Source organism: Paenibacillus sp. 01T431, from assembly GCF_056398625.1.
Genome location: NZ_JBFTPT010000003.1, coordinates 346029 through 403044 on the forward strand (window position 1 = coordinate 346029; position 57016 = coordinate 403044).

Sequence of the window (57016 nt, forward strand, 5' to 3'; positions counted from 1 at the left end):
CAATTTTGATACAGATTATGCGGAACGCGTGCTGTATGAGGTTTACCATCAATGCGTAAGCGCGTTTTTCTATCCGAAGAACGAATGTTATTCTGAAGATGGCCGTTATGCTTATACTGGCCAAGATGCGATTCGTTTCCGCTTTAAACCGAATCGTGATTCTCGTGGTATCGTACTTAGTGTTTCCAAGGTTTTTGAAGAACTGCGTGATGAATTAGCGTATTACGAAAATGATTACATGACTCAGCGTCGTATGCAAGGACAAAAATAAGGCAGAATGAATCACCTCCGGTCAGGGAAACTTGATAGTGGAGGTGATTTTTTTTATGCCAAAAGGCGTGTCTTGTAGTGTCGCTAACTGCAACTTCTGGAAAGAAGGCAATAATTGTGGAGCTAGTGAAATCAACATCGAAATCGATCAACATGCAGGCGCCAATTTTAAAGAAGAATTTGCTGCGGATGACCTCGGACTATTTCATCAAGATCAAGCTGAACAATCAAAGTCAACTTGCTGCCTTACCTTTAAACCAAAGGAGTGAAGGTCGATGGGTAAATATGAAGACGATTATAAACAATTGTTGGATGATCGAGATCGATCGGAACGAACAAGCCATCCAGTTGTGGGGACGGATCGCTTGATTGATGTAAATGAAGAAATGGCTGCTGATTTTGCAATCAGCAATCCAGCGGTTCATACAGAGCGCAGAGAAGACCGTTATGAGGAGAGAGAAGAGCGGGTTGATGCCGAGTCCGGAGGTTATGCTCTTGGATGGGTATCACTTGTGTTTGCAATTGCGTCTTGGTTTCTATGGCCTGTACTCATTGGTGCAACATCAGTCGTACTTGGCTTTATAGCATACCGACAAGGCGCACGCGGACTAGGCGGTTGGTCTATGGCGATCGGAGCAATTGCATTAATGTTAAATTTAATTATCGTGCCTTTTTATTACGCGATCACCTAACCGAATAAAAAAAAGCTCCTTCCCGGTAAATCGGGATGGAGCTTTTTTTATTTTAGAGCTTGCTCACGGTGCTTTTGTACTTCCACATTCAAAGCAAGCATCTCCCGATCCAGGAGATGAATCATATCGGCAGAGCCTTTGAGCTGCTGTTGTATATGTAGCGGAATTTGCTCATTGAATTTATAATAGATCTTATGCTCGAGACTTGCCCAGAAATCCATGGCAATCGTTCGAATTTGAATTTCTACAAGCACATTTTCAGTTCGATCGGTAAGGAAGACCGGTATCTCAATAAGCAAATGAATGCTCTGATAACCATTTGGCTTCGGGTTGATGACATAATCCTTGAGCTCAACGACGCGCACGTCGCTTTGCTTGCTAATCATGTCGACGATTTGATAAATATCGGTAGAGAAGGAACAGATTACGCGCACACCAGCAATATCCCGAATATGCTCTTTGGCATCCTCAAGAGTGATAGGGAGCCCTTTGCGCTGAAGCTTCTGCATGACGCTCTCTGGCGCTTTGATTCTGGTCTTCATATGCTCGATCGGATTGTAATCATGAATAAATTGAAATTCTTCATTTAGAATGTTAAGTTTTGTTTCTACAGCATCGAGCGCAAATTTATAAGTCAGAAAAAAATGAGCCCATTGCTTTAGTTGATTCGTTTTCATACGCAGATCACTCCTGATATAACAATTATATATATGTGATTATTAGCTGGAACGGTTTCGACATAAGCGAGAATCGTTGTATTATTATAATGGTCGATATTATATGCCAAGTCAAATTTATAGCATACTTAAAAGTCAACAGACGGGAGAGTTAATCGTGATCATTGACATTCATAACGTTTCGTGGGAACAAAATAACAATAAAATTTTGGAACAAATAAGCTGGAAAGTAAACGAAGGAGAGCATTGGTGTTTGCTTGGACTAAACGGATCTGGCAAAACAACATTGCTGAATATGATTAACGGCTACATTTGGCCATCTGAGGGCAGTATGGCGGTACTTGGGAAAAAATTCGGTGAATTTGATTTACGCGAGCTGAGAAAAAGCATTGGCTGGGTTAGTACTTCATTGCAGCAAAAGCTATACGGCTCTGAGACTGCTCTGAAAATTGTTCTTAGCGGCAAATTTGCAACCATTGGACTATATGATCAAACCGATTCTGCTGACATGATCCAAGCAGAAGAATTAATGAGAACACTTGGCTGTACAGCTTTAATGGAGCGAACATACAACACGCTGTCACAGGGAGAGAAGCAGCGAGTGTTGATCGCAAGGGCGCTGATGGCTTCTCCGAAGCTGTTAATACTGGATGAGCCGTGTACAGGCCTTGATGTATTTGCACGCGAGCAGCTGCTTCAAATGATAGCTGCTGTGGCAGGCGAGCAGAATGCTCCTACCATTATTTACGTGACCCATCACGTGGAAGAGATATTGCCTTGCTTTGCAAAAACGCTTTTAATTAAGAAGGGGAAGGTGTTTGCAGCAAATGACACTTCTGAGGTGCTGACATCCGCACTTATGAGTGATTTTTTTGGAGTGCCTGTCCATATCGAGAAGCGTAATAGCCGAAACTGGATTACTGTTGAGGGGGATTTATGGAATTAGTATTGCAAGAGCCGCAGTTTCAGCTGCAGCAGCCTCCTGAGCCAAAAAGATGGAAAAAAATAATGGCTTGGTTAAAAAATCGATTCGAGCTTAGAAATGAACGAGATCATTATATAGCGAGAATTGCTACAGGAAGCACAGCTCTATTTGCGTCACTAGCGATGACGGCAGCCGCGCTTGGCATGCCGACTGGACTTGGTACGACAATTGATATTTTACTTTTTTTAATTTTGAATATCGTTGCTATGAGTCTAGCAACGAACTTGCTATCATTTATATATTCAATGCTGTATTTACCAATACCGCGCAGACTTGCGGCTGTATGGACATACGCTTCGATAGAGGCTTATCTGATTTTGTATTATGCAGAGCTTGGCATACTCATGTCGATTATCATTGCGTTAGCTTTTACCATAATAGGGGCTGCTGCGGGCTGTTTGCTCGGTATCCTCTTAAAGTTAAAAATAAAGCGACGGGGCAAATTTTTGATTATGGTGGGAGCAGCTTCTGTTGCAGCGATCAGCTATCTGTTTGTTTATTGGCCAGGAACTGCAGCTATGTCTCAAACGGCTGACGTCGCGCTGGACAGCGATTCCATTCGCAATACAATAAATGCGCCTGATCCAGCTGAGAATGGGAAGTTTGCATTTCAGGCTTTCACTTACGGAAGCGGGCTGGATAAGCATAGAGTCATTTTTGGCAAAGAGGTTGATTTTCGATCTACGGCAGTTGATGCTTCAGCTTATATTACAGAATGGTCAAAACTGAAAACAAAATTTTGGGGATTTGACGAGCATGCTCTGCCTTTAAATGGCCGTGTCTGGATGCCGGAGGGTGAAGGACCATATCCAATTGCACTTATCGTACATGGCAATCATTTGATGGAGGATTTCTCTGATGGGGGTTATGGCTATTTGGGGGAGCTGCTTGCTAGCCAAGGCATAATAGCCATTTCAGTAGATGAGAATTTTTTAAACTATTCCGTTTGGTCTGGTATACCTAATAATGATATGAAAGTACGCGCTTGGGTACTTCTTAAGCATTTGCAGCAAATTAAACAATTGAACGAAGAAGTCGGCAATCCTTTTACCGGAAAAGTTGACTTAAGCAGGGTTGCATTAATTGGTCATTCCCGCGGCGGCCAAGCAGTAGCTATGGCTTCTGATGCGGATCGCTGGTTTAAAGACGACAAAACATTAGAGAGCTTAAATGATGTTGTAATCGAGTCTGTTGTGGCAATCGCACCAACAGATAAGCAAGTCGATAATAAATCGGCTCAGCTGACCGATGTAAATTACTTGACGCTTCAAGGGGCGCGAGATGCGGATGTAAACAATTTTTACGGTGATCGACAGTACAGCAGAACGAAGTTCCAAGAGTCAACAGATAAGTTTAAGGCAGCTCTTTATATCGCGGATGCTAATCACAGTCAATTTAATTCTGACTGGGGGAGAATGGATGAGCGTCCGCCGGGAGGCCTGTTTTTGAGTCGTAAGGAGCTGCTTGCGGCTGAGGACCAGCGTCAAGTTTCCAAAGTGTATGTATCCGCATTTTTGCAAGCTACTTTGCTAGGAGAAAACGGCTATAAGCAGCTTTTTGAAGATTATCGGTCAGGAATTGATTGGCTCCCAAATACAGCGTATACCAATCGGTTTGAATCGTCCGATTTTACAGAGATTGCTAGGTATGATGATGGCAAGCAAAAAACAGCGCTGAAGAATGGCGGCAAGGCGAGTGTTGCTGGAATGATCGATTGGAGCATCGCATCAGCTGAAGACCGCGATGGCAAAAACAAAGGTACAAAAGGAATCGAGCTGGAATGGTCGGAGCCTGGGGCGGAATATGCTTTGGAATTATCGCCAAAAACGATTGATCAAGCCGCAGAAATAACGGAGGGCAATCTTGTATTTTCGATGGCAAATCTTGAACGTGATTTGATTGCTGTAGAGGATAAAGACAAAGCGGATGCAGCTAATAACGCATTTGAACTCACTGAACCGCCGCCGCTGCCGGTCATAGAGATTGAGCTTACGACGACTGAAGGCGAGAGTATAGAGCTAGGCTTAGATAAAGTGATGCCTGTGGCGCCGCCAACGTATACTGCCTTTATGGCTTTTCCTTGGCTGGAGGAGCGCATTAAGGATGAGAAATACAAAGAATCTTCGGAGCCCATATTTCAAACCTACACGCTGCCGCTTGAGCTGTTCAGCTCAGACGAATTAGCGATAAAAGCGGATGAGATTAGCCGAATTACGTTTCGTTTCAAAAGTGGACCAGGAAAAGTAATGATTGATGATATTGGGTTTACATCATAGTGAGCAAATAGGAAAGCGGGATGCCTGGCAGTTGGCATCCCGCTTTTACAACCTTATATGAATCATAAGTTACGAGCTTGTCCAGATGGCATCAGCCCGGAAGACTTTCCTTTTCTTCTTTAAAGGTAAAGTTTCTTGCAGCATATAAGAATGGTGTCGAACAAAGGGATACGATAAATTTGATGACATAAGTCGATAAGAAAATAGAGAGCCAAAGCTTGCTGCTATAGCCTGGTGCGCCTGCAAAAGCAATGGTGCAAAATATGAACGTATCGACTAGCTGACTTACCATAGTACTCCCATTATTACGAATCCAGAGCTGATTAGGAGCCGGACATAAACGTTTTAAAGTGGAGTAAATTTTGACGTCCAAAAATTGGCTCACAAAATAAGCGCATAAGCTTGCTAGTGCAATTCTTGGCATTAGTCCGAATAACGTTTCCATAGCACCTTGAACCTGCAGAGGAAATTCTTCATTTAACGGATTAAAAAGAAGCGCCATCTGCATAATAATGGTCGAAGTAATAAGCGTGAAGAATCCGAACCAAACGGCTCTTTTGGCCGCTTTTTCGCCATACTTTTCATTAAGAAGATCTGACGCCAAGTAGATAGTTCCGTACATCGTATTGCCAAGCGTTATAGCAATAATCATGCCGAAGGCATGGATATCGATTGTTTTGACGACTTGAATGTTGGCTAACACGGTAGCCATTCCTATCCAAGCGTAAATGCCTACCCGGCCAAAAAAACGATACGAAAGAAGAAATAACGAAAAATGCACGAGCATGAAGATCGCGCCAAACCATAAATTAAACATGTTGCTTGTTACCTCCTAGTTTTGATAACGCGGGAGTTTTCGAACCGCGAATTGCTTGACTGATAAGACTTCTGAGTTGTTTTTCTGCCTTTGTCATTATAAACGCTTCTTAGGAGCGGAGCAATAACTTTTGATTGTTGTTTCATTTAGGCGGCAGAAGATGGTAAAATGGATGTTACGTTTTAAAACATGGTATGCCAAAGACTTGGTTAACCTTACTAATAGTTAAGGAGTGGTAAAGTGACTAATTCTAACGAACAATTGGAACAAGAGCAGCAGCGTGTCATTGACGTGACGGATCTCATCCGCACTCGGATAGAACAATTCAACAATCAGCTTGGCGGCATACGCGAGGATATCGTTGATTTCCGACGTAATTTTTGGGATGATGTAACACTAAATTTTGAGGATGCGGCGGAATCAGCAGAGTCGCATGCCAGCATGAAGCAGCAAGCAGAGGTACTCTCAGAGCGTGAAAGAAGCCATCGCCATGCTGAGGAACAGCTTAAAACACTTTATAAGCTTGAGCATTCTCCATACTTCGGTCGAATTGATCTCCAGGAGGAGGGGCAGTCCAAATCAGAGCCGATTTATTTAGGTGTAGGCTCCTTGCTGGATGAAAGCGGATATGAGTACCTTATCTATGACTGGCGGGCTCCCGTGTCGAGTCTTTATTATGATTATGGCCCGGGTCCTGTGCAGTACGAAACACCAAGCGGATCGATTAAGGGCGAAATGTCGCTTAAGCGTCAATTTATTATACGTGATGCTGAAATTCGCAGTATGTTCGACACAGGTGTCACAATCGGGGATGAGCTGCTTCAGGAAGTGTTAGGCAAGCAGTCTGATGCCCAAATGAAAAGCATTGTAGCTACGATTCAGCGCGAGCAAAATCGCATCATTCGCAACGAGCGCGCAAGGCTTCTTATCGTTCAAGGAGCTGCGGGCAGCGGAAAAACGTCAGCCGCGCTTCAACGAGTGGCCTATTTGCTTTATCGGTATCGCGGCTGGTTAAATGCGAACCAAATCGTTTTATTCTCTCCAAACCCAATGTTCAACAGTTATGTAGCGACCGTATTGCCTGAGCTTGGCGAGCAAAATATGCAGCAAACAACCTATCAGCAATATCTCGAGCACAGGCTAGGACAAACGTTTGCCCTGGAGGACCCATTCTCACAAATGGAATATACGCTCGCAGCGGTTAATGAACAAGGCTATGATGCGAGAATAGCTGGAATTACTTATAAATCAAGCAATTCGTTCATGCATTTGATTGATCACTATGCAGCCGAGCTTGGTCAAGAGGGGCTAGCTTTTAAAGCAATTACGTTTATGGGACGAAAATTGATTTCTGCAGCAGCAATCTCGGAGCAGTTTTACAGTTTGGAGCGTTCTTCTTCCATTGGAAACCGGATACGCCTTACGGCGGAATGGATACTGAAAGAGCTGACGCGGTTAAGCCGCGAGGAACGGGATCAGGACTGGGTTCAGGAACAGATMGAGCTTCTGGATCAAGAGGCGTATGCGAAGGCGTTTGAAGATCTGGAACGGAAAAAACATTTTGCAGGAAACACATTTGACGATTTTGACGCTGAACGTGATTATTTAGCCGCGATGGTTGTGCAGAAAAAATTCAAGAAGCTGCGCAGACGAGTGAAGCAATTATTGTTTTTGGATGTGCCGGCGATTTATAAGCGACTATTCGAGGATAATGCGAATATGTTGGAGCGATTTAAAAACAGCGATCATCAATTGCCTGAAAAATGGAATGAAATTAGTGAGCAAACGATTGCAAAGCTCAATCAGAAAGAGATATATTATGAGGATGCTACTCCGTATTTATATTTAAAAGAAAAGCTTGAAGGATTTCTAACGAATACCTTGGTTAAACATTTATTTATTGATGAAGCGCAGGACTATTCACCTTTTCAATATCACTATTTAAAACGTATTTTTCCCAACTGCAAAATGACTGTGCTGGGTGATCTCAATCAGTCCATATTTGCTCACGCTGTAACAGGTAATGGCTTCGAGCCGTTATCAGAGCTGTATAGCGAGGAGGAGACGGAGAAGATCATTTTAACAAGAAGCTATCGCTCGACGAAGCCGATTGTGTCATTCACGAGTCGAATGATTGAAGGCGGTGATCAAATAGAGGCCTTCAACCGAGATGGCGCAGAGCCAACAATCACTAAAGCGGATAGCGAAATGCAGCTCATAGAGGGCATGCAGGAACGAATGAATCAGCTGCTGCTGGGCGGTTATCAATCGATTGCGGTCATATGTAAAACGGCGGAAGAAAGCAAACGCATGCATGCGTCTTTGCAGCCATACTTTCCTAAGCTCCGCCTTGTAGAAAAGGAAACCGTTACGTTTGAAAAAGGAATTATTGTGATTCCTACTTATTTAGCCAAGGGCGTCGAGTTTGATGCAGTTGTCATTAGCAATGCTAGCAACGAGATCTATTCACGCGAAAGCGAAAGAAAGCTGTTTTACACGGCGTGTACGAGAGCGATGCATGAGCTCCATATTTCCCATACGGGAGAGCTCACGCCGTTCATCAGATAACCTTATTTTCTAATCTCTGACCAAATATCATGAACATCCACTTGAAGCTCCGAAGCTACCAGCTCTGCTGTAAGTCTTTGGGGCTTCAATATTTTCCCGTTGCGGAGCTTGGAAATGGTTTGAATGGAAATACCGGTTGATGAGGATAGATAACCGACGGTTATATCTCTTTTGGCCATCCATATGCGCAGTTTCATCGAAGCTTCGATACAATCATCGACAGGACGCAGATCCCAGATGACGAATGCAAACTCAAGCACGTCGCCAAATCCGTCAATAATAGGTGTAAACGAAACGGACAACTCAAACTCGATCCCGCTTAGCTTGCTTGTCTTAATCGTAATACTCCGCTCTTTTTTTTGCAGGTGAGCCTCTTGTATTATTTTTAAAATTTTACCATGATCCGTTTCCGCAATAAATTGCAGCAGGGTTTCGTCCTGCATTTGCTGGTTAGGCTCAATTTGAAAGGGAGCAAGCCTGTCTCTTAGAAAACGCACATGATGATGTCTATCAATAATTCCGCTGATCAACACTTTATTTCTTTCTGCTTGCTGTTCAATCCAATTGTATGGTGATAGATCTTCGAATATAATGAAGGCATAAAGAAGTTTATTATCAATGCTCCTTGGCAAAGGCTGCAGGTCAATGCGTACAGAGATTTTTCGTTTCGATTTGGTGTAAATATTAACTTCGCTTCTCATCACTTGCCTTGAAATGTTGATCTTGTATTTATGAAGCAAATAGCTGCTTTTTTTGGATTGCAGCTCTTTTAGCGTATAACCGCATAACCTAAGGAAAGCTTGGTTCGCGTCCTCTATGCGCACCTCTATTTCATTTTGACTCATTAGCAGCATAGGCTGATTCATGATTTGAAAAATATGATTGTAAACCGACAATACGAAACACTCCTCTTAAACCCATTCCACGACCCTATAATCAAATAAAAGTATAAAATAGTCGTTCTAAACAAACAAGTCAATGAATTTGGCATTTCGTATTATGTTTCAAAAGTGTTTCATAAGTTTAATTAATTAAACTTGATCGCTGAAACGATACCTTTATGGTGCAAATAGTCATAAGTTGAATCAAAATCACCTGTAACACTCCGCCAGCAGGCTTTATTCTCATTCGGTTTCCCGATAATATGAAAGCAGACAGCCTCAATGGAAAAAAAGAGCAGCAGGCTAACACACAGGGGAGACAGAATATGAACCATTGCATCATTGAAAACTGTACGAAGCCGATCAAAGCCAAAGATTTATGTGCAATGCACCATCAACGTTTGCTGCGTCACGGTGATCCTTCCATTGTAAGACCGCGCAGAGTGAAACAAGTTACAAATTGCAAATGGATTAAATGTACTCAACTCTCAAAAACGAAAGGTTTTTGTGCTAAACATTATTACATACAGCGAACGCTGAGTCCTGAAAAAGATTGATGTTACGTAATCTAACACAGATTAATTATTATTGTCGAAATCTATGAAAACGACTGTGTTTTTTTTCAAAACCATGTATAATGTGGATAAAGTGATTCGTGTTTAGATGATTAAAGTACTTGTAATTAATCATCCAACAGGGGGTGAAACCAAGAATGGTTCAAACGGCGCCTATCGGATTATCCATGAAGGATCTCTATTTATTCAACGAAGGAAGTTCTTATCACAGCTACCGTTTTATGGGTGCGCACCGTGTTCAATTGGATGGTAAAAAAGGTGTTCGATTTACGGTTTGGGCACCAAACGCAGCTGAGGTTCGGGTTATTGGCAAATTCAATAAATGGATTGGCAATCGTCATGCAATGGCAAGAATCGGAACGACTGGCGTTTACAGCTTGTTTGTCCCTGGCATTGGTGAAGGCGAATTATACAAGTATGAGATTGTAACCATAGAAGGCAAAATCATTAGAAAAGCTGATCCGTACGCTTTTTTTGCAGAGCGGCGGCCAGGAACGGCATCCATTGTATCGGATTTAGACGGCTACAAATGGGATGATGCAAAGTGGCAGGAGAAGAAGCGCGAGCTTCCTCCATACACGAATCCGCTGCTCATTTATGAGGTGCATGCAGGTTCGTGGAAAATTAAAGGCAAAGAGGATTATTACACGTACGAGGAATTAGCAGATGACTTGATCCCGTATACAGCTGAAATGGGTTATACGCATATCGAGCTTATGCCGCTGTCTGAGCATCCTCTAGATCAATCTTGGGGCTATCAGATTACGGGCTTTTATGCAGCGACGAGTCGATACGGATCTCCGAAGCAGCTGATGCGATTTGTAGATAAATGCCATCAACATGGACTCGGTGTTATTTTGGATTGGGTTCCCGGTCATTTCTGCAAAGATGATCATGGGTTGCGACTTTTTGACGGTACACCTATTTTTGAAGGAGCAGATCCCAATCGAGCGGAGAAGCCGCTCTGGGGGACGCTTGCCTTCGATTTCGAGAAAAAAGAAGTTGTCAGCTTTCTTATTTCAAATGCCATTTACTGGATGGACTTATTTCACATTGATGGGTTGCGTGTTGATGCTGTCGCCAGCATGATCAATTTACACATGGACAAACCGCCGGAAATGCATACATACAACTACCTAGGCGGCCCAGACAACCTAGATGCTCTCCGCTTCCTTAAGAAGCTTAATGAAACTGTGTTTCATTATTACCCCGATACTTTGATGCTCGCAGAAGATTCTTCCGCATGGCCAGCTGTTACATCACCAACCTACAAAGGCGGCCTCGGATTTAATTTTAAATGGAATATGGGCTGGATGAACGATATGCTGCGTTATATGGCACTGGATCCGGCTGAACGTTCGCATCATCACCATCTCATTACATTTTCACTCCTTTATGCTTTTTCGGAAAACTATGTATTGCCTCTATCGCACGACGAAGTTGTTCACGGCAAACGTTCTCTGCTAAACAAAATGCCTGGAAGCTACGAAGAGAAATTCGCACAATTACGTTTGTTCTACGGCTATTGGATTACGCATCCTGGTAAAAAGCTGTTGTTTATGGGCAGTGAATGGGGGCAGTTCGATGAATGGAAGGACGCCGATATGCTGGATTGGATGCTGCTCGAATATGATCTGCATCGCAGCATGCACCATTATGTGAAAGCTCTTAATCATATCTATACTGATCAGCCTTCATTATGGGAGAGAGACAGCCAGGCGGATTGCTTCGAATGGATTGATGTTCATAATGCAGCACAATCTGTCATATCCTTTATCCGCCGCGGAAATACTGATTTCTCCGTTGTTATTGCTAATTTTTCTAGGAACGATTATAAACAGTTCCGTATTGGTGTTCCAGAGCCAGGTTTCTACAGCTCTTTAATAAATAGCAATGAGAAGCCATATGGCGGAACGGTAACACAGGCACAACAAGGCTACACCAGTGAAAACGTCGCTTGGCACGGTCACAATCAAAGCATTACGCTTCACTTACCCCCCCTGACATTCCAGATCTTCAGCTTAGATCCGGGGAACACAATTTGAGAGGGAGTTGGTGTCCATGGGCCGAAAAGAAATGATCGCTATGCTGCTTGCAGGAGGCGAAGGGAAAAGGCTGGGCGTGCTAACAAAGGATTTAGCTAAGCCTGCAGTCTATTTTGGCGGTAAATACAGAATAATTGATTTTACGTTAAGCAATTGCGCACACTCGGGAATTGACACTGTGGGCGTACTAACGCAATATCAACCGCTGGAGCTCAATCGTTATCTTGGCATTGGCAGTCCATGGGGACTTGACCGCCGTGATGGCGGCATGACCATTTTGCCGCCATTTATGAAACAAAAAGGCGGCGTATGGTATAAAGGCACGGCAAATGCAATTTATCAAAATATGTCCTTTATTGAACCTTACAATCCTGAGTATGTACTTATCATTTCAGGAGACCACATTTACAAAATGGATTATGATTTAATGCTCCAGCATCATAAGCGTTCAGGAGCAGACGTGACGATTGCCGGGATAGAGGTAGATTGGAAAGAAGCAAGCCGTTTTGGTGTTATGCACATCGATGATGAGGATCGAATTACGGCTTTTGAGGAAAAACCGAAAAACCCGACTAGCAACATCGCTTCCATGGGCGTATATATTTTCACATGGTCTGAGCTCCAAAAGTATTTGATTTATGATGAAGCAAGCCGCAGCTCCAGTCACGATTTTGGCAAGGATCTTATTCCAGCCATGATGAGAGACGGGAAACGGCTGCATTCATATCCGTTTAAGGGCTATTGGAAAGATGTTGGTACAATCGAGAGTTTATGGGAAGCGAATATGGATTTACTTGCTGATGAGCCTCCGCTTGAGCTTGCCGATGCCGATTGGCGCATTTATTCGGTAAGTCCAAATCAGCCAGCACAACATATTGGCGCAGGTGCACAGGTTTCTTCTTCTTTAATAACAGAAGGGTGCATGATTGAAGGGGTTGTTGATCGCTCGGTATTGTTCTACGGCGTTAAAGCAGCCAAAAACACAGTCATTACGGAATCAGTCGTCATGCCTAATGTAAGAATAGGTGAAGGCGCACGCATTTATAGAGCGATTATTGGCGAAGGAGCCGTCATTCAAGCGGGTGTAACGATTGGAAGCCCAGATGATGATGCCATTACCGTTATAGCAGTGGATCAATATGTGACGAACGAACATTTGCTGCAGGAGGTGGAGCACTCATGAAGCATAAAGTCATGGGCGTCATCAATTTAATTCATGAAACTGACGAGCTGGAGCATTTAACACAAAGCCGCTGCCTTGCTACTGTCCCCTTTGGCGCGAGATATCGATTGATTGATTTTGTACTGTCGAGCATGGTTAACTCCGGAATCTCCAAGGTTGCCGTTTTTGCGCATACGAAATACCGCTCACTTATGGATCATTTGGGTTCAGGAAAACATTGGGATTTGCAGCATCGTCAAAGCGGATTATTTGTGCTCCCGCCAGCAACTGACGACATTCAAGAAATTAGCCGTGGAGATTTGTACCATTTCTATCAACAGCGTGATTATTTTAATCGGTCATCACTCGACTATGTTGTCATTACACGCAGCCACATGGTTTGCAATATCGATTTCGAGAAGGTTATCGATTTTCATTTGGAGCGGGAAGCTGACATCACCGTTGTGTGCAAGCAGCAGGCTGATATATTAATGGGCAAAGCTCGTAAAGTGAAGTTGAATGACGAAGGCAGAATCACCGCCATTCAGGATCACTATGGCCGGATGTCTAGTGACATCAATTCTATGGAAATGTACGTTATGCGCAAAGAGCTGCTGATGGAACTAGTAGAGACCTCGCTTGCTCAAGGCCAGGATCATCTGGTTCGCCACGCGATATTCTCTAGGCTGAATCAGCTTAATGTATATGGGTATATGTATGAGGGATATTTGGGTGTAGTTAATACGCTTAGCAGCTATTATCGCAATAATATGAATTTATTAGATCCGGATGTTTGGAAGGAACTATTTTATCAGCCGGGTTCCATATTTACGAAGGTTAAGGATGAGCCTCCTGCCCGGTATTTGGGTAATTCCAAAGTTACGAATTCGTTAATTGCAAACGGCTGCCGTATTGAGGGTACCGTAGTGAACAGCATAATTTTCCGCGGCGTACATGTACAGAAGGGCGCTATCGTAAGCAATAGCATCGTTATGCAAAATGGCGTTATCGGAGAAAATAGCTTTTTACAGCACAGTATTTTGGACAAAGACGTTCGCGTTGAAGCGGATCGTGATATTAGGGGAGCGGCAAGCTCGCCATTCTTAGCAGGAAAACGGAAAATTATTTAATATAAGCAATCATTACGGTCATCCAATTCAAGCTTTTATTTGCCGCGAAAAAATGCAATTTACCACGATCGGAAAATAAAATCAGATTCCAGTTGGGTTCATGCATTGCTGATGCGGCGTCCATGAGAAAGGAGAATCCTATGAACATTTTGTTCGCAACCTCAGAAGCTGTACCGCTTGCGAAGACTGGCGGTCTCGCCGACGTTGCAGGGGCGCTCCCCAAGGCGCTGAATAAGCGGGGCGTTGATACCAGAGTCGTTTTGCCGAAATATGCACAAATTCCTGCTGCACTTATCGGGCAGTTTGAGCTTGTTACTCATTTTAACGTGTCGTTTGGCTGGCGCAATCAATATTGCGGTTTGCTTAGAGCGGAGTTTGACGGCATTACTTATTATTTAATCGATAACGAGTTTTATTTTAAAAGAGATGGGCTTTATGGTTACGGGGATGATGCGGAAAGGTTTGTATTCTTCTGCTTTGCTGTGATGGAAGCGGTACGGTATATGGAATTCCATCCAGATATCGTTCATTGCCACGATTGGCAAACGGGACTCATTCCGTTTCTCCTAAAGACAAGATATTATTATGATCCGGCTTGGGCGTATACCAAATCCGTATTTACGATTCACAATTTAAAATATCAAGGTTTATTTGGAATTGATCTCCTGAAGGATTTGCTTGGAGCCGGTGATGATATGTTTCTGGAGGACAGCTTGGAGTTTCATGGAGCAGGCAGCTGTATGAAAGGCGGCCTCGTGTATGCCGACAAGCTGACGACTGTGAGCGGTACGTATGCTCAAGAAATTCAAACCGATTATTTCGGCGAGAGGCTGGATTCTCTGCTCCGGTATCGTTCAGGCGATTTAATCGGGATTGTGAATGGCATTGATGATGAGCTGTTTGATCCGATGAATGACGAAGCTATTGCCATTCCTTTCCGAAATGCCTTGAATCGCAAAAGAAAAAATAAAGTGGAGCTCCAGCGTGAGCTAGGGCTCCATCAGTCCGAAGATATACCGCTTATCGGAATCGTTTCAAGATTGGTGGAGCAAAAGGGCTTTGATTTAATCACGGCAACATTTGAAGAACTGCTCCAAGAAGACGTGCAATTTGTAATATTAGGTGCGGGTGATTGGCAATATGAGCAATTTTTCAATGATGCCGCTTCTCGTCATCCGGGTAAGGTTGCTGTATGGATCGGTTATGATGATAGACTAGCGCGCCGAATTTATGCAGGCTCGGACATGTTCGCCATGCCTTCGCAATTCGAGCCATGCGGCTTGAGTCAACTTCTTGCGCTGCGCTATCGTTCCGTCCCGATTGTCCGCGAGACAGGAGGACTAAAGGACACGGTACAAGCCTATAACGAATATACTGGCGAAGGTAACGGCTTCAGCTTTACGAATTACAATGCGCACGACTATATGAATACCGTGCGCAGAGCGCTGGCTCTTTATCGTAATCAGGAAGTCTGGAAGCAAATCGTGAGTAATGGCAGCAACGAGGATTACAGCTGGAATCGGTCTGCCAAAGCCTATATATCCGTTTACTCACAACTTTTAGCGCATCGAAAGGAGAACGAAGAATCATGGCCCGTCATCTTGTAATCGGCAACGGTAAGATGCTCCTTAATTTGGATCAACATTGTTTTATTCGGGATATTTATTATCCATTCGTTGGGCAGTTAAATCACGTAGGCGGACAATATTGCCGCTTAGGCGTATGGGTAGAAGGTGCCTTTAGCTGGCTGGATGAGCCGGGATGGAAGTTTGATCTAGATTATATTGAGGATTCTTTGGTTACGAATATTACGGCTAAGCACGATGGTTTAGGCATCGAGCTTTATATGAACGACGGGATTCATCAGCGGGAATGCATTTATATCAAACGGGTAGTCATTCGTAATAAAACGAATGATACAAAAGAAGTACGCTTGTTTTTCCATCAGGACTTGATGATCGACGGGACAGAGGTTGGAGATACCGCTGTTTATTATCCTGAAAATCACACGCTGTATCACTACAAACGCAATAATTACTTTATGTTCAACGGTTTCTCAGATGAAGGCGGCATGACGCAGTATTCTACAGGAATCAAGAGGTTCCAGTCCGCTGAAGGAACATGGCGTGACGCGGAGGACGGCGTGCTTATGGGCAATTCGATTGCCCAGGGTTCCGTTGACAGCACGATCAGCTTCCGAACAGTCGTTGCTCCAAACAGCGAAAAAACCATTTATTATTGGATGTCAATCGGCCAAAATCTTGAGGAAGTCAAAGAGCTGAACCAGTATGTTCAGGAGAATCATCCGGAGAAGCTGCTTAGCCGGATGGTTATTTACTGGAAGCACTGGCTTCGCCGAGCAGAATCAGACCTTGGTGATCTGCCGCATGATGTGGTGAAGATGTTCAAACAAAGCTTGCTTCTCGTAAGAACACAGGTGGATGAAAGAGGCGCTATATTAGCTGCCAACGATACGGATATCCTGCAATACAATCGAGACCATTACAGCTATATGTGGCCGCGTGACGGCGCTCTTATTGCAGATGCGATGTCTATGGCAGGGTATCAGAGTGTAATAGCTCCTTTTTTCCATTTTTGCGCACAGGCATTGTCGCCTGAAGGGTATTTGTATCACAAATACAATCCAGATGGAACAGTAGGCTCAAGCTGGCATCCGTATATCGTGCAGGGCAGCAGAAGATTGCCTATTCAAGAGGATGAAACCGCACTCGTGTTATTCGCATTGTGGAAGGATTACTCGCGGAATCAAGTGATTGAGCTGCCGCAGTCCTTATATAGCAACCTGATTCGCAAGGCTGCTACTTTTTTGACCTCGTACATGGAGCCTTCCTTGTCACTGCCGAAACCGAGCTATGACTTGTGGGAGGAGCGCTACGGCATCTGGACGTATACCGCCGCATCTGTATATGGCGGTTTAATGGCTGCATCGTTTTTCACAGATCTATTTGGCGATTATGAGCGCAGCGATCTTTACAAAAGCACAGCAGAAACAATTAAACATGGCATTGTAACTAATTTGTGGGATGAAGAAACCGGCCGATTCGCCAGAGGACTTATTCAGAAGGATAATCGCTGGGTGAAGGATATGACGCTCGAGAGCAGCTTGTTTGGCGTTCTGGAATTTGGCGTGCTTCCTGTTGATGATTATCGTGTCGTGCAGACGATGCATGCCATTAAGGAAGGGCTGCAGGTCAAAACCCATATCGGAGGCATCGCCCGTTACACGAACGATTATTATTTCCAGCAAACAGGTGAAATTGACAAGGTTCCAGGAAACCCTTGGATTATTTGTACGCTATGGGTAGCTAACTTCGAGATTGATTCCGCCAAAACGCTTCAAGAGCTGGAAAGCCCGCGCAGTACGCTGCAATGGGTATCTGATCATGCACTGCAAAGCGGATTGCTGCCGGAGCAGCTTAATCCTTACGACGGAACGCCGCTATCAGTAGCGCCGCTAACTTGGTCGCATGCAACCGTCGTACACAGCGTGAGCAAATATGCAGAGAAATATAAACGTCTTCGTCTGGAAGCGGAGGCTAACGGTTTACTTTAAAGTTTTCATAACTGGAAGCGAAATGAAAAGAAGAACCTGAGTGCAGTAATCTCGCATTCAGGTTCTTTTTTGTTCTATTTTTACGAGAGAGAATCGCTGAATAAAACAATTATTACTTCTCAATCTATCGATCACATGCAGTTCATTCGTATAGAAACGGGTTGAATAATTGCTGTAATAACGATATTGTAGCAATTACAGGGTAAACGATTATAAAGCCAGATGTTGTTTTGGCAATTGTATGCGGAGGTACAAGGATGAGTACAAAATATGTTATCGGTGTTGATATAGGAACGACAAGCACGAAGGCAGTACTCTTTACGGCCAAAGGTGTCATAGTCGCAAGCCATGGTATTGAATATCCGCTGCATTCTCCTTCGCCAGCTATTGCGGAGCAGGACCCGGATGAAATTTTTAATGCTGTGTTAGGCACTATTGGTCAAGCTGTTGCGAAAAGCAACGTGCAGCAAGAAGATATTTTATGTGTTTCATTCAGTTCGGCAATGCATAGCGTGATCGCTGTGGATCAACAAGGGACGCCAATATCAAGGTGCATAACTTGGGCAGACAATCGGAGTATCGAATGGACGAATAAAATTAAAAATGAATGGAATGGCCATGAAATCTATTTGCGTACAGGCACTCCCATTCATCCGATGTCTCCGTTATCCAAGCTTACCTGGCTGCGTCATGATCATAAGGAGTTATTCGATCGTACATACAAATTTATTTCGATAAAAGAGTACGTTTTCTTCAAGCTGTTCGGACGTTATGTCATCGATTATTCGATTGCATCAGCAACAGGCCTGTTCCATTTGAACAATTTGCAATGGGATGAGGAAGCGCTTCGTGTTGCTGGCGTTACGGCAGATCGGCTTTCGGAGCTTGTGCCGACAACGTATAAGCTGGAGGGGTTGGAAGAGCAGTTTGCGAAGCTGATGAATTTGCAGCCAAACACACCATTTATAGTAGGCGCTAGTGATGGCGTACTCTCCAATTTGGGTGTCAATGCGATTAAGCCTGGCGTAGTTGCCGTTACAATCGGTACGAGCGGTGCTATACGAGCGGTAACGGACAAGCCTGTAACTGATCCGAAGGGCCGTATTTTTTGCTATGCTTTAACTGAGAAGCACTGGGTTATCGGGGGACCAGTGAATAACGGAGGAATGATTTTTCGCTGGGTTCGCGATCAGATCGGTACGGAAGAAGTTATTACGGCTAAAGAAAGAGGTATCGATCCCTATGAGCTGCTAACGGAGCTCGCTGCGAAGGCGAAACCGGGTTCTGAGGGTCTTATTTTCCATCCTTATTTGTCAGGCGAACGTGCTCCGCTTTGGGATGCGAATGCGCGTGGTTCATATTTTGGGCTGGGACTTCATCATAAGAAAGAGCATTTAGTTCGCGCAGCGTTAGAAGGAGTCATTTATAATTTATATAGCGTACTCATGGCACTTGAAGAATTGACAGGCAAACCTACTCAAATTCAAGCAACAGGAGGGTTTGCGAGGTCAGAGCTTTGGCGCCAGATGATGGCTGACATATTTGATCAAGAATTGCATGTGCCTGAGAGTATTGAAAGCTCTTGTCTTGGCGCGGTTATTCTGGGGTTATACAGCTTGGGCGAGGTGGATTCACTGGACGTCGTTGCGGATATGGTAGGAGGTTCGCATTTTCATTTGCCCAATAAACAAAATGCCGAAATTTATGCCGAGCTCATGCGGATCTACATCCGAGTTTCTCGTTTATTAACAGAGGAATACGCAAATATTGCAGCTTTTCAACAAAAATATGTTTAATTCATATCGCAAAAACAGCCGAGCAGCTATGCCGGCTGTTTTTATTTTAAAGTCGTATTCGTATTAGGTGCCGTATTTCTTCAAAATCGACGACAGCGTAAGCAGCGGCCATATATAGTTGTTGCTCGGATAATGAACATACACGCTGCCTGGAAGAGCTGCTCCTGTTGGATAGGTGTAGGTCCAATCTCGTCGCTCAAGCGATTGGAGCAATGCTTCTACGCCTCTTTCCATTGCGGCATTAGGTTTTGCATAAACTGCGATTAATGCGTCGAGCGCCCATGCGGTTTGAGAGGGGGTGCTAGCATGGAGCGGGACATAATTCTTTACTTTGTCGCTCAAGCAGGACTCGCCCCAGCCGCCGTCTTCATTTTGAATAGATAGCAGCCACTTGATTCCCTTCTGAATGGCGGGATGGTCGTCTGGCACCCCAACTGCTGTCATTCCTTTTATTGCAGCACCTGTCCCATGCGTATAGGCAATACCCCAGCGACCGTACCAGCTACCATCCCTCATTTGCTGGGAGAGCACCCATTGCACACTATCATCCAGCCAGCGATGGCCGATTGTCATGTCCAGCTCATCCCCTAAAAAACCAAGTACACGGCCGGTTAAGTCGACAGTAGAAGGATCGGTAGAAATGTCAGAGGAGCCTTCAAAAGTAAAGAAGCTGGCTGGCAGCTGGTTGCCTTCGCGTTCGAACGCAGGCCAGCCGCCATCTTCGTTTCGCATCGCCAGCACCCAGTTTAAACCTCGTTGCCAGTTGGCGTGTAAGCCATTTGCTTCGGTAGTGAAAGGCCGAATTGCCCGCAGAACAGCAGCGCTGTCATCGACGTCTGGATAAAGCGTATTTACGTTGGAGAATCCCCAGCCTCCTGCAGGTGTATTCGGCAAACGTCTAGTCCAATCTCCTAAACGAACCTGCTGCCTTGCTAACAAATAAACCCCAGCTTTCTCGAGGGCAGGCATGCTTGGAGAGGCTCCTGCTTCACGCAGCGCGTAAGTCAGCATGGAGGTGTCCCAAACTTCAGCAGATGCGACTTGAAGATGAGGCCTGTCGACACACATGACTGAAAGTATACCTGCCAATAATCGATTTACGGCGGGTGAATCCGTGGAGTAGCCCAGCGAAAGCAAAGATAAAATCATCAATATTGTTGCAGTAGAGAAGGTTAGAAGTGTTCCATTTGGCTCAAGTCTCTCGAACATAAAGGCTTCAGCCTTCTCATACGACGTTGAGGAGCTGGGTGGAAGCAGACTGGATAAAGGCAAGCTGGATATAAATTCATTCAACGCAGATATCCAGGTCGTATCATTCGAAAATTTGCGCGAGTCGTTAACAAATAGCTGATAAAGCTCGGGCATTGTACTCGTTTTGCGGACAAATTGTTTGTTTGCCATAATGATAGTCGGTACAAGGTGGACACGCGCATGACCAGAGAGTGAGAATAGATCAAGGCCGATTCCGAGATCGGAGAAAAAAGCTTCAAGCGGAATGCGCAGCATACGCGGCCATTCCGCTTGACCTGTTGCGGCAAAGATAACCTGCGTGAGCAAGGATCTAACCTCGGATAAACCGCCGCGCTTCAGAATAAATTGCTTCGCACTTATCATACGCGGATCAGCTTCATAGTAGTAACCTGCATAAAGCAGTGCAAAATAAGCCTCAGACGTTGCGTCCAAATTGCCCTCAGACTCGTCAGGATAAACCTTCCAAGCACCGTTTTCCTCTTGTTTTGAGGCAATTCGAGCTGCAAGCATGTGAATCAAACGCTCATCAGCTCTGCCTAGCAGGCGCAGCAAAATGATTAAATAACTATCCGTCATCGTCCCAGAATCGAAGCACATCCGCCATGCGCCGTCCTGCGACTGCTGGTGAATAAGCTCTTCCGTCATTGCATCTATCCTTGCGCGGATTCGTTTCATATCCATGTGGCGCAATCATCCTTTGCAACTGTCGTTGCTTAATATATATGCGCTAATCAGCATGCACAGTCGAGGATCGCCTAATAGGAATAGACGGCTTGTTCACACTGTTTATTCATTAAGGGTTAGAAGCCGTTGCAGCAGCATGGATACAGCCATTGTAGCTGCTCCTTCTTTATGTCGGATAATAGAAAAATCACGTTCGAAACGCTGTTTGCTCAACCGAAGCTGGATCAATTCTCCCGATTCTAATTCCTTCTTTACGACCCAGCGTGACAGCATAGCTATTCCTAAACCGGATACAACAGATTGTTTGACACTTTGGCTGCTATTAAAAATGTAAGAGCGTTTTTGGGTTATTTGCGCATCACGTATGAACTGGTCGCTAAAAGCGCGAGTGCCAGAGCCGACTTCTCTCAGTACCCATACTTGGTTTTGCAGCATTTCGGCATCAATGAAGCGCTCCGCTGCGAGCGGATGTGTAGAAGGAGCGATCAGAATCATTTCATCCTTCATGTAAGGCGTAACGATTAAATCTGACGCGCTTGCATCGCCTTCAATGAGACCAATATCCAGTTCGTTGGAACGCACTGCTTGAACAATTTCCTCCGTATTCCCGATTGTTGTTTGGATAGTAACAAGCGGATATTGAACAGCAAATTCAGCAAGCCTGCTTGGGAGAACATATTCACCAATCGTAAAGCTGGCTCCAATCTGCAAGCTGCCCGTCACTTTATCCTGCAAAAGCTGTATGTCCTGCTTCGCTTCCTCATATAAAGATAAAATTTGCTTCGCCCGTTGGTACATAATGTCACCAGCTTCGGTAAGCCGAACCTGCTTAGGAGAGCGATGCAGCAGCTTCGCTCCAAGTTCATTTTCTAAATTTCGAATATGCAGGCTTACCCCTGGCTGAGAAATATTCAATAGATCTGCAGCTCTTGAAAAATGACTTTGCTCGGTTACGGTAACGAATACTCGAAGTACCTCAATGATCATCATTATCCCTCATTATTGATTGCGATTTTCTTGAATATAACGTAACTATAAGGAAAAAACGAATGAATGGCAATTCAACCATTAGGATTCCTGATGATAAGGATAGGGAATAGGTATTTCACTTTGTCTGCTCCGAGCCTTATAGTGAATGCAACGGGTACACTTGCTAAACACAAGATGCAGAGGTGAAATCGATGATTATAAAAAATGTTTTTATTCGACATTCGAATAATGGTTTTGGTTTTATACAAGGATTAGCGTATACGATGGGTATAGCAATGGCAGCGAAAGGAATCGCAATGCTTCCTTTTTTTAACGTTATGGGTCAGCTGGTTGTCGCTATTTTATTAGGGATAGCCTGTCGTGCATGGATAGGCTTGCCAGTGCAAGCGACGAGCGGCATAACGTTTTCAAGCAAAAAACTGCTGCGATTCGGAATTATTTTGCTGGGGCTTCGCCTGAATCTAATTGATATTTTACATGCAGGGCCAAAGGTATTTGTGCTTGCCGTTATTAACATTGTTTTTACGATATTTGTTGTTTATGGAATAAGCAAATGGATGAAAATAGATAAAAATTTAGGCCTTCTCACAGCCTGCGGTACAGCTATTTGCGGTGCAGCAGCTGTTGTAGCGATAGCTCCACAATTGAAGGCAAGTCCAAATGAAACAGCAGTGAGTGCGACAACAGTTGCTATTTTAGGAACGCTATTTACTCTAGCCTATACCGTATTGTACCCCGTGCTTGATTTAAGCAACGCAGGTTATGGGATCTTCTCGGGTGCAACATTGCATGAAATTGCGCATGTTATTGCTGCTGCGGCACCTGGAGGACAAGAAGCGATTGATTTGGCTGTTATTGTAAAGATGACTCGCGTAGCGCTGCTTGTCCCTGTCGCGATTATTATTGGAATTTGGAATGGCCGCAAAGCCAATAAAACACAAAAAATAAGCTTAACGCAATTGCCGATTCCATGGTTTATCGTTGGATTTCTTGCCATGAGCGGAGTTAATACGTTAGGCATAATTCCTGCCGCAGCTACTGCGAATCTGATTGTCGCCGCTTATTTTCTTATTGCAATGGCAATGGCAGGACTTGGTCTCGGCGTCGATTTTGTCGTATTTAAGAAGCTTGGGAAAAAACCATTTATTGCGGGATTCATTGGCTCTGTGCTGCTAGCCGGGCTCGGATTGCTGCTTGTGCATATTTTTCAATTGGCATAGAAAAGACAAGAAAAAGTCCGCAGGCATACAGTGCCATAGCGGACTTTATTTGCTCAACCTTGAGAGAGAGCGGAATTTTGACGGGGGTACTGCCGAATATGCTTGATTCGTGATTCTCCGTTCAGAGTCACTCCGTTGCCGATCTGAATGCTCGCTGCTGAGCCGGATGCAATGACTTGTATGTATCCGACTGTAATATTCGGCGCACAATTGGTTCGAAACAGCTCAATACCACCAGCATTATCAAATTCCGGTTCACTGATAACGGGCAGCGGGCGTGAAAAAAGCTCATAGGATTCAAAAAAAACTTTGCCTGAAGTCAGATGATCTTCTTTCCGCTGCACCGCTAGTGCTCGAAGCTTGGCGTTGGTCACAGCGCGATCACCAAGCTGTACAATACCTGCTTGACCAACGGTTATTATACGTAAGAACCCAACAGTTGCGGTTCGAACATGAAAGGTATTGATAGATTGATCATTGATTCGATTCATGATGCCACCTAGCTTCCCCCAAAAGTGCCGCTAGACTCTTCTTCCGGAAGCGGAAATGGAGCAATCGGTCCAACGATGACAGATTCAGGCGGTGTATCGAACATCGAATATAAGTTTACGTTATCGGTGTCCCCAACTTGCAACATCGAGGCACTGGATACGCCGAGCACTTCAATTTGACCAACACTAAGCAGATGATTAACGACTTTAAAATACAGCATTATGACATTCCTCCGGTAGATGGGGAGTTGTTTTGCAGCTCTCGCATATATGCGAGCAATGCAGCGTCGGCATCCCTTTTTGTTTTGGACAGAACGGTAGCTGTGACTGCATTGTTGTCAATCGCGGCTGGTTGAGCATCGCTGCCTCGATCTGTTTTTTGCATATAGTACTGAATGCGAGCAGGAACTTGTTTGCGGACATCATTTATAATAATTTGTCGATGATAAGGATCTAGTGGAATTTGGAGCTCGTTTTCGTAGGAAAGCAGCTTTTGCTGAGCTTCCATGTCCAAATAGCGAGTCATCCCAGCATAAATATCATTGTATAGCCCATTTTGCGGCGGTGTAGGAGAGGCTGTAGTTGGGAAAGCGGGCGTATTTGATACGGTCATCTGTTCAATGCTTCCAGGGATAGAATCATCTCCGATGCCTGGCGCGGTCATCCCGATATTCAGTGTGCCGTCCAGCTTCTCAACTTTCAATTGATCAAAATGATATTGAATGCCGTCTATATGGTAAGTAGGGCGCGCTTCGAGCTGCTTTACTTGTTCACATAAAGCGTTGACCTTTGCTTCAAGTGCATCCAGCCGCTCACTATGCTCGTTAAGCTTATTTTGTACTTCAAGTGACCATATTTGCCACGGGGAAAGTGGATTGTTTTGCTGCATGATACTTGCACCTCCTACTCGTAATGAGTTCTAATTTCCGCTTAATTAGGGTTAGGCAGTGGGACGAAGGAAAGCGGATTATCTGAGGATAACTCTGGAGCAGGCTCAGTGAACCCGCCCGAATTATAGAGCTGTGACAATGAACGTATGGATCCGGCACTGCCGACCTGCAGGACGGAGCTGTTCGATATGCTGTCGACACGTAGCTGATGAATTGTAATTTGCTGATGAATGGTCAGGCTCATATTGCACTCACATCATTATTCGAGCTATCTTGCACATCCGGATCAAGGGTGTTTGTTGCGCTGACAGCGTTATTTGAGTTCGTTAAGCTTCCGGTTAGGAATGATCCTGATCCCGCATACGTCTTGGAAGTGCTATTTGGCGACACTTCCAGGGCGTCTCCAAATTGAATAATGGAGCCGGAGCCAACGCTAACAATTTTGACAAAACCTACGACAGCTGGCATGAGCATCCTCCCTTTGTATAGATGATTTTTGATAAATGGAATGTTTATGGTATAGCTTATGCGGCATTCGCCCAGAGGTTACTATCCAGAAAGTATCCTGAATCCCTCAAGGCGCATATGCTGGTAGGAGTGCTGGAAGGCGGGTGTTTGCTGTGGCATCTAAATGGGATGATATGGAACGGTGGATGGAGAAGCAGCAGATGCCGAAAGGCTTTGAGCTGCTGCGCGAACCGGCTTGGGTAGAGCAATATGTGCGTAAAATGATGACCAAAGCACTGCCCGAAGCGGCTGGTGTTATGATTGGAGGAGGCTCAGCCGCCTTTTCTGAAACACGTCATTTTTTGAATGTGAAGATTACATTGCCGGAAGGCTTTGATAAAGAGCAGCTGCGGTTGTTCGTAAGGGAAGATCGGCTGCGCCTGGATGGACTGCCGAGCGGTAAGCCGGAGACGATCAAGCTGCCTAAGTTTGTGAAGCCAAAGGTGTGCAAAACATTAGTGAAAGACAATTTTATGCACGTGAAGCTTCAGAAGAGGCCAACCAATCGTACCTATCATGAAGCGATTATTCGCTGGTAGTTAACGTATGGAGGAACAGGAAGGGCACAAATCTAGATGAGATGTGCTCTTTTTGTCACGAAATCGACAGGTATTACAGCTGGCTAAAGGCTTCGCTATCCCTTATAATGTCTAATGAACATGTACATATTAGTAAAAAGGGAGTGTGTTCAGTGTCCTTAGTCGATGTAAGCAGTGTTTCTGCTTCGTTATTTATACTTGGAATCGTTTTTTTAATGCTTATTTTCGGTTTGCTGAGCTTTGGTATCCTGCGGATGTTTCAGCAAAAATTTCGTACAGGCTGGTTTAGTTTTGCAGGAGCGGTCGTGAGTTTTGTAGTCTTCATGTACATATTAAATAAGTGGTATCTATAATTTTTTATAGCTGATCACGACCGGAGGTAAGGGCTTGACCTGGACAATTATATGGTTTTTTATTAACATGCTGTTCGTCGTTTCCATTATCAGTTATATGTTTATGCATCGCTCGTACTCGGAATCGAAACGGCTTTCCAATGATTCCGCGTTAATTAATAAGCTCAATACTAGGCGGAAGCTGGTTGGCATTATTAGTATCTTGTTATTTGTAGCGATGTCAGCTAGCTTTATAATCAACATGAGATTAAATGGTTAAATGGAGGCTCTCATTGACGAGAGCTTTTTTTAAATATAAGACTTTATAAGTTTTATTGCTTATAATGGACTTATATCATTCTCCGCGAAACGAATGCTAAGCCTCCATAGGCGGCTTTAGCCGTTTTAAGTTTGTTCGTCATTATGGAGATAAACTATTTTTAGTCCGGAGGTTCGACATATGCATACGATGGAAGACATTATACGACGCATGTCTAGTCAAGGATTGAGAATAACGGATCAAAGGAAAACGCTCGCAAAGCTTTTTTCTGAGACACAGGGTTATTTGGCTCCGAAGGAAGTCTATGAATATATGGGGAAATCGTATACGGGATTAAGCTTTGATACCGTATATCGCAATTTGCGAGTGATGGAAGAACTCGGTGTGCTGGAGCAGGTTATTTTTGAGGATGGCGGTAAGTTCAAGCTGCATTGCAGAGAGAATGAACATCATCATCATATGATTTGCCTGCAGTGCGGGATGACTTATCCCATTACCTTCTGCCCAATGGAGCAAACGAATGTTCCTGATGATTTTCGAGTTGTGAAACACAAATTCGAGGTGTTCGGATATTGCAAAGACTGCATACAAGACGAGTCAGCAGTTAGCGAGGCCTAATGTCAGAGAAACGGGTAATGCGAAGAGTGACTCAAGCTCCGATCCTCTTTTATCGCAAAGTGATTTCACCTTTGACCCCGCCATCTTGCCGTTTCTATCCGACATGTTCGATGTATGCGCTCGAAGCGATCGAGAAGCATGGAGCGGCTAAGGGCTCGTGGCTTGCTATGAAGCGAATTGCCAGGTGCCATCCCTTTAATGCTGGTGGTTATGATCCCGTTCCGCCTGCAAAAGACAGCAACATAGATGCTCCTTGACAGAGAGGGCTCTATTTGGGTATATTTTGATTTATAAGTGGTAAAATAAGTTTTGGTTTTATTTATATGTCCGAGGAATGGATAAGTACAATAGCAGAACCTTTTCAGAGAGCCGGGAAACATGGTGCAAGCCGGTAAGGGACTCCATTGGAAAATGGTCCGGGAGGATTCGCTTTCGAGCTTCAGCGGCAGGGCTGGGTAAGGGAGCGACGCGAAGCTGGCGTTAACGGCGCAAGCCGCCATGCAGGCGGCACACGAAGCTTTCTTGAAGTGGCGGTTTAACCGCTCATTTCCGGATTGAAATTTGGGTGGTACCGCGTGAGTTCAAACTCTCGTCCCATGATGGACGGGAGTTTTTTGCGTTTTTTTAGACTAATGCAATAGGAGGAGTAAAAATGACGAAAAAAAATACGTTTTATATTACAACGCCGATTTATTATCCGAGCGATAAGCTTCACATTGGACATGCCTACACGACGGTGGCTGGTGACGCAATGGCACGTTATAAACGTCTGCGCGGCTATGATGTATGGTATTTGACGGGTACAGATGAGCATGGACAGAAAATTGAACGCAAAGCAAAGGAAAAGGACCAAACCCCGCAGCAATTTGTTGATGATATCGTTGTAGGCATTAAAGATCTGTGGGCGAAGCTGGAAATCTCCAATGATGATTTCATTCGTACGACGGAGGATCGTCATAAGGTTGTCGTTGAGAAAATTTTTGCTCAGCTGCTCAAACAGGACGATATTTATAAAGGCACGTATGAAGGCTGGTACTGTACGCCTTGTGAGTCGTTTTTCCTCGAGCGTCAGCTGGTTGACGGCAAATGCCCAGACTGCGGACGTGCGGTTGAGCTTGTAAAAGAAGAAAGCTACTTCTTCCGCATGAGCAATTATGCTGATCGTTTGCTCAAATATTATGAAGACAATCCAGATTTCATTCAACCGGAATCACGCAAGAATGAGATGATCAACAACTTCATTAAGCCGGGCCTTGAGGATTTGGCTGTATCGCGTACAACGTTTGATTGGGGTATTAAAGTGCCTGGAGACGCTAAACATGTCATTTACGTGTGGATTGATGCGCTTTCCAACTATATCACGGCATTAGGCTACGGAAATGAAGGCGATGATCAGAAATATCGTGATTTCTGGCCGGCTGACGTACATTTGGTCGGAAAAGAAATTGTTCGATTCCATACGATTTATTGGCCAATCATGCTGATGGCGCTCGATTTGCCGCTGCCTAAGAAGGTGTTTGCACATGGCTGGCTTCTGATGAAGGATGGCAAAATGTCAAAATCCAAAGGCAATGTTGTCGATCCAGTTATGCTGATCGATCGTTACGGACTGGACGCGCTTCGTTATTATTTGCTCCGCGAAGTGCCGTTTGGCGCAGACGGAACATTTACGCCTGAAAATTTCGTTGAACGAATTAACTTCGATTTGGCGAACGATCTTGGTAATCTGCTTAACCGAACGATAGCGATGATCGATAAATACTTTGACGGTGTAATCCCGCCATTTGCAGGCAGCGTAACCGAATTTGATGAATCGTTGCAGAAGCTTGCGAGTGAAACGATCGTTCAGGTAGAGTCAGCGCTTGAAAATATGGAGTTTTCCGTGGCGCTGTCATCCCTTTGGCAGCTTGTAAGCCGCACGAACAAATATATCGACGAGACACAGCCATGGACGCTTGCTAAAGATGAGTCCAAAAATGGACAGCTAGCATCCGTTATGCATCATTTGGCGGAATCGCTGCGAATCGTATCGATTCTGCTGCAGCCGTTCTTAACGCATTCTCCAAGGGAAATGTGGAAGCAGCTTGGGCTTGAGCAGGGTGAACTAACTTCCTGGGAGAGCACGAAGCAATTCGGTTCGCTGCCGGGTGGAACGAGAGTAAACAAGGGCACACCATTGTTCCCACGCCTCGATACGGCAGAGGAGTCTGCTTTTATCGCAGCAGCAATGAGCGGCGGTACACAGACAGAGCAGCCAGCTGAGCAGCCAAGTGCTGCGAAGGCAGCGGATGAAGCACCACAGGCTGCACCTGAGAGCAAGGAAGAAATTGCAATTGATGACTTTGCAAAGGTAGAGCTACGCGTTGCTCAGGTTATTTCTGCAGAGCCAGTCCTCAAAGCAGATAAACTGCTGAAGCTTCAATTGGATCTAGGTTATGAGCAGCGGCAGGTTGTTTCCGGCATTGCTAAGTTTTACACTCCGGAGCAAATGGTTGGACGCAAAGTTATTTGCGTTACAAACTTGAAGCCGGTTAAGCTGCGCGGCGAAATGTCGCAAGGAATGATTCTTGCAGCATCACATGGCGATCAGCTTACACTTGCAACGGTTCCTGACAATATGCCAAACGGCGCTGTTGTGAAGTAAATTCATTTGTTCATATACGGAGGCACCCCTGAGGTTGTTTAACTTCTGGGGTGCCTTTATGTTTTGCTGCTCTTCAAAAATAGCATCAATCATAATTCATATCATTTTGGTCAATAAAGATAATCTATATGATTAATTTGCAGCTGTGAGTCATGATCGGTAGGAAACTTCTACTAGCTTTTGCTAAGAAATAAGGTTGACAGTCTATTTCAGGTCATCGTATAATACAAAACGTAATCATAACGATTACGAACAAGAGAGAAAGATGAATGGAGAGAAATCAAAATGAATAGACTAAAATCATTGACAAGACCTATGGCGCTTAGTTTTCTTCTATCGGCAATGCTGCTTTTTGCAGCGGCTTGCGGCAATAATACGAATAATTCAGGCTCATCAAACCAACCAGCGAACGGCAGCACGGGAACTGGTCAAGCAGAGGGGAAACAAGTTAGTGTCGTTACCAGCTTCTATCCATTATATTTTCTAGCATCGGAAATTGGCGGAGATCATGTCAAAGCGGTTAATCTAGTAGCATCAGGCGTAGAGCCGCATGATTGGACACCAAAGAGCCGCGATCTTGATACAGCGTCGAAGGCGCAGCTGTTTCTGTACCATGGAGCGGGACTAGAAGGCTGGGTTGACGGATTTCTGAAAGGCCTGTCCAAAGACAGCAAAGTCGTGACCAAAGAAATCAGCAAAGGCATTCCATTAATTGAGGGTAATGAAGATGAGCATGATCATGAACATGAAGAAGAACATGCTGATGCAGAATCACATGAACATGGCGGCTTGGACCCTCACACTTGGGTTAGTCCGAAATCAGCCCTTACATTAGCTGAGAATGTAAAAAACAGCTTAATTGAAGCTGATAGCGCAAACCAAGCAGATTATGAGAAAAACTATGAGGCACTAAAAGGAAAGCTCGAAGCAATCGATGCGGATTACACGGCAAAGCTTGCACAAACATCGAACAAAAACATCGTTACCTCGCATCAAGCGTTTGGTTACTTAGCTCGTGATTACGGATTGAAGCAAATTTCTATCATGGGACTTAGCCCTGACGCTGAGCCGCGTGCACAGGATTTGCTCAAAATTGCGAAGTTTGTTAAAGCAAACGATGTAAAATATATCTTTTTCGAAGAATTAGTTTCAGATCAACTTGCCAAAACGCTTGCAGGCGAAGCGGATGTTGAGACAATGGTGCTTAATCCGCTCGAAGGCCTAACGCCGGATCAAGAAAAAGCGGGAGACACATACTTAACCCTAATGGAACGAAACTTGCAAAATCTTGTGCAAGCATTACAATAGAGCAAAAGGCAAACCTGCGGAGCTGATTTATGCTCCGCATTGCTGTGAGGAGATAAATTATGGCGCAATCAAATCGAATGACAAATGCGGATGCAAGCTGTCACCAAGAGGTTATTTCATTGGAGGACGTCTCCTTCTCTTATCAACAGCAGACGGTTATATCAAAGCTAAGCTTCGCGGTGAAAGAACGGGACTTTATCGGATTAATCGGCACGAATGGCGCTGGAAAAACAACGCTGCTGCGAATGATCGTTGGGTTGATAAAGCCAACGAGCGGAACGATCCGTTTGTTTGGTGAGAAAGTAGACAAATTTAAGCAGTGGGAGCGCATTGGATATGTCCCGCAGAAAAACACATTAAATCCGTTGTTCCCAGCTACAGTTCGGGAGGTCGTCTTGTCAGGCCTTTATGGGCGAAGCAAGCTGTTTAAGAAACTAAGCAAAATGGATTATCAAAAATGTGACGATGCTCTGCAGGCAATGGGGATTGAGGATATAAAGGATAAACGTATCGGGCAGTTGTCGGGCGGCCAGCAGCAGCGTGTATTTCTTGCCAGAGCGCTCATTAACAACCCATCGCTGCTTATTCTAGATGAGCCGACTGTGGGGATAGATACAGAGACACAGGAAAGCTTCTTTCATATGATCAAGCATATGCATCAACATCATAACATTACATTTCTAATGGTTTCTCATGACCTTGACATGATTCGCTCGTATTTAGGACAAGAGCCAGCCAGTGGAAACGGGAAGCTCAAGTTTCATATTAAACATTCGCACGAAACGCAGGATTGTGTGGAAAATGATCTTGCACACAGCCTGAAAGGGCTAAGGGAACAAATGGAGAGCAGGAAAGAGGTTGTTTTGGTTGGAGATCGTAACTAGTGAATTTTTTCAAAGGGCTCTTATTGGCGGACTTCTAATCGGGGTAACGGCTCCGCTAATCGGCTTATTTCTTGTGCTGCGAAGGCTTTCAATGATTGGAGATACTTTATCGCATGTATCTATTGCTGGAGTAGCGCTAGGTTTCTTGATTGGCGTGTATCCAATTGCTATGGGATTTGTGTTTGCGATTATTGCCTCTTTTGCTATTGAGAAGCTTCGGAAAGCATATAAATCATATGCAGAGCTGTCCATTGCCATTATTATGTCAGGCGGAGTCGCGCTCGCATCATTATTATTCACGATGGGCAAAGGATTCAACAGCAATGTGAATAGTTACTTATTTGGAAGCATTTATACTTTGAGCACCACTGATCTTTACGTAATAGGCGTCGTTACACTGATTGTTCTTGTTGCGATTAGGCTTCAAGTAAAGGAGCTATTCCTGCTTACGTTCGATGAGGACGCCGCAGCAGTGAGCGGCTTGCCCGTCAAATTTTATAATGTTATGATTAGCGTGCTTACTGCTCTAGTTATTAGTGTTTCTATCAAAATTGTAGGTGCGCTGCTTGTATCGGCCTTGCTGACTATACCAGCCGCATGCAGCTTGATCATTGCCCGCAGTTTCCGTCAAAGCGTTATAACGGTCGTCATTATTGGCGAGATTGCCGTTGTATTAGGCTTACTAATCGCGGGTGTATGGAACTTGGCACCAGGCGGTACCATTGTATTATTGCTAATTGCTGTGCTGCTGTTGCTGCTCGTTTTCCGCCGTGGCATGCGACCAGGCAGTTAATGAGGATTGGAGTGAGAGGGTTTGTCCGACATTAACATTTGGCTGGCCTTAGGGGCTGGCTTTGCATCGTTCATATCACCTTGCTGCTTACCGCTTTATCCTTCGTATTTATCATACATAACGGGAATATCKGTAGCGGATTTGAAGGGCAATTCACATGCCAAACAAAAACGCATGCGAACGATGTCACACACGCTGTTTTTCATTTTGGGCTTCTGCACCGTGTATTATGCATTAGGCTACGGAACAAATGTATTTGCTGAATTTTTCAGCGAATATCGAGATCTGATTAGGCAATTATCAGCGATATTGATTATTTTGATGGGACTATTCTTAATCGGATTATTTCAGCCGCAGCTCCTGATGAAGGAACGAAGAATGAATCTTATTCCGAAAAAAGCGAACTATGTCAGCTCCTTTATTTTTGGAATTGGCTTCTCCGCAGGCTGGACCCCATGTACAGGTCCCGCGCTTACTGCGATTTTAGGTCTTGCAGCATCGGAACCTGGCACATGGTTTCAGCTAACGACTGCCTATTCATTAGGCTTTGCGATTCCTTTTTTTGTACTTGCCTTTTTTCTTGGTACGGCAAGATGGATACTGAAATATTCAGCTAGCGTAATGAAGGTTGGCGGAGCTGTTATGATTTTGATGGGTGTATTATTGTTTACCGATCAAATGACCAAAATCACGATCTGGCTTAATATGATTACGCCGGAATGGTTGAAATTTTAAGCTGATTTTGATCTCTTACGTAAAATATTCAATTTTCGCTTCGGGAAAATGTTCAAAGATGCGCTCCGATAAATACATGCGGAGCGCATTTGCTTGTTCATCGGGATAGACATATTTCCCTTGACCCCAGCGACCCCATTTATATTTGCGTTTTTCAATATCCATCTCAAGCTTCGTCCGCGGATACCGCTTTTCAATAACTGCTTTTGCCGTTTTTGTAAAACGATGCTGAATGAGTTCAAATGTAAGGTCTTTGGTCACATCCTGCGGGAGTTTGTCTGCAAGTGAGGCTATAAGCTCGCCATAGCCTTCCTCCCAGCCTTCATGCCAAATAATAGGGGCAATGATAAAGCCCATTGGATAACCTGCCCTAGCGACCTTTGCGGCGGCCTCAATGCGTTGATCAAAGCTTGATGTAGCAGGCTCGAAATGCTTGATTACATATTTGGCATTTACGCTAAATCGGATACGGGTATGTCCATTGTGCTTTGCATCAAGAAGGGAATCCACATGGTGAAACTTAGTCACAAACCGAAGCCGTCCATGTTCTTGTTCCCCCATAAAATCAATAAGCTCGCGAAGGCTGCCTGTAATGGGCTCCAGTCCGACGGGATCGGATGTACATGCGGCTTCAAAGCGGGTAATTTCCGGTTTTCTCTCGTCGATGTACCCCTCAGCAGCCTCTAGAATATCGTCTATATTGACATATACACGGATATAAGGTTTTGCACCTAAGGTTGTTTGCAAATAACAATAATGACAATGAGCCATACAACCGGTTGCTATCGGAATGGCGTATTCCGCTGAAGGCTTCGAAGTATCAAATTTCAAGGTTTTGCGTATGCCGACGACAAGCGTTCTTTTGGCGATCTTGTATTGTTCAAGCTCGGTATCGCCAGGTAAATTCGTAATCCGGTTATGTGAGGTTGTCATCCGATAAGGAATGCCTTCTTTTTTGACCCATTCAAAAATACGCTGCCCTTTGGGATAATCGAGCGCAGATGGTTCAAAATAAACAAGCTCGGGAACAAAGGAGAGGGTGGAGCGATCTGGTTTAGGACGATCAATAATTGCAGTGCTCATAGCTCATTCCTCCTGTAGATTCATCACAATCAACATCATCTTATTGTGTGGAGGATGAGCGAAGCTGAAACTGGTAAGTTCAAGTGTGATTTGCGCTTCCTTATCTATTTTGGAGATGGGCTTGGGTTGCAGTGAACACAATGAACAGTGTATGATACAATAAGTAACGCCTGTGAAATAGGTGAAGAAGTATGGTTAGGGGGTTCTTCAGTGCCGACACCGAGCATGGAAGACTACTTGGAAAGAATTTATAAGTTGATTGATGAAAAAGGTTATGCGCGTGTCTCGGACATTGCAGAAGGACTAGAGGTGCATCCTTCATCGGTCACCAAGATGATTCAAAAGCTTGATAAAGATAATTATTTGATCTATGAGAAGTATCGCGGGCTGGTCCTGACCAATAAAGGGAAAAAAATGGGCAAAAGGCTTGTTGATCGGCATCAATTGTTAGAGTCATTCCTAACGACGATTGGCGTACAGGACGAGAATATTTATCAGGATGTTGAAGGAATCGAGCATCATCTTAGCTGGGACTCTATAACCTGTATTGAAACTTTAGTTGAATATTTCCGAAGAGATTCTCAGCGTATGGACGAGCTACGCGCCGTGCGTGCGGAAATGGACAGCGAGTAATACATATCGATACGAACGAGAAAGCAAAAAGGACCGAGGCAATTATGCCTCGGTCCTTTTGTTTGATTTAATGATATTTAGGTGTTTCGTCATCTTCCTTGCCGCCTTCAATGACACGAAACGGCACGGTCTTGGAGCGGTTTTTGTTCGTTCTCGTTTTGCTTGCAGGAGCACGTCTTTGTGTGACATGTACTCCTCCTTGCCGCGTATTGTAACCTTTTAAGAAAGAAGGCGGATATTTATATAGCAAGAAAATGCCGCCAAGCACCACAATGGGAATTAGAAAGGTTATTGGGCTTTGGATAACGCTGTAAACGAGACCGATCAACAGCAGCGCCAAAAACGATATGGACCAAACATTCCATTTGCTTGGTATTCTGCTCATTGTAATTCCGCCTTTCCTTTTTCAATAGAAATTATTTCATTTGTTTGTCTAGTTCAAGCATGCGCTTGAAGGAAGCAATGGATACCGCAACTTGCTCATCACGCGGTTCTTTGGTCGTTAGAAGCTGCAGCCATAGTCCCGGATATCCGAGGTAGCGCAGCACTGGAATTTCACGCAAAGCATTTGTCCAGCGAAGCACCTCGTAGGAGAGGCCAAGAACGAGTGGAAGCAGTAAGATACGGATGTAGACGCGTTCCCAAATGGTGTCCCAAGTAAAGAAAGGCAACGAGTAGACAACAACTCCTACAATAACAGTGAACACGATAAAGCTTGAACCGCAGCGGTAGTGAAGGCGGCTGTACTTCTGTACATTTTGAACCGTAAGCTCTTCACCAGCTTCATAAGTACTAATTACTTTATGCTCAGCTCCATGATATTGGAACAACCGCTTAATTAACGGTGTCATGGAAATGAAATACAAATAAGAAAGCAGCAAAATAATTTTGATAAGTCCTTCTAATAGGTTATGACCAATTTTATTTTCAAATACCCCTGAGAAAAGAAGTTCCTCGAGCGCTGCGGGTGCAGCAGTGAAAATAAGTTTGCCGAAAATAAAGGAAAGCACGCCAGCGACAGCGACGCCAACAATCATGCTGAGACTCCAGCCTTGCTTTTTCTCTTCCTTTACTGCAGCAGGTTGTTGATTGCTGTCTGTTTCTTTACCCTCACCGGCTTCATCCTCAGCGTAGGCTTCCATAGAGAAGTTCAAATGCTGGGAGCCTTTGGCGCTTGATTCAAGAATACCGACAACGCCTCGCACGAGAGGGATTTTTTTCAAAGCTTGAATCCAGTTCTTCGTTGTGCGAGGTACTTCATAAAATACGATTTCATCATTTTTGCGTCGGACAGCTGTTACGTTAACGTGTTTGCCAGCAAACATAACGCCTTCAATAACCGCTTGTCCGCCATATATGCTTCGGGAGTCTTGCGGCAAGTGCTTGTCACCTTCCTTGATTGGAATATCGTCTTAGCTGTTGCGACGAATGTACCTTATCTTTGTATGTCTATTGTACTTGATCTATCAGTCAATTGCCAACGTCAGCGTACATAAAGAAAGGGATAGGCAAGTTGACGGTAAAGTATGGTTATCCATCGCTATTATTTCACATACTAATTCGGACAACTATGGAAATAAGAGTGGAGGCTTAGCGTAATGGCTAACAATAAACAACGAAACCAATATGATAAACAGGATCATGTAACAAACCCATGGCTTTACGCAATCAAAATCGGTTTTTTTGCTGGCTTAATATGGGGCATTGTACGCTGGATGTTCTTTGAAATGAATTTTACGAAGGTGCTTCCCGGATTTGTAGCAGATCCTTTTTTTAAAGCTTCTTTTCTAAAAACGGGATTGGGAGAAGTTGTAAGTATTGGGGCGTTTATTATTTTTTCTATTGTGGCTGCCTTTCTATATAAAGTTATACTTGGGAAGCTGCGAGGACCTTGGCCGGGTATCGTGTACGGATTGGTTTGGTGGGCGATTTTGTTTATTGCGGTGGGACCACTGCTCGGCGTTATGCCAGGCATCACGAAAGCGGGCTGGAATACGCTTTACACAGAGTTGTGTGTCTTTCTTCTATGGGGTGTATTCATTGGTTATTCGATTGCTTTTGAGTTCACGGATGAAGCATCGAGGGAGCCTGCGAAAGCTCAGTAGCGAGTTCTACTTCTCAAGCGGCAGACATTTGTGGTAAAATGGCTAATGATCTTTGAACCTATGATGGATTCGGTTGCTTGGGAGGTGCATTCATGCACAAAATTGTTGTTTTAAACGGTCCGAACTTAAATATGCTCGGCATTCGTGAGCCTAGCGTATACGGGACAGAAACACTTGCAGACATCGAATCGCTCTTGAAGGATAAAGCTGAGGCGCTTGGCGTCTCCGTTGAATTTTTCCAAACGAATCATGAGGGCGATATGATTGATCGAATACATAGTGCGTACGGCAAAGCAGACGGCATTGTCATCAATCCTGGTGCTTGGACCCATTACAGCTACGCGCTTCGCGATGCGCTTAGCACCGTTGATTTGCCGATTATCGAGGTGCATATGTCGAACATTCACAAGAGAGAAGCGTTCCGTCATACGTCCGTCGTTGCTGCGATTGCAGTCGGTCAAATTGCCGGCTTCGGGTCTGATAGCTATGAGCTTGGTCTAACTGCGCTCGTGCGTCACTTGAACAAACAGTAATAAGTTAAGAGAGGGTGAAGCGGTTATGGCAAACGATAGAGTAAAACGACTTCGGCAGCTGATGGAAGAACATCGCTTTGAAGCGATACTAATTGGAAGCGAGTATAACCGTCGCTACATAAGCGGATTCACTGGTTCGTCAGGCATGGTGTTGATTACGCTAAGCGAAAGCTATTTGCTGACGGATTTCCGCTACCGCACACAAGCGCCGCAGCAGGCGGTCAATTTTCAAATTGTTGAGCATGGTTCGAATCCGCTTGCGGATGTGCTTGAGCTGCTAAGACAACATAAGTTGTCGAAGCTGGCTTTTGAACAAGACCATGTCGTATACAGTGAATTTACAGCTTGGTCGAAAACATTAGACGGTATCACGCTTGAGCCTGCCTCAGGATTAGTGGAACAGCTTCGCTACATTAAGGACGAGGCAGAACTTCAAATTATGCAGGAAGCTGCCGATCTTGCGGACAGCACCTTCAATCACATTTTGAAGCTCATTCGCCCAGGAGTTCGTGAAACGGATATCGCACTTGAAATGGAAGTTTATATGCGCAGCCATGGCGCGACTTCTTCTTCCTTCGATACGATCGTAGCCTCAGGCGAGCGCTCTGCGTTGCCGCATGGAGTAGCTAGCGACCGAATTATTGGGAATAATGAGTTTGTAAAGCTTGATTTCGGCGCTTATTACAACGGTTATTGCTCCGATTTGACACGCACAGTCGTGGTCGGCACTCCGACAGCTAAGCATCTCGAGATTTACAATATCGTGCTTGAAGCGCAGTTGCATGCACTTGAGCATATTAAGCCAGGCATGACCGGTCGTGAAGCGGATGCGCTAACTCGCGACATTATTACGAAATACGGTTATGGCGATCTATTTGGACATGGTACCGGACACGGTCTGGGCATGGAAATTCATGAGGCCCCTAGGTTGTCCAAATTCAGTGAAACGATTTTAACCCCCGGCATGACGGTTACGGTAGAACCCGGCATTTACGTACCAGGCTTCGGCGGCGTACGCATTGAGGATGACATCGTTATTACGGAAACCGGTATTAAAATATTAACCTCATCCCCGAAGGATTTAATCACTCTGGGTTAAGGACTATTCATTCAGGAGGGAATCAGCAATGATTTCAGTAAACGATTTTAAAACAGGCTTGACCGTGCAAGTAGACTCCGATATTTTTACAGTTCTAGACTTTCAGCACGTAAAACCTGGTAAAGGCGCTGCATTCGTACGCTCTAAGCTGAAAAACCTTCGCAACGGCAACGTTGTTGAGAAAACGTTCCGTGCAGGCGAGAGCATTGGCCGCGCGATCATCGAAAACCGTGAAGTGCAATATTTGTATAACTCCGGTTCGGAGTATACCTTCATGGATAACGAGACGTTTGACCAATTTAACTTGGACAAGAAACAGCTTGAGTGGGAGCTTAACTTCCTGAAAGAAAACATGAACGTTAACATTTCGAGCTATCAAGGTGAAATCCTTGGTATTCAAATGCAAAACAGCGTAGAGCTGAAAGTTATTGAAACAGAGCCAGGCGTGAAGGGCAACACAGCGCAAGGCGCAACAAAAACAGCTAAGGTTGAAACTGGCCTTAACGTTCAAGTTCCACTGTTCATTAACGAAGGCGACGTTTTGCTGATCGATACTCGTGAAGGCAAATACATCTCGCGCGCTTAGTAAGCAGCCTGATTAACCGTCCGAAGGATTTCGGACGGTTTTTTTGTAAGAGAATATACCCATAGGTAAGCGCAATGTGATATAATATTGACTTGTATGTATATGTCAGGTTTAGGAGTGAATCGGCTTTGTCGTTAATCGTGATGAAGTTTGGCGGCAGCTCCGTTGGAACGCCGGAGCGGATGCAGCGTGTAGCAAAACGTATTATTGAGAGGCAGCAAGAAGGCAACGATATCGTTGTTGTTGTTTCTGCCATGGGAGATACGACAGACGATTTAATCGATCAGTCGAAACAGCTAAATCCAAATCCGCCGGCGCGGGAAATGGATATGCTTTTAACAGTTGGAGAGCAAATTTCGATAGCCTTGTTATCGATGACCGTACATCAGCTTGGTGCAAAGGCCGTTTCCTTCACGGGTTGGCAAGCAGGCATTCGTACAGAAGCGGTGCATGGTAAAGCGAAGATGACTAATATCCATCCAGAGCGTGTGTTCAAAGCGCTTGAAGAGGGTAATGTAGCTATTATTGCAGGTTTTCAGGGGATGACGGAAGAGGGAGAAATTACAACACTCGGCCGCGGCGGTTCTGACACGACTGCAGTTGCAATGGCAGCTGCGATGAAAGCAGACGTTTGCGAGATTTATACCGATGTTGACGGAATTTACTCAACGGATCCTCGCGTAGTCAAAAATGCGCGCAAGCTAAATGAAATCTCTTATGATGAGATGCTGGAGCTAGCTAATTTAGGCGCTGCTGTATTGCATCCGCGTGCGGTGGAATACGCTAAGCATAACAATGTAAAGCTAGTTGTGCGTTCAAGCTTTACTCAAAACGAAGGTACAAGTGTGAAGGAGGAAGCGGTCATGGAGCAAGGCGTGGTCGTTCGCGGCATCGCGTTTGACAAAAATGTAGCAAGAATCAGCATTATGGGAGTTGAGGATGTTCCTGGCGTGCTTGCAAATGTGTTCGGCGCATTAGCAAACAACGGCATCGATGTGGACATTATCGTACAAAGCGGTGTTCAGGACGGCAAAGCCGATTTCTCCTTCACGCTTTCAGGCGATGATAAAGATAAAGCGATTTCCGTTATCGAGGGAATTCGCGGCACTGTCCCTTTCCGTGAAACAACATCGGAATCCGATCTTGTTAAAATATCGATCGTAGGTGCTGGCATGGTCAGCAATCCAGGCGTAGCAGCGAAAATGTTCGCAACCATTTCTTCACTAGGTGTTAGCATTAAGATGGTAAGCACATCTGAAATTAAATGTTCTTGCGTTATTAATGCAGAGCCGCTCAGCGAAGTTGTACGTGCACTTCATACTGCGTATGGTCTTGATACAGCAGAGCAGGCATTTGTAGGCGGCCCTCAGGATCGCCGTTAATCTAATAGAAATAACAAAAGCGTGCTTCCTCGTTAGGGAGCACGCTTTTTCTTGATTTTATTAACTTGGAATTTCATCCATTCCGCGTTAATTGATCACCGTTCAGTCTAGGTACTTCTTGATAGATATCGATAGCGGAGCATGCCTCTATGTCTTTTCTCATTCCTAGCTTTATCAGTTTTTTTCCGGTCATTCCGTTCATGATCGTTTCTTTTACTTGAGTGGAGCGATTTCGGTACAATGCGAGCATCGCACAGCCAAAGTCATCCATCTCTATAGCGAAGTGGCTTAAGCCTTGAAGTCTATCAAGTACAAGGCCGGCACACAAGCCATCCTCAATAGCAAATTCATCGTGACTCCCCGCGCACAAAATAACGACATCTCTCCGCAGCTCGATCGCTGCGCGAGCGCAAGCCTCCGCATTTAGAAGCGATGCGGTCAACACATGATCCGCCCTCATTGATTTATGGATTGCCCTCGTTCCGTTCGTAGTCGTCAAAATAATTCGTTTGCCAGCGACGGCCTGCTCGGTGTATTCCTCTGGCGAATTGCCAACATCAAAACCCGCGATTTTCCGGCAAAAGCGTTCTCCTCCAAGCAAATCTCCCGGTCGCTGAAGTGCTCGCGCTTCCATTACCGTTTCAGCAGGAATGATGCATGAAGCTCCCGCAGCAATAGCGGTAACAATTGTGCTTGTAGCTCGCAAAACATCGATAATAATTGCCGTTTTATGATGAAATCTTGCCGAGCTCGCTTCGTTCACACTGGATATAACCTGCACTTGCATCGTTGTTATTCCGCCTTTCTCAAACTCAATTCTTTATGATATGCGCCTAACAACGTGCCTGTGCCCGGCATGAAAGACAGACAAGCCAGCATATGATTAAGGAATAGTCGTTTCATTGAAGGGAGGTTATCCATTCATGCTAAATAAAATTGTATTAACGATGGCTTCACTGCGGCTGACGTCTGGAACAATTGAGATCTGCGCTGCACTGCTCATGCTTCGTTTAAATCAAATTGACAAGGCGCTAGTAGTAAACTCATCACTTGCTTTAGTAGGCCCTCTTATTCTGATAGCTACAACAACGGTGGGGCTCGTCGGGATGTCCGATAAGCTGTCGCCAGGCAAGTTTCTTTGGGTAGGAGCGGGCGTCATTTGCTTGATGATCGGTATTTTGAAAAAATAATAGATTTCAACTCTAGCATTTATGAAATGGGGCAGACATATTTTCGCAATACAAGCATACAAATAGGAACTACGAAGGACAAACATCCGGGAGTGATAATCATATGCTGGCACGCGTATCACATTTATTGCCTTTGGAGCTGAAGACGCTGCTGGAGCGCCTTCCTGAACAAATGCAGGAGCAGCTGGAGGAAATTCGGATTCGAGAGGGACGACCGCTAGAAATAGGGTTCCGCGGACAGTCTCGATTTATGATGATTGACGGGACGCTGCGTCAGGCTGCCGACGGAGCATACAAGCCTTCGGCAGACACATGTCGCAAGCTGCTCGAACGCATTACCAACTATTCCTTGTATGCGATGGAGGAGGAACTGAGAAGGGGCTTTATAACGGTTTCAGGAGGACATCGCATTGGACTAGCGGGCAGGACGATACTCGACAGCGGCGCTGTGAGGGGTATCCGCGATATTGGCGCATTCAATATTCGAGTTGCTAGAGAAGTGATCGGAGCGAGTGCGCTTCTCCTGCCCAAACTAATCGATCGGACGAGAAAAACGCTGCATTCCACTCTCATTCTAGCTCCACCGCAGCAAGGTAAAACAACACTCGTGCGTGACATTGCGAGATCAGTCAGCTATGGGTTATGGCCAAGCCTAGAAGCAAGCGGATGGCAGGGCCGAAAGGTAGGGATTGTAGATGAGCGTTCAGAGATTGCAGCCTGTGTTCGCGGTATTCCAACGTTTGATGTTGGACCTAGAACCGATGTTATGGACGCTTGTCCGAAGGCAGAAGGCATGATGATGCTGCTGCGCTCAATGTCGCCAGAGGTCATGATTATTGATGAGATTGGACGGCCTGAGGATGCGGAAGCCATCCGAGAAGCAAGCCACGCGGGAATTAGTGTAGTCGCAACCGCGCACGCCTACGATTTGCAGGATGCTAGAGGCAGGCCGGTGCTGCTGAAGCTGCTGGAAGAAGGGGCGTTCACCTACGTGGTGGAGCTGAAGCGCACAGATCAAGGTATCATGCACCGCGTCGTTCCTGCTGAGGCAGTCGCCGAACGAGCTCCTGCACGCGAGCCAAAGCCGCCTAATCGGCAGCTTGCGGATACTGCACCTTCATTCTCTGGTCGATTCCGAGCTGGTGACCCGTGATAAAGCTGTTAGGTGCGGTTTTGGTCCTGTTTGCAGGCACGATGATAGGCTTCCAGCAAGCAGCGAAATTCGCCGAACGTCCAAGGCAGCTAAGACAGCTGGCACATGCACTGCAAAGGCTGGAGACAGAAATAGGTTATGGTCATACTCCATTGCCAGAAGCACTGGAGAGGACAGCTTCTGCTACTCCGGAGCCGCTAGCAACCATTTTTCGCAAGGCAGCAAACGGGGTTTGGGAAACCGAAAGCTTTACCTTCAGCGATAGCTGGGAGCAAGCGATAAAGTCACAATGGGATGCAACATCGATGCGAAAAAACGAACAAGCCGTACTTATACGTTTAGGAACGACGCTTGGTATAAGCGATAAGGAAGATCAAATGAAGCATATACATCTTGCGTTATTGCAGCTGAAGGCTGAGGAGGACGCTGCGAGAGACGATCAGGGGCGTTACGAGAAAATGTGGAAAAGTCTCGGAATTTTGATCGCCGTTCTGGTCGTCATTTTGATGGTGTAGTGGGGTGCCGCATTGATGAATATGGATGTGAGCGCCATTTTCCAAATTGCTGGAATCGGAATTGTTATCGCAATGATACATTCGGTGCTGAAGCAAATGGGGAAAGAAGATATGGCGCACTGGGTAACGCTAATCGGATTTGTTGTCGTTTTGTTTATGGTTGTTCGAATGCTTAATGAATTATTCCAAGAAATTAAATCGATTTTTTTGTTCCAGTAGACGTCATCATTTAGAAGTGATTGCAAGCAGGTGAGCCAAATGGAAATGATTCAAATCGTTGGTCTTGGTCTGATGGCTTCGGTACTCATTATTGTCGTTCGAGAGCAAAAACCGATGTTCTCCTTTTTGCTCGCCGCGTTTACGGGATTGTTTATATTCCTGTATTTGATCGGCAAAATCGAAATTGTCATTTCCGTGCTTGAGGATCTGGCTAATCGATCAGGTATCCCTTCCATTTACTTGAAGACGATCTTGAAAATAATCGGAATCGCATATATTGCTGAGTTTGGAGCACAGATCGTCAGAGATGCAGGGCAAGAAGGAATTGCCTCAAAAATCGAATTTGCCGGCAAAGTGTTTATTCTTGTTATGGCTGTCCCTATTATCAGCGTCATTGTCGAGACAGTAATCGGGCTGCTGCCGGATGGGGGTTGAAGCGAATGATGAAGCTGACTCCTGCACGTGAACGGGCCAAGCTGTTGCTGTTCATCTTTGTATCCATGATCATTTTATCAATCGCTCCGACAGTTACCTATGCCATTAGCGGTGAGAGCGCAGCGCCGGTTTTGGATAATCAAGCTAACGCGGATGAGCTTGCAAAGGAGCTGACAACCCAGCAGATTGGCGGATTGGAAACGGGTGCTGTTGAGTCTTACTGGAACAATCTCCGAAGCGAGTATGGCGGTTTTTTCCCAGAGCAGCATATTCCAAGTTTCATGGAGATGATTTTTCCAGGAGGTGATGGCCTAAAGCTAACGGATATGCTGAGCGGCCTGCTGAAGTATTTGTGGCATGAGGTGCTCTATAATGGCAAGCTCCTTGTGACAATAGTGATGCTGACGGTATTCAGTATGGTGCTCGAAACGCTGCAAAATGCTTTTGAACGAAACGCGGTCAGCAAGGTAGCCTACTCGATTACGTACATGGTGCTTATCATTATCGCGGTAAACAGTTTCCATGTTGCAATGGGTTATGCAAAAGGAGCAATTGAAAGCATGATTCAATTTATGCTTGCGATGGTCCCGCTACTGCTAACGCTGCTTGCTTCAATGGGCAACGTAGTCACCGTATCGGTTTTACATCCATTGATCATTTTCATGATTCATGCCGTAGGAACACTCATTTACACGCTAGTGTTTCCATTATTGTTCTTTTCGGCCGTGCTTCATATAGCAAGTGCTTTATCAGAAAAATTCAAGGTTACCCAACTAGCTAATCTGCTGCGAAACATTGGAGTAGGCGTTATGGGAGTGCTACTGACGGTTTTTCTAGGAGTCATCTCCGTACAAGGAGCGACAGGAGCGGTTACAGATGGCGTTACACTGCGAACGGCTAAGTTTGTAACAGGAAATTTCGTCCCTGTTGTAGGGAGAATGTTTTCCGATGCGGCGGATACAGTCATCTCTGCTTCCATGCTTGCGAAAAATGCAATTGGCTTAGCAGGTGTCATTATTCTGCTCTTCATCAGCGCATTTCCTGCAATCAAAATTTTGACGCTAGCGCTCATTTATAACATTGCTGCTGCTGTCATGCAGCCGCTGGGAGAATCACCGATCGTCACCTGCCTAGAGACGATCGGCAAGACGATGATTTACGTATTTGCGGCTTTGGCTGCTGTCAGTCTTATGTTTTTTCTTGCGGTTACGATCATTTTGACTGCAGGCAATGCGGCGATGATGGTCAGGTAAGGAAGGGGACGAGAGCTGTGGTTGCTTGGTTAAGCGACTGGCTGAGAGATATTATTGCAGTCATTCTTCTGGCAGTGTTCGTCGAACTTCTGCTCCCGAACAAAGCAATGCAGCGCTACGCTCGGCTAGTAGTCGGCTTGTTCATCCTTCTGACGATACTCTCACCCATATTGAAACTTATACAAAGCGACATTGGAGCCAAGCTGGATGAAGGAATGGACAATTGGAGCAAATCTGCCATGAAGGTTGAATCGCAAATGAGCGGATTAAACCAAATTAAGCGAGATGCTCAGGCGATGAGCGATAAGCGCAGCCTGGAGGCTGCAAAATTAACGGAACGAACATTGGAAGCATCCATTCGAATTGAGCTGGTCGAGCGGACAAAAGCTCCTATAGCAGAGGTTGATGCCGTATTGAAGTGGACTACCGTTTCCGGCAAAGCAACTCCCTATATTAGTGAAGTAACCGTGACACTCAAAGCAGCAGATAACAAAAAAAGCTCGTTTAAGGAAGAGGCTTCCGTGGAAGCAGTGCAGCCCGTTGTTGTAGATGTTGAAATATCGCCTATTGAAGGTGGAAGCACAGTTCCAAGCGGTATAGATGATAAAGCTGCTCTGGAAGCATCTACGGAAACGGAAAAGACGGAAGGGAATTGGTCAAGAGCTGATCCAGCGACTTCAGCTGCAATAAGCAGCTTGATTTCGAAGGGGTGGGGGCTTGCTGAGGATCAAATCATCGTAAGGCAACCTGCGGATCAACAAAAGGCGAAGTGAGAGGTTCAAGGATGGAGAGGGGGTAAGGCGCGGTGGCCAAATGGCTTGATGGCATAGAATCAGCGGTTGGCGGCGGTCCTGGCGGTCCAAAGCGAGTGCGGACACTGCGAATTTTATTAATCATTGGGGGGATTGGTGCAGCACTAATGATTCTAAATTCATTTTTAACCTATAAAGGAGTTGAGCCCTCTGTGCAAGAACCTAATCCGCCGCCTCAGTCGGAGGCAGCTTGGGGCAATTCAGTTACCTCAGGAAGTTCAGTGTTCGCCACTCTCGAAAACTCCTTAGAAGTAAGGCTGAAGGAAATTTTAGAGAAAATTGTAGGCGTTGGAACGGTTGATGTGCTTGTAACTCTCGATTCTACCGAAGAAAGCATCCTAGAACGAAATACACAAGAATCGCAGCAAATTACGGATGAGAATGATCCGAACGGCGGCAAGCGGCACATTACATCAATCACAAAAGACGGACAGGTCGTACTGTACGAAGTGTCCGGGGACCAAAAGCCAATTATTACTAAAACGATTAACCCGCGCATACGCGGTATTCTCATAGTTGCCAAAGGTGCTGAAAACGTAACAGTCAGACGTCTCATTACCAATGCGGTGGAGAAGGGCATCAACGTACCGGTTAATCGTATTTCTGTTGTACCAAGCAAACAATAAAACCAAATTGAAATGATGGGGAGGGTGTTCTCATGAACACGAAAAGACAAACGGTATGGCTTGTATCAATGCTCAGTTTAATGGTGGTATTATCAGCGTATTATTTATTCACACAAGATGTGGATACGCCTGATGTGTTGACGGATGGCTCGCAAACAGAGCAAGCGGCGCAAAATGCGACAGAAGCTGCAACAAGCGGCAATGGCATCGTTGTAAACGAGGTAGAGAAGCCAGTTGATGGAGCGGTTTTGAGCGAAGCTGATAAAGAAACTTTGAAACAGATTGATGCGCAAGGATTAGCAGCAGGCGGCGTATTTAGTGAACTGTTAGCGAAACGGGAAATGAAATACAACGAAGTTGATAATCGGGTGATGGCAGCAGTTAATGATACGCTTAAAAAACCGGAGGAAGCATCTGCTGCAATAGCTGAGCTTGACATGCTGGAGGAGAAGCACACGAAGCTCACAGGGATTGAAACAGAGCTGCTGAAACAATACGAAAATGTAGTTATCGACGAGCAAAGCGATAAATACAATGTAGTGGTTTCAAGCGATAAGCTTGAGAAAAAGCAAGCAGCAGACATTATTAAGCTGGTTATGAGCACGCTTGATGTCGATGCTGATCAAGTATCCGTACAATATGTATCGGTTAAACAGCCTCAATAGCTCTACCATCAAGAAAAGGCCTTGTCCCTTCGGCATATTAGCTGGAGGGGGCAAGACCTTTTTTTTGGCTGTCATGCTCGAATATACAAAAAATGATTCGTGTTCAGGCTTGTTTATGATATAATGTTAAACGTTATGTGAAAGAATTGGTTATAATGGCATGGACACCATTTAGGTGTACAAGCTATGGAAGCAATCTTGCTATCGCAAATTTAAGGAGTGAAAATATTCATGTTCAAATTGAGCGAGATCAAAGAGTTGATCAAATTGGTTGATCAAACTTCCGTTCATGAGCTGGAAATTGAAAACGAAGGGACTCGCCTGCTCATACGCAAGCCTGGCAAAACAGAAGTGGTGAATGTGCAAGCGGCCCCAATTACGCATACATACGCGCCTGCACCATTACAAGCTCAGCCAGCCGCTCCAGCAGCGCAGACTCAAGCCGTACAAGAAACGGCACCAGCTCGTCCTTCAACGGATCATTTGCACCAAATCGTATCTCCAATGGTAGGAACGTTCTATAGTTCTCCGACTCCGGAAGCAGGAGCTTTCGTAAAAGTAGGCGATCGCGTAAATGATAAGAGCGTCGTATGTATATTGGAAGCTATGAAGCTGATGAATGAACTTGAAGCAGAAGTTAAAGGCGAAATCGTAGAAATTTTGGTTTCTAATGGTCAGCTCGTTGAGTACGGCCAGCCACTATTCCTTGTAAAGCCTGAATAATGAAGTGAGTTGACGTCCGAACAGGGAAACTGTCGTTTGAAAGGGGTTCCTACGTGAAATTTCACAAAATATTAATTGCAAACCGCGGTGAGATTGCTGTACGTATCATTCGCGCTTGCCGCGAATTAGGTATTAGCACTGTTGCCGTTTATTCCGAAGCGGATCGTGATTCGCTTCATGTACGGTTAGCCGATGAAGCCTATTGTATCGGGCCCACGGCATCTAAAGACAGTTATTTAAACTTAACGAATATTATGAGCGTAGCTACAATAACCGAGTGTGATGCTATCCATCCAGGTTATGGTTTTCTAGCTGAAAACGCTGACTTTGCTGAAATATGCGAATCATGCAATATCACCTTCATCGGGCCATCGCCGGAAGCCATTAATAAGATGGGCGACAAAGCGGTTGCTAAGCTGACGATGAGAACGGCTGATGTGCCAATCATTCCGGGTTCTGACGGTCTTGTTGAGAATATGGATGAAGCTATCCGTGTCGCTCGCGAAATCGGCTACCCCGTTATTATTAAAGCAACAGCGGGCGGCGGAGGCAAAGGCATCCGAATTGCGGATGACGAGACAACGCTAGTAGCGCAAATTACGACTGCACAGCAGGAAGCTCAAAAGGCTTTCGGAAATGCGGGCGTTTATCTGGAAAAATATTTGACGGGCATGAAGCACGTTGAAATTCAAATTATGGCTGACAAGCACGGCAATGCTGTTCATTTGTTCGAACGTGATTGCTCTGTGCAGCGCAGACGCCAGAAGCTCGTCGAAGAGGCGCCTTGTTCTGTTCTTACTCCTGAACTGCGGGATAAGATGGGACAAGCAGCAGTTCGCGCTGCTTTAGCTGTAAATTACTCAGGCGCAGGAACATTAGAGTTTCTACTTGGCCCTGATGAGAAGTTCTACTTTATGGAAATGAATACGCGTATCCAAGTTGAGCATCCCGTAACGGAGATGATCACTAACGTGGATTTAATTAAAGAAATGATTTCTGTAGCAGAGGGCAATCCACTTTCATTCTCACAAAGTGATTTGAAAATTACTGGCTGGTCCATCGAGTGCCGGATTAACGCAGAGGATTCCGAAAGGAACTTTATGCCTTCTCCTGGCCTGATCCCCTTTTACTTGCCGCCAGGCGGCGCGGGTGTACGTGTGGATAGCGCAGTTTACCCTGGCTATACGATTTCACCGCATTACGATTCGATGATTGCTAAGCTTATCGTTTGGGGCTCAACCCGCGAAGAAGCCATTGCAAGAATGAAACGGGCATTGTCTGAATTCGCTATTGATGGCATTCGGACAACCATTCCTTTCCATTTGAAGCTGCTGAATCACCCGAAATTCGTAAGCGGAAACTTCGACATTAAGTTTCTTGAGGAGCACGATATTAACGCTCCTGAATGAAGATACGACAAAGATGTGAACAAGTAGTATCGTTTGTCATATTTCTTACCGAATGTTATAGTATATTAACAAGATGCGGTTTATTGCTTGGCCTTGACGCCGAGTACGCGCAACTTTAAGGAGGTGTACAGCCATCATGAGTACGATAGCTGCGGAGTATGAGAAAACGGACATTGGCACGATTCAAATTGCACCTGAAGTCATCGAAGTTATCGCTGGATTAGCTACGATTGAAGTGGATGGAGTCGCTGGAATGAGCGGCGGATTTGCAGGAGGCATCGTAGAGCTTCTTGGACGCAAAAATTTATCCAAAGGTGTTAAAGTTGAAGTGGGTCAGCGCGAAGCTGCGGTAGATGTATCCATTATCGTTGAGTACGGCAACCGTATTCCGGAGATCGCTTCGGAAATTCAACGTAATGTGAAACGTTCTATCGAGATGATGACGGGACTCCACGTTGTTGAAGTGAACGTACATATTCACGATGTACATTTCAAGACGCCTGATAAACCGGAAGAAGAAGAAGTACTGCACCGAGTTAAATAAATAAAGATGTTTTAATTAAATCCCGTACAACCCCCTCGTGAATGGGCATGCCGCTCGGCGCAAGGGGGTTTTCATTCGGCTTGGCAGGAGGAGGCGCTACGCATGATTAAGGTCGTGGACAAGCTGCTTTTGTTTTTGTATAGCATCGTGATTGGATGTTTATCCGTTTTTCTGCTATCCATAGGATTTGGCTGGATATCGCGAGATTTATTAAGCGATTTAATAGGCGATTTATATCGTATCGACTCCATACAGATTACGCTCGCAGTTGTCGGAGTCATCCTATTCATTCTTAGCCTAAGGTTTTTTGTCGTATCTCTTTATCRCGGATCAGCTACAGCTCCGTCAATTGATCAAAGAACTGATTTCGGAGATATTCGCATCTCTCTTGAAACCATTGAAAATTTGACATTGAAAGCAGCATCGCGCCAGCGCGGCGTTAAGGACTTGCGTGCTCGCATTCGGGCAACGGATGCTGGACTTGATATCGTAATACGCGCTGTAGTAGATGGAGAAAGTTCCATACCGGTGCTTACGGAAGAGATTCAACGTACGGTGAAAGAGCATGTAGAGGATATTGCCGGTATACCCGTAACGAACGTTGCGGTATATGTTGCGAACATCATTCAAACGGGGACATTTAAGAGTCGCGTGGAATAGAGGTGAGTTTGCTCATGTGGAGGGAATTCTGGAACATCTATCAGAAGCGTATGATTGGCGCAGCGATAGGGCTGTTTTTCGGATTGCTATATTTGTTTGTCGGTTTTTGGGACATGCTTTTTGTAGGGCTGCTCGTCTCAATCGGTTATTGGATCGGCTTACAAAAGGAAACAAGCGACGGACCTGTTTTTCCATGGCAGCGGCTTTGGTATTCGTTGTTGGAAAGATTTCGACCGTTTAAATGATCCTGTGGTCTCCTCCGTACTCCGGATTTCGGAAAGCCGCTTATTCGGGGCAGGGAGGAGATCATAGGTTTTTTTTGAAATATTGGCTTGAACAATTGAGTTTACAAGAATAAAACCATTTTATCGGCATGAAACTGCCGCGGAGGTCACATGAAACGTAGATTAGCACGAGAAATAGCGATTTCAAGCTTATACCAGATGGAAATGAATGAAGTTACGGCTTCAGATGCAGTGGACATGCTTGTGGAAGAAATGAGTTTAGATAATGAAATGGGTGCCGATCCTGCTGAGATAGGCAGCACAGATGCGTTCGCACGTGAGATTGTAGCTGGCGTAATGGAACATAAGCAAGCCATTGACGGTATGCTACAGCAATTTTTGACAGGCTGGCATATTGATCGTTTATCCCGTGTAGATCGCCAGGTTCTAAGGCTTGCTACGTACGAGATGGTATTTCGCGATGATGTTCCGCCGAAAGCAACGATCAATGAAGCGATTGAGCTTGCCAAGCATTTTGGCACAGAGGAATCCGGCAAGTTTGTAAACGGCGTACTTGGAAAATTGCTTTTGGAAATCGAAGAATTAAAATCATAATGGATATGAAATTAATCAAACATTCATCGATGTAAAAGGAGACTGGAGCTATGTGTGCACAAATCATTGAAGGAAAGAAAATATCCGACCTTATCCGTGAGGAGATGATTACGGAAACTGCAGCCTTGAAAGAAAAGGGAATTATCCCAGGTTTGGCAGTCGTACTCGTAGGCGAAGATCCTGCCTCAAAAGTTTACGTTGGCTCTAAGGAAAAAGCTTGCCAGCAGCTTGGTTTTTATTCAGAGGTACATCGTTTAGACGCAGACACAAGTGAAGAGGATTTACTTGCTGTTATTGAACGTTTGAACAATCAGTCTACGATCAACGGGATTCTAGTTCAACTGCCTCTTCCGAAGCATATTAACGAGAAGGCTGTTATTGATGCGATTGCCGTTGAAAAAGATGTTGACGGCTTCCATCCGGAAAGTGTTGGCAATTTGGTTATTGGCGACGACAGCCTGCTGCCTTGTACGCCTGCTGGAGTAATTGAGCTTATTAAGCGCAGCGGTGTTGATATTTCGGGGAAACATGCCGTTGTTATCGGAAGAAGCAATATTGTGGGCAAGCCAGTTGCCATGCTGCTGCTTCGTGAGAATGCTACAGTTACGATCTGTCATTCTCGTACTGCAAACATGGAGGAAATCGCTAAACAAGCAGATATTCTTGTTGTTGCCATCGGGAAGGCAAAAGCTATTGACAGTAAATTTGTTAAGCCAGGGGCAATTGTTATTGATGTCGGCATTAACCGTTTGGAGAGCGGCAAGCTCGCGGGTGATGTTGATTTTGACGATTGTTTGGATACAGCCGGCTTCATTACACCAGTACCAGGCGGAGTTGGTCCGATGACGATTACGCTCTTAATGAAAAATACGATTACAGCAGCAAAAAGGGCTAACGGAATTAAGGAGTGATGGCGGGCATGGCTGATCAGCCTCGAATTTATTCCATAAAAGAGCTTAATCGGTATATTCGCATGAAAATGGAGTCGGATACACTGCTTGGCGATATTTGGCTGCGCGGTGAAATTTCCAATTTTACACATCATTCAAGCGGACATATGTATTTTACGCTGAAAGATAGCGATAGCCGAATCAAATCCATTATGTTCTCATCCCATAACCAGCGGCTTCCGTTTATACCTAAGGAAGGTACAAAGGTAATTGCTAGAGGGAATATAACGGTTTATGAACGCGACGGCAATTATCAATTTTATGTTAATTCGATGCAGCCTGACGGTATTGGGAGCTTGTATCTAGCGTTTGAACAGCTTAAGAGCAAGCTGAGCAATGAAGGGCTCTTCGCAGAGTCACGCAAACGGGCGATTCCTCTTTTTCCAAAGGCTATTGGAGTTATCACATCGCCAACGGGTGCAGCTGTACGTGATATTATCATTACTTTGCAGCGCCGTTACCCATTAATACCGATCTATGTTTATCCTGTGCTCGTTCAAGGGACTGGGGCAGCACCTGCTATTGTAAAAGCGATAGAAGCAATGAACCGTTTTGGCGAAGCCGACGTATTAATTGTAGGGCGCGGCGGCGGATCATTAGAAGAGCTCTGGGCTTTCAATGAAGAATCCGTTGCTCGAAGCATATCGAACTCGCAGATTCCGATAATTAGTGCGGTAGGCCATGAAACAGATTTCACGATTGCTGATTTTGTCGCTGATTTGCGTGCCGCCACACCTACAGCTGCGGCAGAGCTCGCTGTTCCGAGCATTTCCGAATTGAAGCAACAGCTGAATCGCCAGCAGCAGCGTCTAGTACAAGGAATTCGCTACCGTGTGAGTGATGAGAAGGAGAAGCTGCAGCGCATAAGGCGTTCACCTTTTTTCTTGCATCCGCGCAGGTACTTGCTTGAGCAGGCTGAACGGCTCGATCGATTGTCAGAGCAGCTCGTTCAGCGAACAAAACGTATTACAGAACGAAGTCATATAAGATTGGCAAGGCAGCAAGCTACACTTTCTGCCCATCATCCTGGCGAGCGGGTAGCTTTCGCAGCCAAAAGGTGGCAGACAGCGACGAAGCAGCTAGAGAGTGCTATGAATAATTCTGTTAAAGACAGGAAAAACAAGCTTTATACCTCTATGAAGCAGCTTGATGCCTTAAGTCCTTTAAAAGTTATGTCTAGAGGTTACAGCCTTGTGTATGATGAGCAAGAGCAACGATTAATCAAATCGATTCGCGATGTGAAAGTAGGCGACATCGTAAAGGTGAAAGTAGCAGACGGTCAGCTAGATTGTCATGTAGGTTCATTGAGAGGAGAGCAAATGGATGGCAGCAACGAATCAAAGTGAGCTCACTTTTGAGCAAGCAATGGAACGACTAGATTCTATTGTATCTAAGCTTGAGAATGGCGATGTTCCTCTTGAGACAGCGATTGAGTTATTCCAGGAAGGAATGAAGCTTTCGCAGCTTTGCGGGGGGAAACTTGAGCAAGTTGAGCAAAAAATCGAACTATTGATTGAAACAGAGCAAGGCTTCCAGAAAAAAACGTTTGCAGATGCAATCGAGAATAAAGGGGAATAAGCTTGAGCGAGAGGGCAGCAATAAAAGCATATTTATCGCAAACCACGGAGCTTATTGAAGCTTCGCTAAAACAATCGTTACCAAGCTCATGGGATGTTCCCCTACGTCTGAGGGAAGCAATGCTATATTCCCTTGAAGCAGGTGGGAAACGCTTAAGACCAGCACTCGTTATTGCAGCCGCAGAAGCTGTTTTCAATAAGCCAGAAACATTGAGTGCTGCTATGCCTGTTGCTTGTGCCGTAGAGTTTATACACACCTATTCGTTAGTGCATGATGATTTGCCAGCTATGGATGATGATGATTTCCGCAGAGGCAAGCCAACCAACCACAAGGTTTTTGGTGAAGCAATGGCGATATTAGCCGGGGATGCGCTTCTGACGCACGCCTTTCATTTAATTCCACAAGCAGCTCGTCAAGGCGGTGTCGCAGCAGATGTTGCGCTTGCCATTGTCGAAGATTTGGCTAAATTAGCAGGAGCTCCCGGGATGGTAGGCGGTCAAGTTGCCGATATGCTAGGTGAGCAAGGCATTACGTCAATTCATGAACTAGAGTATATTCATCTTCATAAAACAAGTGATCTTATTGCCTTCTCGGTTATGGCTGGCGGCCGTATTGGCGGAGCAACAGAAAAGCAGCTTGAACTGCTCGCGATTTATGGACGCAACATCGGTCTTGCTTTTCAAATTCAGGATGATATTTTGGATTTGATTGGGGACGAGAAAAAGCTGGGTAAGAAGACGAACAGTGATGTTCAGCAAAATAAAGTAACCTATCCGTTCCTTATCGGAATAGAAGAAAGCAAAGCTCAAGTTGAACGGCTTACCCAGGAAGCGAAGTCTGCAGTGCTGGAAGCGGAGTTCATAGCTCCAGATCGACTGCTTGAAATTGCAGATTATCTTGTTGGGCGCGATCATTGAGTATGTGATGCTTTTTCCATTTTGGTTGGGAAAAAAAGCTCGGTATGCTATAATAGGAAAAATGTAGATGTACATGGGACAGCAATAAATGCTGTCCGCGAAAGCGAGGAAAGTAACGTGCTGCTTGACCAGATTAACGGACCTCAAGATTTGAAAGCTTTGACAACCGCTCAGCTAGAGCAACTGGCCGCTGAAATCCGTCAGTTCCTTATTGAGAAGCTTTCCGTTACGGGTGGTCATCTCGCTCCTAACTTAGGAGTCGTTGAGCTGACCCTAGCCATGCATTATTTATTTAATAGTCCAGAAGATAAGTTTATTTTTGATGTAGGCCATCAATCCTACGTTCATAAAATTTTAACCGGTCGTATGGATCGGTTTGATACGCTGCGTCAATATAAAGGTTTATGCGGTTTCGTCAAACGTTCAGAAAGCGAACATGATGTTTGGGAAGCTGGACATAGCAGTACATCATTGTCTGCCGCTATGGGTATGGCGCTTGCTCGTGATCTTAAGGGTGAGAGCAATCGTGTAGTTGCAGTTATAGGCGACGGTGCTTTAACTGGCGGTATGGCCTTAGAAGCGCTTAATCATATCGGACACGAGAACAAGAACTTAATCGTTGTCTTGAACGATAATGAGATGTCCATTGCTCCAAATGTGGGTGCATTGCATCACTATTTAGGGAAAATTCGTACAGATCGTCATTATCATAAAGCTAAGGATGAGCTTCAACAGCTGCTCAACAAAATCCCGGCAATCGGCGGGAAGCTTGCTAAGACGGCTGAACGTTTTAAAGACAGCTTAAAATATTTGCTCGTTAGCGGCATATTGTTCGAGCAATTTGGATTTACTTACCTGGGTCCTGTAGACGGACATGATATCGAGCAAGTGATTGATATTATGCGTCAAGCGGATGCAATGCCAGGACCTGTTTTAGTCCATGTATTGACTGTGAAAGGCAAAGGTTATTCTCCTGCCGAAGCAGATTCGTTCAAATGGCATGGCATCACGCCATACAAAATTGAATCAGGCCAAGTAGTCAAAGCAGTTGGCCCGCCAGTATATACTGACGTTTTTGGTCAGATGCTAATTGAGCTTGCTGAGAAGGACGAGCGCATCGTTGCTGTTACTCCAGCAATGCCGGGCGGTTCAGGTTTGCTGCCATTCGCAGCAAGATTTCCGAATCGAATGATCGATGTGGGCATTGCAGAACAACATGCAGCTACCATGTCTGCTGCTTTAGCGATTGAAGGCATGAAACCTGTGTTTGCAGTGTATTCGACTTTCTTGCAGCGAGCATATGATCAAGTCGTTCATGATATTTGCCGTCAGAACCTGAATGTTATATTTGCCATAGACCGTGCTGGATTCGTTGGCCCGGATGGTGAAACACATCATGGTGTTTATGATATTTCATTCTTAAGACATATACCAAATTTGGTCATTATGATGCCTAAGGATGAGAATGAGCTAAGACGAATGCTCAAGACCGC

The 57016-nt window shown here is 45.0% G+C and carries 64 protein-coding genes (2 of these 64 only partly in view); 50 read left to right on the plus strand and 14 right to left on the minus strand.

The genetic code is table 11. The annotated features are described in order from the left end of the window. The 3 genes in view from AC1DM9_RS06675 to AC1DM9_RS06685 are tightly spaced (at most 55 nt apart) and all read left to right on the plus strand, a layout consistent with a single transcriptional unit that may run on beyond the window. Positions 1 to 271: the 3' portion of a YpuI family protein gene (locus AC1DM9_RS06675; protein WP_076266908.1), read on the plus strand. 230 nt of this gene lie to the left of the window's left edge; the window shows 271 of its 501 coding nt (coding positions 231–501); the start codon falls outside the window, past its left edge; it ends in the stop codon at positions 269 to 271. A gap of 55 nt (positions 272 to 326) precedes the next feature. Beyond that, positions 327 to 539, plus strand: coding sequence for a DUF1540 domain-containing protein (locus AC1DM9_RS06680; RefSeq protein ID WP_076266909.1), 213 nt, complete (start codon positions 327 to 329; stop codon positions 537 to 539). A gap of 6 nt (positions 540 to 545) precedes the next feature. Then, positions 546 to 962 (plus strand): DUF4190 domain-containing protein, encoded by a 417-nt coding sequence (locus AC1DM9_RS06685; protein WP_441881079.1) that lies wholly within the window; start codon positions 546 to 548, stop codon positions 960 to 962. Positions 963 to 1009: 47 nt separating this feature from the next. On the opposite strand, the gene AC1DM9_RS06690 is transcribed toward AC1DM9_RS06685, so the two are convergent. Then, positions 1010 to 1639, minus strand: coding sequence for a GTP pyrophosphokinase (locus AC1DM9_RS06690; RefSeq protein ID WP_076266910.1), 630 nt, complete (start codon positions 1637 to 1639; stop codon positions 1010 to 1012). A 157-nt stretch (positions 1640 to 1796) separates the two neighbouring features. On the opposite strand from AC1DM9_RS06690, the gene AC1DM9_RS06695 reads away from it, so the two are divergent. Continuing rightward, complete coding sequence (locus tag AC1DM9_RS06695; RefSeq protein WP_076266911.1) at positions 1797 to 2585, plus strand: ABC transporter ATP-binding protein; 789 nt, start codon at positions 1797 to 1799, stop codon at positions 2583 to 2585. Further along, complete coding sequence (locus AC1DM9_RS06700) at positions 2576 to 4900, plus strand: alpha/beta hydrolase (protein ID WP_477579157.1); 2325 nt, start codon at positions 2576 to 2578, stop codon at positions 4898 to 4900. The genes AC1DM9_RS06695 and AC1DM9_RS06700 overlap by 10 nt, the downstream gene beginning before the upstream one ends. A gap of 91 nt (positions 4901 to 4991) precedes the next feature. Here AC1DM9_RS06700 and AC1DM9_RS06705 read toward each other — a convergent pair whose 3' ends face one another. Next, a complete protein-coding gene (locus AC1DM9_RS06705; protein WP_339203415.1) occupies positions 4992 to 5717 on the minus strand; it encodes a queuosine precursor transporter in 726 nt (241 codons plus the stop codon). Positions 5718 to 5957: 240 nt separating this feature from the next. Here AC1DM9_RS06705 and helD point away from each other — a divergent pair, with 240 nt between their 5' ends. After that, positions 5958 to 8285: an RNA polymerase recycling motor HelD gene (gene helD, locus AC1DM9_RS06710; protein ID WP_477579159.1), complete on the plus strand. Its 2328-nt coding sequence runs from the start codon at positions 5958 to 5960 to the stop codon at positions 8283 to 8285. A gap of 2 nt (positions 8286 to 8287) precedes the next feature. Here helD and AC1DM9_RS06715 read toward each other — a convergent pair whose 3' ends face one another. Continuing rightward, the gene (locus tag AC1DM9_RS06715; protein ID WP_477579161.1) at positions 8288 to 9181 is read right to left on the minus strand and encodes a PAS domain-containing protein; all 894 of its coding nucleotides are present in this window, start codon (positions 9179 to 9181) and stop codon (positions 8288 to 8290) included. 248 nt (positions 9182 to 9429) lie between these two features. On the opposite strand from AC1DM9_RS06715, the gene AC1DM9_RS06720 reads away from it, so the two are divergent. The 7 genes from AC1DM9_RS06720 (at position 9430) to gntK (ending at position 19448) form a co-directional block, all read left to right on the plus strand. Continuing rightward, positions 9430 to 9723, plus strand: a complete 294-nt coding sequence (locus tag AC1DM9_RS06720) for a hypothetical protein (RefSeq protein WP_441886085.1) — start codon at positions 9430 to 9432, stop codon at positions 9721 to 9723. Between the two features lie 155 nt (positions 9724 to 9878). Continuing rightward, on the plus strand, positions 9879 to 11786 hold the full coding sequence (glgB, locus tag AC1DM9_RS06725) for a 1,4-alpha-glucan branching protein GlgB (RefSeq protein ID WP_477579164.1): 1908 nt from the start codon (positions 9879 to 9881) through the stop codon (positions 11784 to 11786). Positions 11787 to 11802: 16 nt separating this feature from the next. Continuing rightward, positions 11803 to 12969 (plus strand): glucose-1-phosphate adenylyltransferase, encoded by a 1167-nt coding sequence (locus AC1DM9_RS06730; protein ID WP_441886091.1) that lies wholly within the window; start codon positions 11803 to 11805, stop codon positions 12967 to 12969. Next, on the plus strand, positions 12966 to 14078 hold the full coding sequence (gene glgD, locus AC1DM9_RS06735; protein WP_076266918.1) for a glucose-1-phosphate adenylyltransferase subunit GlgD: 1113 nt from the start codon (positions 12966 to 12968) through the stop codon (positions 14076 to 14078). Before AC1DM9_RS06730 ends, glgD begins: the two co-directional genes overlap by 4 nt. A gap of 140 nt (positions 14079 to 14218) precedes the next feature. Continuing rightward, positions 14219 to 15685: a glycogen synthase GlgA gene (gene glgA, locus AC1DM9_RS06740; RefSeq protein WP_477511385.1), complete on the plus strand. Its 1467-nt coding sequence runs from the start codon at positions 14219 to 14221 to the stop codon at positions 15683 to 15685. Next, positions 15667 to 17652, plus strand: a complete 1986-nt coding sequence (locus tag AC1DM9_RS06745; RefSeq protein WP_339203406.1) for a glycoside hydrolase family 15 protein — start codon at positions 15667 to 15669, stop codon at positions 17650 to 17652. The genes glgA and AC1DM9_RS06745 overlap by 19 nt, the downstream gene beginning before the upstream one ends. A gap of 257 nt (positions 17653 to 17909) precedes the next feature. Then, the gene (gene gntK / locus AC1DM9_RS06750; RefSeq protein WP_477511386.1) at positions 17910 to 19448 is read left to right on the plus strand and encodes a gluconokinase; all 1539 of its coding nucleotides are present in this window, start codon (positions 17910 to 17912) and stop codon (positions 19446 to 19448) included. A 63-nt stretch (positions 19449 to 19511) separates the two neighbouring features. Here gntK and AC1DM9_RS06755 read toward each other — a convergent pair whose 3' ends face one another. Both AC1DM9_RS06755 and AC1DM9_RS06760 read right to left on the minus strand, forming a co-directional pair. Beyond that, positions 19512 to 21380 carry a squalene cyclase gene (locus AC1DM9_RS06755; RefSeq protein ID WP_477579167.1) on the minus strand — a complete coding sequence of 623 codons (1869 nt, stop codon included), beginning with the start codon at positions 21378 to 21380 and terminating at the stop codon, positions 19512 to 19514. 105 nt (positions 21381 to 21485) lie between these two features. Then, the gene (locus tag AC1DM9_RS06760; RefSeq protein ID WP_477579321.1) at positions 21486 to 22370 is read right to left on the minus strand and encodes a LysR substrate-binding domain-containing protein; all 885 of its coding nucleotides are present in this window, start codon (positions 22368 to 22370) and stop codon (positions 21486 to 21488) included. A 200-nt stretch (positions 22371 to 22570) separates the two neighbouring features. Here AC1DM9_RS06760 and AC1DM9_RS06765 point away from each other — a divergent pair, with 200 nt between their 5' ends. After that, positions 22571 to 23593, plus strand: coding sequence for a YeiH family protein (locus tag AC1DM9_RS06765; protein WP_477579323.1), 1023 nt, complete (start codon positions 22571 to 22573; stop codon positions 23591 to 23593). Between the two features lie 53 nt (positions 23594 to 23646). Here AC1DM9_RS06765 and AC1DM9_RS06770 read toward each other — a convergent pair whose 3' ends face one another. From AC1DM9_RS06770 to AC1DM9_RS06790, 5 genes are read right to left on the minus strand one after another with little or no spacing between them, the layout of a single operon-like run. Continuing rightward, positions 23647 to 24084 (minus strand): spore germination protein GerPE, encoded by a 438-nt coding sequence (locus tag AC1DM9_RS06770; protein ID WP_477510503.1) that lies wholly within the window; start codon positions 24082 to 24084, stop codon positions 23647 to 23649. 8 nt (positions 24085 to 24092) lie between these two features. Then, positions 24093 to 24305 (minus strand): spore gernimation protein GerPD, encoded by a 213-nt coding sequence (locus AC1DM9_RS06775; RefSeq protein ID WP_144376705.1) that lies wholly within the window; start codon positions 24303 to 24305, stop codon positions 24093 to 24095. Beyond that, positions 24305 to 24973, minus strand: coding sequence for a spore germination protein GerPC (gene gerPC, locus AC1DM9_RS06780; protein WP_477579170.1), 669 nt, complete (start codon positions 24971 to 24973; stop codon positions 24305 to 24307). The genes AC1DM9_RS06775 and gerPC overlap by 1 nt, the downstream gene beginning before the upstream one ends. Before the next feature lie 41 nt (positions 24974 to 25014). Continuing rightward, positions 25015 to 25218 carry a spore germination protein GerPB gene (locus AC1DM9_RS06785; protein WP_441886115.1) on the minus strand — a complete coding sequence of 68 codons (204 nt, stop codon included), beginning with the start codon at positions 25216 to 25218 and terminating at the stop codon, positions 25015 to 25017. Beyond that, entirely contained in the window at positions 25215 to 25442 is a 228-nt protein-coding gene (locus tag AC1DM9_RS06790) for a spore germination protein (RefSeq protein WP_054024261.1), read from the minus strand. Before AC1DM9_RS06790 ends, AC1DM9_RS06785 begins: the two co-directional genes overlap by 4 nt. Positions 25443 to 25594: 152 nt before the next feature. On the opposite strand from AC1DM9_RS06790, the gene AC1DM9_RS06795 reads away from it, so the two are divergent. The 10 genes from AC1DM9_RS06795 (at position 25595) to AC1DM9_RS06840 (ending at position 33614) form a co-directional block, all read left to right on the plus strand. Beyond that, complete coding sequence (locus AC1DM9_RS06795; RefSeq protein ID WP_076266928.1) at positions 25595 to 26020, plus strand: Hsp20/alpha crystallin family protein; 426 nt, start codon at positions 25595 to 25597, stop codon at positions 26018 to 26020. 387 nt (positions 26021 to 26407) lie between these two features. Continuing rightward, complete coding sequence (locus tag AC1DM9_RS06800) at positions 26408 to 26632, plus strand: hypothetical protein (RefSeq protein ID WP_477579172.1); 225 nt, start codon at positions 26408 to 26410, stop codon at positions 26630 to 26632. A 180-nt stretch (positions 26633 to 26812) separates the two neighbouring features. Continuing rightward, positions 26813 to 27250 carry a Fur family transcriptional regulator gene (locus AC1DM9_RS06805; RefSeq protein ID WP_076266931.1) on the plus strand — a complete coding sequence of 146 codons (438 nt, stop codon included), beginning with the start codon at positions 26813 to 26815 and terminating at the stop codon, positions 27248 to 27250. 17 nt (positions 27251 to 27267) lie between these two features. Continuing rightward, positions 27268 to 27507, plus strand: a complete 240-nt coding sequence (gene yidD, locus AC1DM9_RS06810) for a membrane protein insertion efficiency factor YidD (RefSeq protein ID WP_076267070.1) — start codon at positions 27268 to 27270, stop codon at positions 27505 to 27507. A 147-nt stretch (positions 27508 to 27654) separates the two neighbouring features. Then, the gene (locus tag AC1DM9_RS06815) at positions 27655 to 27789 is read left to right on the plus strand and encodes a hypothetical protein (protein ID WP_477579174.1); all 135 of its coding nucleotides are present in this window, start codon (positions 27655 to 27657) and stop codon (positions 27787 to 27789) included. A gap of 113 nt (positions 27790 to 27902) precedes the next feature. After that, positions 27903 to 29894 carry a methionine--tRNA ligase gene (gene metG / locus AC1DM9_RS06820; protein ID WP_477579176.1) on the plus strand — a complete coding sequence of 664 codons (1992 nt, stop codon included), beginning with the start codon at positions 27903 to 27905 and terminating at the stop codon, positions 29892 to 29894. Positions 29895 to 30179: 285 nt separating this feature from the next. Continuing rightward, entirely contained in the window at positions 30180 to 31202 is a 1023-nt protein-coding gene (locus tag AC1DM9_RS06825; protein ID WP_441886126.1) for a metal ABC transporter solute-binding protein, Zn/Mn family, read from the plus strand. Positions 31203 to 31279: 77 nt separating this feature from the next. Next, positions 31280 to 32086: a metal ABC transporter ATP-binding protein gene (locus AC1DM9_RS06830; RefSeq protein WP_076267071.1), complete on the plus strand. Its 807-nt coding sequence runs from the start codon at positions 31280 to 31282 to the stop codon at positions 32084 to 32086. Further along, a complete protein-coding gene (locus tag AC1DM9_RS06835) occupies positions 32070 to 32879 on the plus strand; it encodes a metal ABC transporter permease (RefSeq protein ID WP_339203381.1) in 810 nt (269 codons plus the stop codon). Before AC1DM9_RS06830 ends, AC1DM9_RS06835 begins: the two co-directional genes overlap by 17 nt. Positions 32880 to 32900: 21 nt before the next feature. After that, a complete protein-coding gene (locus AC1DM9_RS06840) occupies positions 32901 to 33614 on the plus strand; it encodes a cytochrome c biogenesis CcdA family protein (RefSeq protein ID WP_339203380.1) in 714 nt (237 codons plus the stop codon). Positions 33615 to 33629: 15 nt separating this feature from the next. Here the strand turns inward: AC1DM9_RS06840 and splB are convergent, their stop codons facing one another. Next, positions 33630 to 34697, minus strand: a complete 1068-nt coding sequence (gene splB / locus AC1DM9_RS06845) for a spore photoproduct lyase (protein ID WP_430057944.1) — start codon at positions 34695 to 34697, stop codon at positions 33630 to 33632. A gap of 210 nt (positions 34698 to 34907) precedes the next feature. Between splB and mntR the strand changes: the two genes are divergently transcribed. Further along, positions 34908 to 35330, plus strand: coding sequence for a transcriptional regulator MntR (gene mntR / locus AC1DM9_RS06850; RefSeq protein WP_053376766.1), 423 nt, complete (start codon positions 34908 to 34910; stop codon positions 35328 to 35330). A 67-nt stretch (positions 35331 to 35397) separates the two neighbouring features. On the opposite strand, the gene AC1DM9_RS06855 is transcribed toward mntR, so the two are convergent. After that, on the minus strand, positions 35398 to 35715 hold the full coding sequence (locus tag AC1DM9_RS06855) for a hypothetical protein (RefSeq protein WP_477510508.1): 318 nt from the start codon (positions 35713 to 35715) through the stop codon (positions 35398 to 35400). A gap of 31 nt (positions 35716 to 35746) precedes the next feature. Continuing rightward, positions 35747 to 36709 carry a DUF1385 domain-containing protein gene (locus AC1DM9_RS06860; RefSeq protein ID WP_339203375.1) on the minus strand — a complete coding sequence of 321 codons (963 nt, stop codon included), beginning with the start codon at positions 36707 to 36709 and terminating at the stop codon, positions 35747 to 35749. A gap of 219 nt (positions 36710 to 36928) precedes the next feature. Between AC1DM9_RS06860 and AC1DM9_RS06865 the strand changes: the two genes are divergently transcribed. From AC1DM9_RS06865 to AC1DM9_RS06885, 5 genes are all read left to right on the plus strand, one after another. Further along, positions 36929 to 37435, plus strand: coding sequence for a YqhR family membrane protein (locus AC1DM9_RS06865; RefSeq protein ID WP_477579180.1), 507 nt, complete (start codon positions 36929 to 36931; stop codon positions 37433 to 37435). A 92-nt stretch (positions 37436 to 37527) separates the two neighbouring features. Continuing rightward, on the plus strand, positions 37528 to 37968 hold the full coding sequence (gene aroQ, locus AC1DM9_RS06870) for a type II 3-dehydroquinate dehydratase (RefSeq protein ID WP_076266940.1): 441 nt from the start codon (positions 37528 to 37530) through the stop codon (positions 37966 to 37968). Positions 37969 to 37993: 25 nt separating this feature from the next. Next, positions 37994 to 39067, plus strand: a complete 1074-nt coding sequence (locus tag AC1DM9_RS06875; protein ID WP_076266941.1) for a M24 family metallopeptidase — start codon at positions 37994 to 37996, stop codon at positions 39065 to 39067. A gap of 28 nt (positions 39068 to 39095) precedes the next feature. After that, complete coding sequence (gene efp / locus AC1DM9_RS06880) at positions 39096 to 39653, plus strand: elongation factor P (RefSeq protein WP_076266942.1); 558 nt, start codon at positions 39096 to 39098, stop codon at positions 39651 to 39653. A 128-nt stretch (positions 39654 to 39781) separates the two neighbouring features. Then, positions 39782 to 41035, plus strand: coding sequence for an aspartate kinase (locus AC1DM9_RS06885; protein ID WP_339203369.1), 1254 nt, complete (start codon positions 39782 to 39784; stop codon positions 41033 to 41035). 73 nt (positions 41036 to 41108) lie between these two features. Here AC1DM9_RS06885 and AC1DM9_RS06890 read toward each other — a convergent pair whose 3' ends face one another. After that, the gene (locus AC1DM9_RS06890; RefSeq protein WP_477579182.1) at positions 41109 to 41822 is read right to left on the minus strand and encodes a 2-phosphosulfolactate phosphatase; all 714 of its coding nucleotides are present in this window, start codon (positions 41820 to 41822) and stop codon (positions 41109 to 41111) included. Between the two features lie 136 nt (positions 41823 to 41958). Between AC1DM9_RS06890 and AC1DM9_RS06895 the strand changes: the two genes are divergently transcribed. The 20 genes from AC1DM9_RS06895 to dxs all read left to right on the plus strand — a co-directional run. Continuing rightward, the gene (locus AC1DM9_RS06895; protein ID WP_076266945.1) at positions 41959 to 42225 is read left to right on the plus strand and encodes a YqhV family protein; all 267 of its coding nucleotides are present in this window, start codon (positions 41959 to 41961) and stop codon (positions 42223 to 42225) included. A 103-nt stretch (positions 42226 to 42328) separates the two neighbouring features. Beyond that, positions 42329 to 43378, plus strand: coding sequence for a stage III sporulation protein AA (gene spoIIIAA / locus AC1DM9_RS06900; protein ID WP_441886153.1), 1050 nt, complete (start codon positions 42329 to 42331; stop codon positions 43376 to 43378). After that, a complete protein-coding gene (gene spoIIIAB / locus AC1DM9_RS06905; RefSeq protein ID WP_076266947.1) occupies positions 43375 to 43893 on the plus strand; it encodes a stage III sporulation protein SpoIIIAB in 519 nt (172 codons plus the stop codon). The genes spoIIIAA and spoIIIAB overlap by 4 nt, the downstream gene beginning before the upstream one ends. A gap of 15 nt (positions 43894 to 43908) precedes the next feature. Further along, on the plus strand, positions 43909 to 44112 hold the full coding sequence (spoIIIAC, locus tag AC1DM9_RS06910) for a stage III sporulation protein AC (protein ID WP_054024280.1): 204 nt from the start codon (positions 43909 to 43911) through the stop codon (positions 44110 to 44112). 39 nt (positions 44113 to 44151) lie between these two features. Further along, complete coding sequence (spoIIIAD, locus tag AC1DM9_RS06915) at positions 44152 to 44547, plus strand: stage III sporulation protein AD (RefSeq protein ID WP_054024281.1); 396 nt, start codon at positions 44152 to 44154, stop codon at positions 44545 to 44547. A gap of 8 nt (positions 44548 to 44555) precedes the next feature. Then, on the plus strand, positions 44556 to 45800 hold the full coding sequence (spoIIIAE, locus tag AC1DM9_RS06920) for a stage III sporulation protein AE (protein WP_477579325.1): 1245 nt from the start codon (positions 44556 to 44558) through the stop codon (positions 45798 to 45800). 17 nt (positions 45801 to 45817) lie between these two features. After that, a complete protein-coding gene (gene spoIIIAF, locus AC1DM9_RS06925) occupies positions 45818 to 46573 on the plus strand; it encodes a stage III sporulation protein AF (RefSeq protein ID WP_477579185.1) in 756 nt (251 codons plus the stop codon). 32 nt (positions 46574 to 46605) lie between these two features. Further along, positions 46606 to 47238: a stage III sporulation protein AG gene (gene spoIIIAG / locus AC1DM9_RS06930; protein WP_477579187.1), complete on the plus strand. Its 633-nt coding sequence runs from the start codon at positions 46606 to 46608 to the stop codon at positions 47236 to 47238. Between the two features lie 32 nt (positions 47239 to 47270). Then, positions 47271 to 47903, plus strand: a complete 633-nt coding sequence (locus tag AC1DM9_RS06935; protein ID WP_477579189.1) for a SpoIIIAH-like family protein — start codon at positions 47271 to 47273, stop codon at positions 47901 to 47903. A 231-nt stretch (positions 47904 to 48134) separates the two neighbouring features. Next, the gene (gene accB, locus AC1DM9_RS06940) at positions 48135 to 48626 is read left to right on the plus strand and encodes an acetyl-CoA carboxylase biotin carboxyl carrier protein (RefSeq protein WP_441886165.1); all 492 of its coding nucleotides are present in this window, start codon (positions 48135 to 48137) and stop codon (positions 48624 to 48626) included. A 53-nt stretch (positions 48627 to 48679) separates the two neighbouring features. Further along, positions 48680 to 50035, plus strand: a complete 1356-nt coding sequence (accC, locus tag AC1DM9_RS06945; protein ID WP_076266952.1) for an acetyl-CoA carboxylase biotin carboxylase subunit — start codon at positions 48680 to 48682, stop codon at positions 50033 to 50035. Between the two features lie 136 nt (positions 50036 to 50171). After that, the gene (locus AC1DM9_RS06950; protein WP_076266953.1) at positions 50172 to 50579 is read left to right on the plus strand and encodes an Asp23/Gls24 family envelope stress response protein; all 408 of its coding nucleotides are present in this window, start codon (positions 50172 to 50174) and stop codon (positions 50577 to 50579) included. Positions 50580 to 50681: 102 nt separating this feature from the next. Continuing rightward, positions 50682 to 51239, plus strand: coding sequence for an alkaline shock response membrane anchor protein AmaP (gene amaP, locus AC1DM9_RS06955; RefSeq protein WP_477579191.1), 558 nt, complete (start codon positions 50682 to 50684; stop codon positions 51237 to 51239). Positions 51240 to 51253: 14 nt separating this feature from the next. Continuing rightward, the gene (locus tag AC1DM9_RS06960; RefSeq protein ID WP_441886173.1) at positions 51254 to 51484 is read left to right on the plus strand and encodes a DUF2273 domain-containing protein; all 231 of its coding nucleotides are present in this window, start codon (positions 51254 to 51256) and stop codon (positions 51482 to 51484) included. Between the two features lie 150 nt (positions 51485 to 51634). Next, a complete protein-coding gene (nusB, locus tag AC1DM9_RS06965; RefSeq protein ID WP_054024290.1) occupies positions 51635 to 52078 on the plus strand; it encodes a transcription antitermination factor NusB in 444 nt (147 codons plus the stop codon). A 50-nt stretch (positions 52079 to 52128) separates the two neighbouring features. Next, a complete protein-coding gene (gene folD / locus AC1DM9_RS06970) occupies positions 52129 to 52989 on the plus strand; it encodes a bifunctional methylenetetrahydrofolate dehydrogenase/methenyltetrahydrofolate cyclohydrolase FolD (RefSeq protein ID WP_076266956.1) in 861 nt (286 codons plus the stop codon). Positions 52990 to 52997: 8 nt separating this feature from the next. Then, on the plus strand, positions 52998 to 54374 hold the full coding sequence (xseA, locus tag AC1DM9_RS06975; protein WP_477510518.1) for an exodeoxyribonuclease VII large subunit: 1377 nt from the start codon (positions 52998 to 53000) through the stop codon (positions 54372 to 54374). Beyond that, the gene (gene xseB, locus AC1DM9_RS06980) at positions 54352 to 54606 is read left to right on the plus strand and encodes an exodeoxyribonuclease VII small subunit (protein WP_076266958.1); all 255 of its coding nucleotides are present in this window, start codon (positions 54352 to 54354) and stop codon (positions 54604 to 54606) included. Before xseA ends, xseB begins: the two co-directional genes overlap by 23 nt. Before the next feature lie 2 nt (positions 54607 to 54608). Beyond that, entirely contained in the window at positions 54609 to 55523 is a 915-nt protein-coding gene (locus tag AC1DM9_RS06985) for a polyprenyl synthetase family protein (protein ID WP_477510519.1), read from the plus strand. 117 nt (positions 55524 to 55640) lie between these two features. After that, positions 55641 to 57016, plus strand: partial view of a 1-deoxy-D-xylulose-5-phosphate synthase gene (gene dxs / locus AC1DM9_RS06990; RefSeq protein WP_076267073.1) — the 5' portion only. Its footprint extends 523 nt past the window's final position; 1376 of the gene's 1899 nt are visible here — the first part of the coding sequence; its start codon is at positions 55641 to 55643; the stop codon falls past the right edge of the window.

What these genes read in the sequence shown, in the direction of transcription:
- AC1DM9_RS06680 (WP_076266909.1), top strand. Translation starts at nt 327, where the DNA reads ATGCCAAAAGGCGTGTCTTGTAGTGTCGCTAACTGCAACTTCTGGAAA.
- AC1DM9_RS06685 (WP_441881079.1), top strand. Translation starts at nt 546, where the DNA reads ATGGGTAAATATGAAGACGATTATAAACAATTGTTGGATGATCGAGAT.
- AC1DM9_RS06690 (WP_076266910.1), bottom strand. Translation starts at nt 1,639, where the DNA reads ATGAAAACGAATCAACTAAAGCAATGGGCTCATTTTTTTCTGACTTAT.
- AC1DM9_RS06700 (WP_477579157.1), top strand. Translation starts at nt 2,576, where the DNA reads ATGGAATTAGTATTGCAAGAGCCGCAGTTTCAGCTGCAGCAGCCTCCT.
- AC1DM9_RS06705 (WP_339203415.1), bottom strand. Translation starts at nt 5,717, where the DNA reads ATGTTTAATTTATGGTTTGGCGCGATCTTCATGCTCGTGCATTTTTCG.
- AC1DM9_RS06720 (WP_441886085.1), top strand. Translation starts at nt 9,430, where the DNA reads ATGAAAGCAGACAGCCTCAATGGAAAAAAAGAGCAGCAGGCTAACACA.
- glgB (WP_477579164.1), top strand. Translation starts at nt 9,879, where the DNA reads ATGGTTCAAACGGCGCCTATCGGATTATCCATGAAGGATCTCTATTTA.
- AC1DM9_RS06730 (WP_441886091.1), top strand. Translation starts at nt 11,803, where the DNA reads ATGGGCCGAAAAGAAATGATCGCTATGCTGCTTGCAGGAGGCGAAGGG.
- glgD (WP_076266918.1), top strand. Translation starts at nt 12,966, where the DNA reads ATGAAGCATAAAGTCATGGGCGTCATCAATTTAATTCATGAAACTGAC.
- glgA (WP_477511385.1), top strand. Translation starts at nt 14,219, where the DNA reads ATGAACATTTTGTTCGCAACCTCAGAAGCTGTACCGCTTGCGAAGACT.
- AC1DM9_RS06745 (WP_339203406.1), top strand. Translation starts at nt 15,667, where the DNA reads ATGGCCCGTCATCTTGTAATCGGCAACGGTAAGATGCTCCTTAATTTG.
- gntK (WP_477511386.1), top strand. Translation starts at nt 17,910, where the DNA reads ATGAGTACAAAATATGTTATCGGTGTTGATATAGGAACGACAAGCACG.
- AC1DM9_RS06755 (WP_477579167.1), bottom strand. Translation starts at nt 21,380, where the DNA reads ATGGATATGAAACGAATCCGCGCAAGGATAGATGCAATGACGGAAGAG.
- AC1DM9_RS06760 (WP_477579321.1), bottom strand. Translation starts at nt 22,370, where the DNA reads ATGATCATTGAGGTACTTCGAGTATTCGTTACCGTAACCGAGCAAAGT.
- AC1DM9_RS06770 (WP_477510503.1), bottom strand. Translation starts at nt 24,084, where the DNA reads ATGAATCGAATCAATGATCAATCTATCAATACCTTTCATGTTCGAACC.
- AC1DM9_RS06775 (WP_144376705.1), bottom strand. Translation starts at nt 24,305, where the DNA reads ATGCTGTATTTTAAAGTCGTTAATCATCTGCTTAGTGTTGGTCAAATT.
- gerPC (WP_477579170.1), bottom strand. Translation starts at nt 24,973, where the DNA reads ATGCAGCAAAACAATCCACTTTCCCCGTGGCAAATATGGTCACTTGAA.
- AC1DM9_RS06785 (WP_441886115.1), bottom strand. Translation starts at nt 25,218, where the DNA reads ATGAGCCTGACCATTCATCAGCAAATTACAATTCATCAGCTACGTGTC.
- AC1DM9_RS06790 (WP_054024261.1), bottom strand. Translation starts at nt 25,442, where the DNA reads ATGCCAGCTGTCGTAGGTTTTGTCAAAATTGTTAGCGTTGGCTCCGGC.
- AC1DM9_RS06805 (WP_076266931.1), top strand. Translation starts at nt 26,813, where the DNA reads ATGCATACGATGGAAGACATTATACGACGCATGTCTAGTCAAGGATTG.
- yidD (WP_076267070.1), top strand. Translation starts at nt 27,268, where the DNA reads ATGCGAAGAGTGACTCAAGCTCCGATCCTCTTTTATCGCAAAGTGATT.
- metG (WP_477579176.1), top strand. Translation starts at nt 27,903, where the DNA reads ATGACGAAAAAAAATACGTTTTATATTACAACGCCGATTTATTATCCG.
- AC1DM9_RS06825 (WP_441886126.1), top strand. Translation starts at nt 30,180, where the DNA reads ATGAATAGACTAAAATCATTGACAAGACCTATGGCGCTTAGTTTTCTT.
- AC1DM9_RS06830 (WP_076267071.1), top strand. Translation starts at nt 31,280, where the DNA reads ATGACAAATGCGGATGCAAGCTGTCACCAAGAGGTTATTTCATTGGAG.
- splB (WP_430057944.1), bottom strand. Translation starts at nt 34,697, where the DNA reads ATGAGCACTGCAATTATTGATCGTCCTAAACCAGATCGCTCCACCCTC.
- AC1DM9_RS06855 (WP_477510508.1), bottom strand. Translation starts at nt 35,715, where the DNA reads ATGAGCAGAATACCAAGCAAATGGAATGTTTGGTCCATATCGTTTTTG.
- AC1DM9_RS06865 (WP_477579180.1), top strand. Translation starts at nt 36,929, where the DNA reads ATGGCTAACAATAAACAACGAAACCAATATGATAAACAGGATCATGTA.
- aroQ (WP_076266940.1), top strand. Translation starts at nt 37,528, where the DNA reads ATGCACAAAATTGTTGTTTTAAACGGTCCGAACTTAAATATGCTCGGC.
- AC1DM9_RS06875 (WP_076266941.1), top strand. Translation starts at nt 37,994, where the DNA reads ATGGCAAACGATAGAGTAAAACGACTTCGGCAGCTGATGGAAGAACAT.
- efp (WP_076266942.1), top strand. Translation starts at nt 39,096, where the DNA reads ATGATTTCAGTAAACGATTTTAAAACAGGCTTGACCGTGCAAGTAGAC.
- AC1DM9_RS06890 (WP_477579182.1), bottom strand. Translation starts at nt 41,822, where the DNA reads ATGCAAGTGCAGGTTATATCCAGTGTGAACGAAGCGAGCTCGGCAAGA.
- AC1DM9_RS06895 (WP_076266945.1), top strand. Translation starts at nt 41,959, where the DNA reads ATGCTAAATAAAATTGTATTAACGATGGCTTCACTGCGGCTGACGTCT.
- spoIIIAA (WP_441886153.1), top strand. Translation starts at nt 42,329, where the DNA reads ATGCTGGCACGCGTATCACATTTATTGCCTTTGGAGCTGAAGACGCTG.
- spoIIIAC (WP_054024280.1), top strand. Translation starts at nt 43,909, where the DNA reads ATGAATATGGATGTGAGCGCCATTTTCCAAATTGCTGGAATCGGAATT.
- spoIIIAD (WP_054024281.1), top strand. Translation starts at nt 44,152, where the DNA reads ATGGAAATGATTCAAATCGTTGGTCTTGGTCTGATGGCTTCGGTACTC.
- spoIIIAE (WP_477579325.1), top strand. Translation starts at nt 44,556, where the DNA reads ATGAAGCTGACTCCTGCACGTGAACGGGCCAAGCTGTTGCTGTTCATC.
- AC1DM9_RS06935 (WP_477579189.1), top strand. Translation starts at nt 47,271, where the DNA reads ATGAACACGAAAAGACAAACGGTATGGCTTGTATCAATGCTCAGTTTA.
- accB (WP_441886165.1), top strand. Translation starts at nt 48,135, where the DNA reads ATGTTCAAATTGAGCGAGATCAAAGAGTTGATCAAATTGGTTGATCAA.
- AC1DM9_RS06950 (WP_076266953.1), top strand. Translation starts at nt 50,172, where the DNA reads ATGAGTACGATAGCTGCGGAGTATGAGAAAACGGACATTGGCACGATT.
- AC1DM9_RS06960 (WP_441886173.1), top strand. Translation starts at nt 51,254, where the DNA reads ATGTGGAGGGAATTCTGGAACATCTATCAGAAGCGTATGATTGGCGCA.
- nusB (WP_054024290.1), top strand. Translation starts at nt 51,635, where the DNA reads ATGAAACGTAGATTAGCACGAGAAATAGCGATTTCAAGCTTATACCAG.
- folD (WP_076266956.1), top strand. Translation starts at nt 52,129, where the DNA reads ATGTGTGCACAAATCATTGAAGGAAAGAAAATATCCGACCTTATCCGT.
- xseA (WP_477510518.1), top strand. Translation starts at nt 52,998, where the DNA reads ATGGCTGATCAGCCTCGAATTTATTCCATAAAAGAGCTTAATCGGTAT.
- xseB (WP_076266958.1), top strand. Translation starts at nt 54,352, where the DNA reads ATGGCAGCAACGAATCAAAGTGAGCTCACTTTTGAGCAAGCAATGGAA.